General features: G+C 42.8%; 62 protein-coding genes (2 of these 62 only partly in view). 44 read left to right on the top strand and 18 right to left on the bottom strand.

Annotated features, from left to right (window positions below):
• Together GQ671_RS10415 and GQ671_RS10410 are read left to right on the top strand one after the other, a co-directional pair.
• Positions 1 to 1,173, top strand: the 3' portion of a protein-coding gene (locus tag GQ671_RS10415; RefSeq protein ID WP_160656703.1) for a phytoene desaturase family protein. Its footprint begins 327 nt before the window's first position; 1,173 of the gene's 1,500 nt are visible here — the last part of the coding sequence; its start codon lies beyond the left edge, outside the window; it ends in the stop codon at positions 1,171 to 1,173.
• Position 1,174: 1 nt separating this feature from the next.
• A complete protein-coding gene (locus GQ671_RS10410) occupies positions 1,175 to 2,287 on the top strand; it encodes a glycosyltransferase (protein ID WP_160656700.1) in 1,113 nt (370 codons plus the stop codon).
• Between the two features lie 33 nt (positions 2,288 to 2,320).
• Here GQ671_RS10410 and GQ671_RS10405 read toward each other — a convergent pair whose 3' ends face one another.
• The 3 genes from GQ671_RS10405 to GQ671_RS10395 all read right to left on the bottom strand — a co-directional run bounded on the left by GQ671_RS10405 (position 2,321) and on the right by GQ671_RS10395 (position 6,135).
• Positions 2,321 to 4,138: a cation:proton antiporter gene (locus tag GQ671_RS10405; protein ID WP_160656697.1), complete on the bottom strand. Its 1,818-nt coding sequence runs from the start codon at positions 4,136 to 4,138 to the stop codon at positions 2,321 to 2,323.
• Between the two features lie 119 nt (positions 4,139 to 4,257).
• On the bottom strand, positions 4,258 to 4,671 hold the full coding sequence (locus GQ671_RS10400; RefSeq protein WP_160656694.1) for a universal stress protein: 414 nt from the start codon (positions 4,669 to 4,671) through the stop codon (positions 4,258 to 4,260).
• Between the two features lie 12 nt (positions 4,672 to 4,683).
• Entirely contained in the window at positions 4,684 to 6,135 is a 1,452-nt protein-coding gene (locus GQ671_RS10395; protein ID WP_160656691.1) for a SulP family inorganic anion transporter, read from the bottom strand.
• Positions 6,136 to 6,248: 113 nt separating this feature from the next.
• Here GQ671_RS10395 and GQ671_RS10390 point away from each other — a divergent pair, with 113 nt between their 5' ends.
• Positions 6,249 to 6,788 carry a recombinase family protein gene (locus GQ671_RS10390; RefSeq protein WP_160656687.1) on the top strand — a complete coding sequence of 180 codons (540 nt, stop codon included), beginning with the start codon at positions 6,249 to 6,251 and terminating at the stop codon, positions 6,786 to 6,788.
• A gap of 32 nt (positions 6,789 to 6,820) precedes the next feature.
• Here GQ671_RS10390 and GQ671_RS10385 read toward each other — a convergent pair whose 3' ends face one another.
• Entirely contained in the window at positions 6,821 to 7,423 is a 603-nt protein-coding gene (locus GQ671_RS10385; protein WP_160656684.1) for a class I SAM-dependent methyltransferase, read from the bottom strand.
• Positions 7,424 to 7,577: 154 nt separating this feature from the next.
• On the opposite strand from GQ671_RS10385, the gene GQ671_RS10380 reads away from it, so the two are divergent.
• On the top strand, positions 7,578 to 8,573 hold the full coding sequence (locus GQ671_RS10380; RefSeq protein ID WP_160656682.1) for an NADP-dependent oxidoreductase: 996 nt from the start codon (positions 7,578 to 7,580) through the stop codon (positions 8,571 to 8,573).
• Positions 8,574 to 8,647: 74 nt separating this feature from the next.
• On the opposite strand, the gene GQ671_RS10375 is transcribed toward GQ671_RS10380, so the two are convergent.
• The gene (locus tag GQ671_RS10375; RefSeq protein WP_160656679.1) at positions 8,648 to 9,580 is read right to left on the bottom strand and encodes an aldo/keto reductase; all 933 of its coding nucleotides are present in this window, start codon (positions 9,578 to 9,580) and stop codon (positions 8,648 to 8,650) included.
• A 194-nt stretch (positions 9,581 to 9,774) separates the two neighbouring features.
• Between GQ671_RS10375 and GQ671_RS13140 the strand changes: the two genes are divergently transcribed.
• From GQ671_RS13140 to GQ671_RS10360, 3 genes are all read left to right on the top strand, one after another.
• Entirely contained in the window at positions 9,775 to 10,089 is a 315-nt protein-coding gene (locus GQ671_RS13140; RefSeq protein ID WP_160656676.1) for a TIGR04104 family putative zinc finger protein, read from the top strand.
• Positions 10,082 to 10,294: a hypothetical protein gene (locus tag GQ671_RS10365; protein WP_160656673.1), complete on the top strand. Its 213-nt coding sequence runs from the start codon at positions 10,082 to 10,084 to the stop codon at positions 10,292 to 10,294. The genes GQ671_RS13140 and GQ671_RS10365 overlap by 8 nt, the downstream gene beginning before the upstream one ends.
• Before the next feature lie 92 nt (positions 10,295 to 10,386).
• The gene (locus GQ671_RS10360) at positions 10,387 to 11,139 is read left to right on the top strand and encodes a class I SAM-dependent methyltransferase (RefSeq protein ID WP_160656670.1); all 753 of its coding nucleotides are present in this window, start codon (positions 10,387 to 10,389) and stop codon (positions 11,137 to 11,139) included.
• Between the two features lie 63 nt (positions 11,140 to 11,202).
• Here GQ671_RS10360 and GQ671_RS10355 read toward each other — a convergent pair whose 3' ends face one another.
• Positions 11,203 to 11,538, bottom strand: coding sequence for an antibiotic biosynthesis monooxygenase (locus GQ671_RS10355; protein ID WP_160656667.1), 336 nt, complete (start codon positions 11,536 to 11,538; stop codon positions 11,203 to 11,205).
• Between the two features lie 152 nt (positions 11,539 to 11,690).
• On the opposite strand from GQ671_RS10355, the gene GQ671_RS10350 reads away from it, so the two are divergent.
• The 4 genes from GQ671_RS10350 (at position 11,691) to GQ671_RS10335 (ending at position 14,539) form a co-directional block, all read left to right on the top strand.
• The gene (locus tag GQ671_RS10350; RefSeq protein WP_160656664.1) at positions 11,691 to 11,870 is read left to right on the top strand and encodes a hypothetical protein; all 180 of its coding nucleotides are present in this window, start codon (positions 11,691 to 11,693) and stop codon (positions 11,868 to 11,870) included.
• Between the two features lie 19 nt (positions 11,871 to 11,889).
• Positions 11,890 to 12,327, top strand: a complete 438-nt coding sequence (locus GQ671_RS10345) for an antibiotic biosynthesis monooxygenase family protein (protein WP_160656661.1) — start codon at positions 11,890 to 11,892, stop codon at positions 12,325 to 12,327.
• 123 nt (positions 12,328 to 12,450) lie between these two features.
• Positions 12,451 to 13,389, top strand: a complete 939-nt coding sequence (locus tag GQ671_RS10340; RefSeq protein WP_160656658.1) for a TDT family transporter — start codon at positions 12,451 to 12,453, stop codon at positions 13,387 to 13,389.
• 199 nt (positions 13,390 to 13,588) lie between these two features.
• Positions 13,589 to 14,539 carry a TDT family transporter gene (locus tag GQ671_RS10335; protein WP_160656655.1) on the top strand — a complete coding sequence of 317 codons (951 nt, stop codon included), beginning with the start codon at positions 13,589 to 13,591 and terminating at the stop codon, positions 14,537 to 14,539.
• A gap of 17 nt (positions 14,540 to 14,556) precedes the next feature.
• Here the strand turns inward: GQ671_RS10335 and GQ671_RS10330 are convergent, their stop codons facing one another.
• A complete protein-coding gene (locus GQ671_RS10330; RefSeq protein WP_160656653.1) occupies positions 14,557 to 15,180 on the bottom strand; it encodes a hypothetical protein in 624 nt (207 codons plus the stop codon).
• Positions 15,181 to 15,280: 100 nt separating this feature from the next.
• Here GQ671_RS10330 and GQ671_RS10325 point away from each other — a divergent pair, with 100 nt between their 5' ends.
• The 7 genes from GQ671_RS10325 to GQ671_RS10295 all read left to right on the top strand — a co-directional run bounded on the left by GQ671_RS10325 (position 15,281) and on the right by GQ671_RS10295 (position 20,651).
• Positions 15,281 to 15,727: an 8-oxo-dGTP diphosphatase gene (locus GQ671_RS10325; protein WP_160656650.1), complete on the top strand. Its 447-nt coding sequence runs from the start codon at positions 15,281 to 15,283 to the stop codon at positions 15,725 to 15,727.
• A gap of 187 nt (positions 15,728 to 15,914) precedes the next feature.
• Positions 15,915 to 16,340, top strand: a complete 426-nt coding sequence (locus tag GQ671_RS10320) for an Hsp20/alpha crystallin family protein (RefSeq protein ID WP_160656647.1) — start codon at positions 15,915 to 15,917, stop codon at positions 16,338 to 16,340.
• Between the two features lie 114 nt (positions 16,341 to 16,454).
• Positions 16,455 to 17,096: a class I SAM-dependent methyltransferase gene (locus tag GQ671_RS10315; RefSeq protein ID WP_160656644.1), complete on the top strand. Its 642-nt coding sequence runs from the start codon at positions 16,455 to 16,457 to the stop codon at positions 17,094 to 17,096.
• 160 nt (positions 17,097 to 17,256) lie between these two features.
• A complete protein-coding gene (locus GQ671_RS10310) occupies positions 17,257 to 19,188 on the top strand; it encodes a fructose-1,6-bisphosphatase (RefSeq protein WP_160657247.1) in 1,932 nt (643 codons plus the stop codon).
• A gap of 84 nt (positions 19,189 to 19,272) precedes the next feature.
• A complete protein-coding gene (locus GQ671_RS10305) occupies positions 19,273 to 19,623 on the top strand; it encodes a hypothetical protein (protein ID WP_160656642.1) in 351 nt (116 codons plus the stop codon).
• Between the two features lie 150 nt (positions 19,624 to 19,773).
• Positions 19,774 to 20,268 (top strand): CHAP domain-containing protein, encoded by a 495-nt coding sequence (locus GQ671_RS10300; RefSeq protein WP_160656639.1) that lies wholly within the window; start codon positions 19,774 to 19,776, stop codon positions 20,266 to 20,268.
• Between the two features lie 194 nt (positions 20,269 to 20,462).
• On the top strand, positions 20,463 to 20,651 hold the full coding sequence (locus tag GQ671_RS10295) for a hypothetical protein (protein ID WP_160656636.1): 189 nt from the start codon (positions 20,463 to 20,465) through the stop codon (positions 20,649 to 20,651).
• Between the two features lie 50 nt (positions 20,652 to 20,701).
• Here GQ671_RS10295 and GQ671_RS10290 read toward each other — a convergent pair whose 3' ends face one another.
• A complete protein-coding gene (locus tag GQ671_RS10290; RefSeq protein ID WP_160656633.1) occupies positions 20,702 to 21,109 on the bottom strand; it encodes a helix-turn-helix transcriptional regulator in 408 nt (135 codons plus the stop codon).
• Positions 21,110 to 21,220: 111 nt separating this feature from the next.
• A complete protein-coding gene (locus GQ671_RS10285; protein ID WP_322789476.1) occupies positions 21,221 to 22,429 on the bottom strand; it encodes an NADH:flavin oxidoreductase/NADH oxidase family protein in 1,209 nt (402 codons plus the stop codon).
• Positions 22,430 to 22,595: 166 nt separating this feature from the next.
• Here GQ671_RS10285 and GQ671_RS10280 point away from each other — a divergent pair, with 166 nt between their 5' ends.
• The 7 genes from GQ671_RS10280 to GQ671_RS10250 all read left to right on the top strand — a co-directional run bounded on the left by GQ671_RS10280 (position 22,596) and on the right by GQ671_RS10250 (position 31,109).
• Positions 22,596 to 23,369, top strand: coding sequence for a hypothetical protein (locus GQ671_RS10280; protein WP_160656627.1), 774 nt, complete (start codon positions 22,596 to 22,598; stop codon positions 23,367 to 23,369).
• An 84-nt stretch (positions 23,370 to 23,453) separates the two neighbouring features.
• Positions 23,454 to 26,405, top strand: coding sequence for a formate dehydrogenase subunit alpha (gene fdhF / locus GQ671_RS10275; protein ID WP_160656625.1), 2,952 nt, complete (start codon positions 23,454 to 23,456; stop codon positions 26,403 to 26,405).
• Positions 26,405 to 27,082: a DUF1641 domain-containing protein gene (locus GQ671_RS10270; protein ID WP_160656622.1), complete on the top strand. Its 678-nt coding sequence runs from the start codon at positions 26,405 to 26,407 to the stop codon at positions 27,080 to 27,082. The genes fdhF and GQ671_RS10270 overlap by 1 nt, the downstream gene beginning before the upstream one ends.
• Positions 27,083 to 27,114: 32 nt before the next feature.
• Positions 27,115 to 27,666 (top strand): DUF488 domain-containing protein, encoded by a 552-nt coding sequence (locus GQ671_RS10265; protein ID WP_160656619.1) that lies wholly within the window; start codon positions 27,115 to 27,117, stop codon positions 27,664 to 27,666.
• Positions 27,667 to 27,782: 116 nt separating this feature from the next.
• Entirely contained in the window at positions 27,783 to 28,739 is a 957-nt protein-coding gene (locus tag GQ671_RS10260; protein ID WP_160656616.1) for an ABC transporter ATP-binding protein, read from the top strand.
• Positions 28,736 to 30,250, top strand: a complete 1,515-nt coding sequence (locus tag GQ671_RS10255; RefSeq protein ID WP_160656613.1) for an ABC transporter permease/substrate-binding protein — start codon at positions 28,736 to 28,738, stop codon at positions 30,248 to 30,250. The genes GQ671_RS10260 and GQ671_RS10255 overlap by 4 nt, the downstream gene beginning before the upstream one ends.
• Before the next feature lie 295 nt (positions 30,251 to 30,545).
• Positions 30,546 to 31,109, top strand: a complete 564-nt coding sequence (locus tag GQ671_RS10250; protein ID WP_160656611.1) for a helix-turn-helix domain-containing protein — start codon at positions 30,546 to 30,548, stop codon at positions 31,107 to 31,109.
• A gap of 79 nt (positions 31,110 to 31,188) precedes the next feature.
• On the opposite strand, the gene GQ671_RS10245 is transcribed toward GQ671_RS10250, so the two are convergent.
• Together GQ671_RS10245 and GQ671_RS10240 are read right to left on the bottom strand one after the other, a co-directional pair.
• Positions 31,189 to 31,914, bottom strand: a complete 726-nt coding sequence (locus GQ671_RS10245; RefSeq protein ID WP_160656608.1) for a tryptophan-rich sensory protein — start codon at positions 31,912 to 31,914, stop codon at positions 31,189 to 31,191.
• A gap of 92 nt (positions 31,915 to 32,006) precedes the next feature.
• A complete protein-coding gene (locus GQ671_RS10240) occupies positions 32,007 to 32,486 on the bottom strand; it encodes a hypothetical protein (RefSeq protein ID WP_160656605.1) in 480 nt (159 codons plus the stop codon).
• Between the two features lie 227 nt (positions 32,487 to 32,713).
• Between GQ671_RS10240 and GQ671_RS10235 the strand changes: the two genes are divergently transcribed.
• From GQ671_RS10235 to GQ671_RS10145, 19 genes are all read left to right on the top strand, one after another.
• On the top strand, positions 32,714 to 32,977 hold the full coding sequence (locus GQ671_RS10235) for an ArsR/SmtB family transcription factor (protein ID WP_160657244.1): 264 nt from the start codon (positions 32,714 to 32,716) through the stop codon (positions 32,975 to 32,977).
• 56 nt (positions 32,978 to 33,033) lie between these two features.
• Entirely contained in the window at positions 33,034 to 33,957 is a 924-nt protein-coding gene (locus tag GQ671_RS10230) for a cation diffusion facilitator family transporter (RefSeq protein ID WP_160656601.1), read from the top strand.
• Between the two features lie 219 nt (positions 33,958 to 34,176).
• Positions 34,177 to 34,740 (top strand): YdhK family protein, encoded by a 564-nt coding sequence (locus GQ671_RS10225; RefSeq protein ID WP_160656598.1) that lies wholly within the window; start codon positions 34,177 to 34,179, stop codon positions 34,738 to 34,740.
• A gap of 86 nt (positions 34,741 to 34,826) precedes the next feature.
• Positions 34,827 to 35,129 carry a metal-sensing transcriptional repressor gene (locus tag GQ671_RS10220; protein ID WP_160656595.1) on the top strand — a complete coding sequence of 101 codons (303 nt, stop codon included), beginning with the start codon at positions 34,827 to 34,829 and terminating at the stop codon, positions 35,127 to 35,129.
• Positions 35,130 to 35,159: 30 nt separating this feature from the next.
• Positions 35,160 to 37,547, top strand: coding sequence for a heavy metal translocating P-type ATPase (locus GQ671_RS10215; RefSeq protein WP_380645461.1), 2,388 nt, complete (start codon positions 35,160 to 35,162; stop codon positions 37,545 to 37,547).
• Positions 37,548 to 37,571: 24 nt separating this feature from the next.
• Entirely contained in the window at positions 37,572 to 37,781 is a 210-nt protein-coding gene (gene copZ / locus GQ671_RS10210; RefSeq protein WP_160656591.1) for a copper chaperone CopZ, read from the top strand.
• Between the two features lie 362 nt (positions 37,782 to 38,143).
• A complete protein-coding gene (locus GQ671_RS10205) occupies positions 38,144 to 39,757 on the top strand; it encodes a BCCT family transporter (protein WP_160656589.1) in 1,614 nt (537 codons plus the stop codon).
• A 140-nt stretch (positions 39,758 to 39,897) separates the two neighbouring features.
• A complete protein-coding gene (locus GQ671_RS10200; RefSeq protein ID WP_281354849.1) occupies positions 39,898 to 40,374 on the top strand; it encodes an LURP-one-related/scramblase family protein in 477 nt (158 codons plus the stop codon).
• Positions 40,375 to 40,451: 77 nt separating this feature from the next.
• Positions 40,452 to 42,125 carry an alpha-glucosidase gene (locus GQ671_RS10195; protein ID WP_160656585.1) on the top strand — a complete coding sequence of 558 codons (1,674 nt, stop codon included), beginning with the start codon at positions 40,452 to 40,454 and terminating at the stop codon, positions 42,123 to 42,125.
• A 331-nt stretch (positions 42,126 to 42,456) separates the two neighbouring features.
• Complete coding sequence (locus GQ671_RS13120) at positions 42,457 to 44,373, top strand: BglG family transcription antiterminator (protein WP_160656583.1); 1,917 nt, start codon at positions 42,457 to 42,459, stop codon at positions 44,371 to 44,373.
• 2 nt (positions 44,374 to 44,375) lie between these two features.
• The gene (locus tag GQ671_RS10185; protein ID WP_160656581.1) at positions 44,376 to 44,825 is read left to right on the top strand and encodes a PTS sugar transporter subunit IIA; all 450 of its coding nucleotides are present in this window, start codon (positions 44,376 to 44,378) and stop codon (positions 44,823 to 44,825) included.
• Complete coding sequence (locus tag GQ671_RS10180; protein WP_160656579.1) at positions 44,818 to 45,828, top strand: 6-phosphofructokinase; 1,011 nt, start codon at positions 44,818 to 44,820, stop codon at positions 45,826 to 45,828. Before GQ671_RS10185 ends, GQ671_RS10180 begins: the two co-directional genes overlap by 8 nt.
• The gene (locus GQ671_RS10175) at positions 45,821 to 46,111 is read left to right on the top strand and encodes a PTS sugar transporter subunit IIB (RefSeq protein ID WP_160656577.1); all 291 of its coding nucleotides are present in this window, start codon (positions 45,821 to 45,823) and stop codon (positions 46,109 to 46,111) included. The genes GQ671_RS10180 and GQ671_RS10175 overlap by 8 nt, the downstream gene beginning before the upstream one ends.
• A 52-nt stretch (positions 46,112 to 46,163) precedes the next feature.
• Positions 46,164 to 47,447, top strand: coding sequence for a PTS sugar transporter subunit IIC (locus tag GQ671_RS10170; RefSeq protein ID WP_160656575.1), 1,284 nt, complete (start codon positions 46,164 to 46,166; stop codon positions 47,445 to 47,447).
• Positions 47,448 to 47,461: 14 nt separating this feature from the next.
• Positions 47,462 to 47,845, top strand: coding sequence for a tetratricopeptide repeat protein (locus GQ671_RS10165; RefSeq protein ID WP_160656573.1), 384 nt, complete (start codon positions 47,462 to 47,464; stop codon positions 47,843 to 47,845).
• Between the two features lie 16 nt (positions 47,846 to 47,861).
• Entirely contained in the window at positions 47,862 to 48,704 is an 843-nt protein-coding gene (locus GQ671_RS10160) for a class II fructose-bisphosphate aldolase (protein WP_170288688.1), read from the top strand.
• A 242-nt stretch (positions 48,705 to 48,946) separates the two neighbouring features.
• On the top strand, positions 48,947 to 49,402 hold the full coding sequence (locus GQ671_RS10155; protein ID WP_160656571.1) for a LytR/AlgR family response regulator transcription factor: 456 nt from the start codon (positions 48,947 to 48,949) through the stop codon (positions 49,400 to 49,402).
• Between the two features lie 11 nt (positions 49,403 to 49,413).
• Positions 49,414 to 49,800, top strand: a complete 387-nt coding sequence (locus GQ671_RS10150; RefSeq protein ID WP_160656567.1) for a DUF3021 family protein — start codon at positions 49,414 to 49,416, stop codon at positions 49,798 to 49,800.
• 264 nt (positions 49,801 to 50,064) lie between these two features.
• The gene (locus GQ671_RS10145; RefSeq protein WP_160656564.1) at positions 50,065 to 50,790 is read left to right on the top strand and encodes an aggregation-promoting factor C-terminal-like domain-containing protein; all 726 of its coding nucleotides are present in this window, start codon (positions 50,065 to 50,067) and stop codon (positions 50,788 to 50,790) included.
• Between the two features lie 98 nt (positions 50,791 to 50,888).
• Here the strand turns inward: GQ671_RS10145 and GQ671_RS10140 are convergent, their stop codons facing one another.
• The 7 genes from GQ671_RS10140 to GQ671_RS10110 form a co-directional block, all read right to left on the bottom strand.
• Positions 50,889 to 51,773 (bottom strand): RluA family pseudouridine synthase, encoded by an 885-nt coding sequence (locus GQ671_RS10140; protein WP_160656561.1) that lies wholly within the window; start codon positions 51,771 to 51,773, stop codon positions 50,889 to 50,891.
• 61 nt (positions 51,774 to 51,834) lie between these two features.
• Positions 51,835 to 52,455, bottom strand: a complete 621-nt coding sequence (locus tag GQ671_RS10135) for an NAD(P)-dependent oxidoreductase (protein WP_160656558.1) — start codon at positions 52,453 to 52,455, stop codon at positions 51,835 to 51,837.
• A gap of 174 nt (positions 52,456 to 52,629) precedes the next feature.
• Positions 52,630 to 53,853, bottom strand: coding sequence for a YeeE/YedE family protein (locus GQ671_RS10130; RefSeq protein WP_160656555.1), 1,224 nt, complete (start codon positions 53,851 to 53,853; stop codon positions 52,630 to 52,632).
• Positions 53,854 to 54,263: 410 nt separating this feature from the next.
• The gene (rlmH, locus tag GQ671_RS10125; protein WP_160656552.1) at positions 54,264 to 54,743 is read right to left on the bottom strand and encodes a 23S rRNA (pseudouridine(1915)-N(3))-methyltransferase RlmH; all 480 of its coding nucleotides are present in this window, start codon (positions 54,741 to 54,743) and stop codon (positions 54,264 to 54,266) included.
• Between the two features lie 214 nt (positions 54,744 to 54,957).
• Positions 54,958 to 55,746 (bottom strand): MBL fold metallo-hydrolase, encoded by a 789-nt coding sequence (locus tag GQ671_RS10120; protein WP_160657238.1) that lies wholly within the window; start codon positions 55,744 to 55,746, stop codon positions 54,958 to 54,960.
• Positions 55,747 to 55,751: 5 nt separating this feature from the next.
• Positions 55,752 to 56,528: a two-component system regulatory protein YycI gene (gene yycI, locus GQ671_RS10115; RefSeq protein ID WP_160656550.1), complete on the bottom strand. Its 777-nt coding sequence runs from the start codon at positions 56,526 to 56,528 to the stop codon at positions 55,752 to 55,754.
• On the bottom strand, positions 56,528 to 57,244 hold the 3' portion of the coding sequence (locus tag GQ671_RS10110; RefSeq protein ID WP_170288687.1) for a YycH family regulatory protein. 606 nt of this gene lie beyond the right edge of the window; the window shows 717 of its 1,323 coding nt (coding positions 607-1,323); its start codon lies beyond the right edge, outside the window; the stop codon is at positions 56,528 to 56,530. The genes yycI and GQ671_RS10110 overlap by 1 nt, the downstream gene beginning before the upstream one ends.

Genomic DNA, 57,244 nt, shown 5'->3' with positions numbered 1-57,244 from the left:
GTGCTTGAAAACCCCGATCTTACAGAGCGGGATATGAAGGAATACCGTGCGTTTTTGAAATATGCAGGAAGAATCGATCGTCTGACTCTGCCCGGCTACTTCGAAAAAGGTCTGGATAACATTCGCTCCATCATCCGGTTCCACGGTCCCTTGACAGCACTTAGAGGGTTCGACTACTTCTCCACCATGCAACAGGGGATAGACAGGCGTGTCAGTAACCTGCATCTGAGGGACATGCTTGGATACTTCATCAAGTATGTTGGTTCTAGTTCCTATAACGCTCCGGCGGTACTGAATATGATGGCTCATATGCAGCACGAACAGGGTGTCTGGTATGTCAAAGGTGGACTGCATAAACTGGCAGAAGGTATCGCACAGCTGGCCCGGGACATCGGTGTCGAAATACATACCGGCCAGGCAATACAGACAGCCATCACCGGTGGGCAGAAAGAAATCCAGTATATCGTACTTGAGGACAGCAGCAGAGTGAGCGCTGATTATATCATTTCCAATATGGAAGTATTGCCGTTCTATCGCCACATTCTCGATACCTCACCTGAAAATATGGCAACTCTCGAGCAGAAGTTCGAGCCTGCGAGTTCCGGCCTCGTCCTCCATCTTGGTGTTGACCGTATGTATCCGCAGCTCGGACACCATAACTTCTTCTTTTCCAAAGATTCAAAGAAGAACTACAAAGAAGTATTCGATAAAAAAGTCATGCCGAGCGATCCAACCATCTATCTCGTGAATACGAACAAGACGGATGCCACCCAAGCACCCCCGGGCCATGAAAATCTGAAGATACTTCCTCACATACCGCCCCTCCAGCAAAAGGAATATACCAAGGCGGATTATCTCGCATTCAGGGAAACTGTACTTCAGAAGCTTGAGAATATGGGATTGACAGACCTCAGACAGCATATCGTGTCGGAGTATATGCTTACACCCCACGATATACAATCCCTTTATTTTTCAGACCATGGGGCAATATACGGCACGGTATCAGACCGGAGCAGGAACAAAGGTTTCAAGCACCCAAAAAAAGCTCAGGATATCACCAACTTGTATTTTGTCGGAGGCACCGTCAACCCAGGAGGCGGCATGCCGATGGTCACACTGAGTGGCCAGCAGACTGCCGCAATGATCACAGACCAGGAAAGAAGTGGAAAATGATATGTTATGGCATCTGACCTGGCCCGTCATTCTCCTGGCTTGTCTTATGTCGGGCTGGGTCATCTTCGCCCGTCCACAGTTCATTCAAAGAAAAATTTCCGAGGAGCATCGTATAAGCATCATCATTCCAGCACGCAATGAAGCCCATAACCTGCCCAATCTGCTCGGAAGCATCAATAAGCAGAAAGGACAGGTGGTTGAAGTAATCGTTGCCGATGACGGATCGACCGATGGGACATCGGATATTGCCCGCTCTTTCAATGCGACAGTCATAGCTGTTCCGGAAGGCGAATGGCGTGGCAAAAGTCATGCATGCTACCACGGTGCCCACCATGCGCGATACGACATGCTTGCATTCATGGATGCAGATACAGTTCTGTCCGATAAGCAATCACTATCACGCATAATGTACCAGTATCAGCAGCAGGACAGTAGCGGTGTACTTTCGATTCAGCCATACCATCATACTGAGAGACCATATGAAACATTGTCTGCCCCATTCAATATTGTCACTGCCCTCGGCATGAACATATTTTCCCTCTTCAAGGACAGAGTTCGAACGAATTCCGTCTTTGGCCCTTTCCTGATGACCAGCCGTAACGACTACATACTTACAGGCGGACATCAGAGCGCACAGGAGACCATAATAGAAGGGATGGGCATACAACAGGGCTATCAGGCAAAAGGCCTTCCTACAACGCTTTACCTGGGTCACGGCGTCCTGCAGTTCAGAATGTATCCGGAAGGTCTGGCTTCTGTCATCAATGGGTGGAAAAAGCATATTGCAATCGGGGCAGGCAATACACAGCCGTGGATCATGCTGATGATCATGCTCTGGATTGGAGGCAGCATCGCCACGACTGGCTACCTCATTACGACATTGATAGGTGATTTCGGCACGCTCGCCCTGCCCATCTCTTTCTATTTCATATATGCATTACAGTTCAGATGGATGTGCCACCGACTGATCCGCATCCCATGGTTCTACACATTGCTCCATCCTCTATATATACTCTTTTTCTTCCATGTCTACGGACAATCGTTTATTCAGACCCACTTGTTTAAAAAAACGGAATGGAAGGGCCGCACAATTGATCTTAAGAAAAAGAAGTGAAATTTCCCAGGCAATAAAAAACGGAACAGAGGATCAGTCCTCTGTTCCGTTTTGTCTATTCTCTTTGAACTGATGTGCATCTTTTAGAATACCGATAACACCGTTAGGTGTGTAATTCAGATCATCGGTGATTGTCTTGAAGGTGACATTCTTATTTTCATCAATATGATAGAGGATGATGTCATCTTCTGTAATACTCTCTGCTTCTGCTGTATCCAATTCTGTAATTTCATGATCATCGATAAACCGGCTGAACCAGTAGTAGGTGAACCTGTCGTCGAATAGTATATGGTGCCTGATTACTTGCTCAATATTGTTTCTTACTTTTTCGCTGTCGACAGGTGGTGTCAGCATGCCTACGTTCCTCAAACCGAATTCCTGGGAAAGTTCGTTGAATGCCAAATGGTTGAAAGTATAGGACCGTGTCGTCAGTAGACACTGGTCATACTTTGTGAGGTCTGTCCGAACCCGTTCTTCTTTGGAGAGCAGGTTGCCTTCAAATGTTTCCAGTCCATACTCCTGAGCTTTTTTCGTCTCGGAGTTCAGAAGATCTGAAATGAGTACTGGTATACCATGACCGTCCAGCTTTTTTGCCAGAGCCAGGGAGAACATATTCTCCCCAAGTAGGATTACTCCTGGCGGACTGGTGCTTGACAGCTTCATCCATTTACTCAACGGCTTGAAACTGAAGCCGTAGATGACCACCGTCACAAACACGAAACCGAATGTGACCGGAACAATGAAGTCTGCCATTCTCACTTCCTCACTGATGAACAGACCGGCAAAGAATTCCGCCACTGCCAGAGCAACGATCCCCCGGGGAGCGACAAAGGATATGAAAGTACGTTCCTTAAGTGAGATTTCAGTATTGATTGTCGAAAGAAGAATGTATATCGGTCGAATGACCAGAATCATGATGACGCAGAATAGTGCAAGCTGCCAGTTGAGTACTTCGCCCAGAACCTCTCTGGTCAATGATGAAGTAATCAGAATGAAGACAGTCGATAACAGTATCAATGTCATTTCCTCTATGAAATGGTCGGATTCCTTATAGATAAGACTATGATTTTTCAGGCGGGCCATGACCAGCCCAAAGATGGTTACTGCAAGCAGACCCGACTCATGAAGTACAGTATGGCTGATGCTGAAGATCAGCAGGATGAAGATGAATTGTACGGGTGCCATAAGGTTCTGGGGAATGAAATCTTTTTTTATCAGCCACCTGAACAGATAGGAAGCCCCATATCCAAGGAGAAATGCAACAGCGAAGCCGATGATATAATCCATAAGATAACCGATTCCGAAACCTTCATTGATAATCTGGAACATATAGAAAGCAAATAGAGCAAAAAGAGGACCTACTGGATCCAGAATGATACTTTCCCATCTCAGTATCGAATTGACTGAATTCTTTACTTTTGCCTGCTTGAGCAGCGGTTGGATTACGGTGGGGCCCGTCACTATGAATAGTCCTGCCATTACAAAAGATATCGATAATGGGAAGCCGAATATGAAGTACATGGCCAAAGTACCCAACAGCCAGGCGAGCACCGCGCCCACAGTAATAATTCGGGTAACGGCTTTGGAAACACCGGGCAGCTCCCGGTAATCCAGATTACTGCTGCCTTCGAACAAAATAATGGCGACAGCAAGTGATACAATCGTACTGAATAGCTCACTGCCCATCATCTGTTCCGGATTTACCAGTTGGAATACGGGGCCGATGAGCAGACCGACAATCGACATCACGACGATTGGCGGCCACTTGATTATCGCTGCGAGCCATTGGCTCAGTATTCCCAAGCTGATGAACACTACGATGAGCAGCATCAATGGCAGTTCTATATCCATTACACCCTTCCTTCCTTTAAAACACATAGTAGATTTGATATGAATGAAATGCGAATCCATAAAAAGACAGATACGAAGTCATATCCTGATTTCCGTATCTGTCTCTTACCCTTTTTTAACTATTTTACTATCATCACAGGAATATTCGCTCTTTTGGCAACCTTGTGACTGACACTGCCAAGCACCATTTCCTGCAAACCGTTCAACCCTCTTGTGCCAAGCAGAACAACGTCATAGTCTCCGGAATTTGCCACTTTGACTACTGTTTCCTTTGGTTCTCCGTGTTCAAAGAGCGTTTCATACCGGATATTGTTATCATTGAAGAAATCAGTGATTTTCGAAAGTTTCTCCAATCGCTCCCTTTCAAGACTCCTGCTGTTTGATCCATGGAGTACATCTGATTTGGAATCTGCATATCCGATAATATTGAGAATGGTAACTATGGCATCTTCATGATAGAACTTTTTCACTTCCTGCGCAGCTCTGTAACTGTTCTCAGAACCATCGGCAGCAAGCAGAATCGCCTTATACATTAAAACTCCCCCTTATATCAGTTCTTCCTTATTGATCATGCTCAGTTCATTGATGATTTTCCGGCTGTCCTTGTTCAGATTCCTGATGGAGACCCGGTTGCCTTTACGCTTCAGTTTAGTGATCATAGAATCAATGGCATCGACGCCGGAGTCATCCCATATGTGCGCGTTGGTGAAATCAAGTTCGATCGCCTTATTCTCCTCATCCAGATCAATCTGATTCATCATCGTATCGACAGAGGCGAAGAACACCTGACCATTGAAACGATAACTTACAGCACCCTCTGTTTCCGTCCTGTCCACTTCAACATTCGATATCTTCGTTGCGAAGAACAGTGCGCTGAGGATGACACCAGCAATGACACCGATGGCCAGATTATGCGTCATGAGTACAATCGCTACCGTCACGACCATGACGACCGCATCGGTTCTTGGTGCTCTGACCATGTATTTGAATGAGCCCCAGTCGAATGTACCGATTGCCACCATGACCATGATGCCAGCCAGAATCGGCATCGGTACCTGTACGACCAGATCACCAAGTACGATGATCAGGAATATCAGAACAGTACCGGCAGTGAATGTCGACAATCTGGTCGTCGCACCAGAACGGACGTTGATGATCGACTGTCCGATCATTGCACAGCCACCCATGCCGCCAAAGAATCCTGCGATGATATTGGATATGCCCTGCCCACGGGATTCACGATTCTTGCTGCTGTAGGAATCTGTTGCATCATCCACAATCTTAGCTGTCAGCAGACTTTCAACCAGACCGACAATTGCCATGGAAATGGAGAATGGCAGAATGATTCTCAAAGTTTCAAGCGTATAGGGTACATCCGGAATGATGAAGCTTGGCAGAGAGCGCTCGATTGCACCAAGGTCACCCACTGTCCTGACCTCCGCCCCCATGAACAGATAGATTGCCGTCAGCAGGACGATGGCAATAAGTGGGGCAGGGATCGCCTTGAAAAAGCGTGGTACAAGATAGACGATCAGCAATGTAACAGCGACATAGACGTATGTGGAAATCGAGATGCCAAAAATATGCTCGATTTGCGAAGTGAATATCATGACAGCCAGTGCATTGACAAAGCCAAGCATTACCGACTTCGGAATGAACTTCATCAACTTGCCAATTTTAAGTATGCCAAGCACGAGCTGGATTAAACCCATCAGCAATGTTGCGGCAAGCAGGTATTCAACGCCATGCTCACTGACCAGTGGGGTGACGAGCAATGCAATTGCTCCAGTTGCAGCAGATATCATTGCGGGACGGCCACCGAGAATCGAAATCGATACGGCAATAATGAAGGACGCATAAAGTCCGACCATTGGATCCACTCCTGCAATAATCGAGAAGGCGATGGCTTCCGGAATCAAGGCCAGTGCAACGACAATGCCTGCAAGTATATTCGTTTTTGGATCGGTCAACCATTCTTTCTTCAAAATATCTATCATTTTTTACGCTCCTAATTTATAATTCATAGAGCCTATTATAATCGCAACAGTTTCAAATGTATATCCCTTTTTGAAATTATAGATGAACAGTAGAAATATTAGGAGGGCTGAAAATGAAATATGGCTACGTCAGACCAGTTGAACTTAATGATTCCATGGAGGATCAGCAAAAAGTACTGTACAAGCATGTTGATCACATATATCAGGAAACACACGATAAAACCAAAGGAAGAGACCAGTTGGAAGCGTTGATGTCCGCTTTGCAGGATGGGGACACGCTCTACGCTGCAGATCTCTTCATACTGGCCGACTCTACTAAACAGCTGGTAGATCTGATCAATGAAGCCGCCGGTAAAAAGGCCAGCATAGTGATTCTGAATAAGAAGCTGGTCATCGATTCGGAAAACACCTTCACTTTTGGGCACTCACTCAACCTTATCTCGGAATTTCAGAGTGATGTTGTCAAATTCAGGACACGTCTGGGTATGCACGAAGCATCAACTAAAGGAAAACAGCTCGGCCGTCCGAAACGCAGTGACGATAATATCAAGAAGGCCGTCAAGATGTACATGTCCAAGAAATATACGCTGGATGAAATAAAAGAAGAGACGAACATCAGCCGGGCAACACTTTATCGGCATCTTGATCTATAGATCTATAGATGGGAGAGGGCCTGTGTCTTCTTCTATTTCTTCTTCAAAAAGCCTTGGATGACAGCACTCTTGCCCTGGTGCATAGGGCCCTCGCTACGGCGGACAATCACTTCTTTCAGTTCTATGACTTCCACATGATATTTTTCGAGCTCTCTTCTTAGATCTGCTGCATCAAACATCATATGGATATCTTTCGGGCCACCTGTCTGGAACTCGATCTGTCTTTTTGAATATAGTTCCAAAACAATATACCCACCAGGCTTTACACATTCAGCGAGATTTCTGACCATCTCCCTTTTGCCTTCTGGTAGCACATGGCCGAAAACATTGATGGAAATATCATATTCACTTTTCGGAAGTGCATCAGACTCTGTAATATCCTGTAGATTGGTTTTAACAGCCACACCTTCAGATTGCGCCAATTTCCCAGTCTTATCGATGCCCACCTGCGAAAGATCATAAGCTGTGACATCATGACCAAGCTTGGCCATATATACCGCATTGCGGCCCTCACCCTCAGCAAGCAGTGCCACCTTCATATTACCCTTCTTATTGAAAATGGATTTTATCCAAGCATTCGGCTCTGTACCATAAATATATTCTTCCACATCAAATTTTTCATCCCAATGGTTCATGATCTACCTTCTTTCATTATAGAATTCCACACTTGAGTAAACCATACTGCGATGGAAATAATGGGGCAAGCCATATGCCCAATCAATATTTTTGGATTAAACCCATATGACCTCTACAATAAGTATGAACAGATTTTAAATGGAGGTAGATCATATGAAAAATGAACAGATTGTTCTTGCTAAACGACCGGAAGGCGTACCGGGAGATGATGTATTCAGATTTGAAGAAGTCGAGGTGGAACAGCCATCTTCCGGAGAAGTACTGGTTAAGCCATTGTATATATCAGTCGATCCCTACATGCGCGGACGAATGTCCGATGCCAAGTCGTATGTTGCGCCTTATGAACTCGACAAACCGCTCCAAGGTCATATTGTGGGGGAAATCGTAGAATCCAAAGATGACGCTTTTAAAGAAGGGGATCATGTTGTTGGCGTGCTTCCATGGCAGCGTTATATCACCGTTACTACAGATCGTATATCCAAAATACAGAACACTGATGTACCGCTTCATCTCTATTTAAGCACACTTGGTATGACAGGACAGACGGCTTATCATGGACTATTAAAAATAGGTCAGCCGAAAGAAGGAGAAACGGTCGTTGTTTCTGCTGCCTCAGGTGCTGTCGGTTCTGTTGTTGGACAGATAGCAAAACTGAAAGGTGCAAGAGTAGTCGGCATTGCAGGGGGAGAAGAGAAGGTCAACTACCTCACAGAAACACTCGGCTTCGATGCTGGAGTGGATTATAAAGCAGATGACTTTGAAGAATCATTCAAAACCGCGGTGCCGGATGGTGTCGATGTCTATTTTGAAAATGTTGGTGGCGAAGTATCGGATGTTGTGCTCAAGCAACTTAACACATTTGCACGTGTACCGGTATGCGGTACCATTTCCAGCTACAATAACAGAGAAGAAGATATCGGTCCACGTATTCAAGGGATACTCGTAAAAACACAGGCTTTGATGCAGGGGTTCATTGTCGGCAACTACAGCGACGACTTCGAAGCAGCTGGAAAAGAACTGGCCGAATGGGTCCAGAATGACAGGATCCACACGGAAGTCTCTATCGAAGAAGGATTTGAGAATGTACCAAAAGCTTTCAGATACTTGTTTGAAGGTAAAAACTTCGGCAAACAGGTTGTTAAAGTATAAAGACCATATAGATGTAACAAGCTCCGGATACAAGTATCCGGAGCTTGTTCTACCATGTAAATGCAAACCATCTATCAGGAAAAGATTTCATCTATCCTGCTGATTTCCGCTTCAGTCAGTTCAATTTCCGCCGCTCTGAGGTTGGAACGGATCTGTTCACCATTTTTAGCTCCAGGAATCAAAAGATCCATGGAAGGACGCGTCAGATAGAATGCGAGAACGATATGCGCCACTTCCTCGCCTTTTTCTTCTGCAATCTTCTTCAGTTCATCGACTTTTTTCAAGTTTTCCTTGAACTGTTCCTCCTTGTAGAAGGGAAGGTCTGCTCTCAGATCTTCAAATTTGGTATTCTCATCGTATTTACCAGCGAGAAGTCCGGCAGCCAGTGGAAAGTAAGGAACGAAAGTAATCTGGTTATCTGCAGTGTATTCCAGCAGATCTTTCTCAGCCGAACGATCAAAAAGATTGTACTGACCTTGATAGACGTCGACATGTCCATTCTTGTCTGCTTCTTTAAGCTGCTCAATGGAGAAGTTGGATACACCGATTGCACGTATCTTTCCTTGTGACTTCAGTTCAGCCAGCGCCTCTACTGCTTCGTCTTTTGACGTGTCCTCATCAGGGAAGTGTATATAGAACAGATCGATGTAGTCCGTCTGCAACCTCTTGAGTGCATCTTCTACAGCCTGCTTGAGAAATTCCGGCGAATTGTCGAAATACTGGTCACCCGACTCATCAAATGCATGTGCCGCTTTGGTTGCGATTACGATGTCTTCGCGATTGTAGTCCTTGATTGCTTCACCTACCAGCTCTTCAGAACGCTCGGGACCATATATATAGGCTGTATCAATCAAAGTGACACCCGCATCGATGGCATCTCTGACGACTTGACGACCTGCCTCTTCATCAAGATTCTGATACAGATTGTGTCCACCCACCGCGTTTGCACCTAGAGCAATAGGATGAACCCTGATGCCGGACTTTCCAAGTTCAATAGATCTAGCCATAATTAAAACTCCCTTCCTTTGAGTGGTTCATCTTAATCATATCTTTCAGCTCTACTTTATTACAAATCAGTTGCTCAATAAGAACACTCTTAAATGAAAGCCTTTATGATATATTTGCAGATTTTTCTATCATTGTGAGATAATTAGGTAAAGTAATAATAATAGTACTAAAGTGTTGTGAAGGTGGGAGAGGAATGACACGGTGTCAAAACTGTGGAGAAAAGTGGACATTCGAAGAAAAGTTGAAAGAATCGTTTAAATTTACATTCGATCGCCACATGACTTGTCCTCATTGCCAGTCGAAACAATATCAGACTCATAGGCATAGGAAAATAAGTGCTCTGATCAGCTTTCTGATGGTTCTAGCTATGTTTATACCTTCATTTTTAAGTGCACCTTGGCAGGTATACGTCACAACTGTAGTTACAGTAGTACCAGTGGCTTTCTTTCTAATGGTTCATACGTACGAACTCAGCAATACAGATGAAGGGGATTTCTGGCATGAATAGATACACTAGCAATATTATTGTGATTGCTTTGTTACTTCCTGCGCTATTATTCCTATTCAATACTTGGATATATTTCACCTGGTGGGGCAATGTATTCATGGTTATAGCAGCGTTATTTGCGATAGGCACCAATGTTGTCGCTATATGGCACGGCAGGAAACATGATTACGATATCAGCGATAATGACTATATGAAAGGTATATAGCATTCAGATGCATTGAAAGGTGGAAACGTGATGTGGTTGTTGTACCTGATCTCCAACCTGTAATTTAAAGCAGATTACAGGAGGAGATATAAATGACAAGCAATTGGGCAGAAGCATTTTATGAAATGCAGTACCGTTCACTGAAACAGACGGGCGAAATCACCGAATATGAGATGAATTTCGCAAAAGATTTAAGGATGCAGGTTGGCAGACCTCTCGGCAGTGTTCTTGAGCTCGGTGCCTGGGATGGCAGGTTGGCCCGCACGTTGGCAGGTGACGCCGAAACCATTACTACGGTGGAACTGATTCCAGAAATGGTGGCAGTGGCAAAAAGACATTCGACATCCAATATAACGCCGTTATGCGGAGACTTCTATGACATTGAAATCAGCAGTACGTTCAATACAGTCCTCTACATGGATGGTTTTGGAGTCGGTGAGGATGAAGATCAGCTGGCGTTACTTGAACGAATCAGAAACTGGTTCGATGATGACGGCACAGCAATAATCGACATCTATAATCCCACACATTGGATAAAGGCAGACGGGCAGTCCATGCGGCCCGATTCCGTGAATTTTCCCAAGGTGGAACGGCAGTATGGTTATGATTATAAGAAAAACAAGATGGTTGATACATGGTGGCACACAGATAAACCACAAGATTCGGTCTCTCAGTATTTGAAGTGCTACACTCCGGAACAGATACATGCGTTGTGCCAAAAGGCCGAACTCGATATCATTGCCTATTTTCCCAATGGCGCCATGGACTATAACGCATGGCGATACAAAGATATTGCTTCACTTGAAGAATGTATGTCCTATCGAATCAAGATTAAGAAAAATTGAATCGACAGATCATATGTAATGATAGAAGCCATTCCAGATACTTTGGAATGGCTTCTATCATGGTTATTTAGTTTCTGGATGATGCTGTACGAACACTTCATATGTCGATAGTTCAGCGCCGAGAATTGGGTTGTCTTCCGCCTGCGGCTTCTTCTCACTGTCTCCTGAGGCATGGGCTTTCTGAGTGGCCCTGCTTTCTCTCCAGGCCTTGAAGCTTTCGTGGTCTTCCCATGTTGTACACACTTCAATCACGTCTTCTTTCTCAGTACCTTCTTTGATCAGTACTTCCATCAGCACAAATCCATCGAACGTGTGGACCGATTTCGCTTTTGAGAATCGTTCAGCTACTTCCTGCACTCGACCTTTCTGGACACTAATTCTGTTCACTGCTTTAATCATACCGTGTAATGACCTCCTTAAAGTGGTATATGTCATAAGAAGAATATATCACGAATAATGTCATCCAATAAAATATCCAATTTTAAATTGGTATTATTTACTTTATCTGAATATGAGATGTAAAATAAATAGAGTCATAGGAGGAGATTGCCATGAGTGGGAAAAAGAATCCAAACAGATCTTTCATGGGGGCAGGCCTGGCTATAGGTATCGGCGTCGGTACTGCGTTTGGCGTTGCCCTGGATAACCTGGCCATCGGTATTGCACTTGGAGCAGGCATCGGTGTTGCACTCGGGGCAGGAATGTCGAATCACGATGACAATGAAAAATAGCACATATGGAGGCAGAGAAATGATACTTATTGATAAAGACCAAAACTATAGAGTGATCATCAAAGAAAATTTTGCATCTATCCGGACAAATACGGAAACAAAATACTATACAATCATCGAGAACAGAGGGGATATAGAAAACAGTGGCTACTGTGTTCTTAATAATGTATATGTCAATGAAGGGATGGAAGGACCTTTTGAAGCACGTTTCCTGAGCCGCCAGTCAAACCTTGATACAGTAGATGGCTACAAGGCACTTCGTGTAATGAAGTCCGAATCTGACGCGTATTACGTCATCCTTTCCCTTTGGGAAGAAGAAGAAGACTTTCATAATTGGCAGAACTCTACACAGTACCAGTCCACCCATAAGAAAAGAGGCACACAGTCCGGGCTCGATCGTGATGTTGTAGACCGGGCACAGTCCTTTAATTTTCGATTTTCTCTTGGAGGAGAATAGAAAGAGAAAGCATCTGCAGCACTCCTTTTCGTATTGAAAATGATTGAATTATACGTGCGAGCTATATTGGAAATGCGAGTACAGAAATATCCAAATCCAACAATAGGAAAAGAAGTGTAATATATGAACCGTTTTCTGAACCAGGTTCCATTAGCAATATGTGGTCTCATACTTGGGCTAGTATCATTGGGGAATCTCTTTTTCTCATTACAAAATCATACCCTCGGTTGGACTTTTACTTCAATGGGGATAATAATCATGCTGCCGTTTATTATAAAACTTATTAAGATGGGCAAGGAGTTACTGGAAAGCCTGAGCGACCCTGTAACAGCTGCTGTGTTGGCCGCATTCCCGATGGCGATGATGATCCTATGCAGCATAATGAGTCGTTTTACTGACTATGACCCTCTTATAGCGGCTGTTTGGTGGATATCAGTCATCCTGCATTTCGCACTGTTGATACTATTTATTTTCTATTTCGCTGTGCCGGGTAAATTCAAATCCGAATACCTCCACCCTGGCTGGTTCATTCCTTTTGTAGGCATTGCGATCATTTCCATCACTTCACAGAATTTCAGTATTGAAACCGGAAAGATCGTCTTCTGGATTGCATTGTTTTTTGTTCTTGTTCTTCTGCCGATCATCGTCAATAAGATGATCAAGGATCACCCAAGCCGCCAGAGCTTTCCTTTAGCTGCTACATTGACGACGCCGGGATCAATCTGCTTAGCTGCATATATTTCAGTAATGTCACAGCCATCCGAAGGAATGATCTACGTACTACTGATTCTATCTCAACTACTATACTTCATGACCATTACACTGATTCCGAAAATGCTGAAGTCAGAGTTCCATTCAAGCTATGCTTCACTTGCATTCCCTGTAGTCATCTCGGCTACAGCACTCAACAGCACCCTGAATGTGCAGGCACTTGGTGGCATGATAAAAAGTATTATTGAAGTACTTTCAACTATTGAGCTGTATCTGGCCATCATCATTGTCGTCTATGTTCTGATACGCTATTTATGGTTTCTTGGCCAAAGCTATGCCGAAAGAAGATAGACGCATGAGTAGAGTGGATGCTGTTAAAGAAATCAGAATCAGATTCCGACTACTTCTCTCTCTGTGGGATACGGATAAGAACTTTCGTAAGGGGGAGCACTCCTTTTCATATTGAAAAAATAGGGATAGAGATGTACACTTGATGATTGTGTTCCATCTGGTGCCACATCATTTCAATCCAAAAAAGAAGTGAATTAATATGAAACGATTCTTGTATCAGGTGCCTGTGTCGATATGCGGTCTTATACTGGGACTGGTATCACTCGGCAGCTTATTCTTCTCAATAGAGCGTCATATCCTCGGCTGGACTTTCATTATAATGGGAGTCCTTTTAATGTTGCCCTTCCTTATGAAAATAATCATTACAGGCAGAGATGCCTTAAATTCCCTGAATAATCCCGTAGCAGCTGCAATATCACCCACTTTCCCGATGTCACTCATGGTCCTCTCGAGTACTTTGAGCCAGTTTACCGCGAATGACATCCTTATGCTCATTGTATGGTGGGGTGCCATCCTCATGCATTTTGCACTGATCATATTCTTTACACTCTATTTCATCACACCAAATAGAATACGAGCAGAATACATCAATCCGGGCTGGTTTGTAACTTTCGTTGGCATCGGCATCATTCCTACCACTTCCAAAAACTTTGGAGTGGAGTTTGGACAGGCTGTCATCTGGATTGCACTACTGTTCTATATGATCCTTCTGCCGATTATCATCAGACAGATGATAAAACAAAAAGCCAGTCGTTCAGCTTTCCCTCTGACTGCCATTTTGGCAGCACCAGGCTCGCTGTGCCTGACCGGCTACATCACAGTGGCGACCCACCCATCGGCAATACTCATCTATACACTGCTCATTCTTTCCCAGGTACTCTACTTTTTCATTGTCGCCATGATTCCGAAAATGCTGGAATCAAAGTTTCATCCAAGCTATGCCGCACTCACATTTCCAACAGTCATTTCAGCTACAGCAATCATCCACGCATTGGAGCTTATGAACAGCATTGGTAGGATAAGCATCATGCTGACCTATCTTTCCACTTTCGAGCTTTATCTGGCTGTGGCCATCGTTATCTACGTACTCATGCGATATACACGCTTCATTGGACAGTGCTATTTTGAAAGCAGACGATCATACGAGTAGAATTCATCACGTGACTACTATTGACTGCGCTGTTCTGACGAAAACTGGGCTTTGATCAAGTATGAAACAGGATTGTCTTTAAATAGTTCTTCGGCACTCCTTGTGCCGTTATTCAAAACTTCAGGGACGACTCCTGTGATGCCAATCTCCGTATCGGCGTACTGGACGATGCCGATAACGACTTCCTGTTCATCGCTGAAGTCAGGTTCATCGATCTCATTACTGGATGACCAGCTGTCACTCCCTTCTTTATTTAACATGACGTCGTGCTTACTCGACATACTGTGCCCTCTATTATCAGCATGTATAATTCTTACTATCTTCTTTTCAGAATCTTCTCCGGTTCCCTGGATGGAAAAATAAAGACGTTCATCCTCACTCTTTTCTGTTCTCATCATACTATGCATCATCAAGTATTCTTCCTGTTTTTCGCCATGGACATATTCTTCAACCCAGACATTGAAATGAGGCTTGTCCAAATTCTTGTGCTCGAGATCATAAGCAAAAGTTGTTTCAGCTAATGCCGATGCAAGCTGATTTTCTCTCTCTGAAAGTGATAGCATTCCCATTGAATTCTTCTCGTTTCCACATCCTGCAAGAACCATTATCAAAAATATAATAAGCAGACTGGCTTTTCTCATAACTTCCTCCCATCGCAATATTTTATTCACACTCACATTCCTTAATGAATGCTTAAAGTGATAGACTATCCATAAGAACATTCTAACATTGAGGTGCGTTATGAGCAGAGCAGAAATGGCAATTCTTACAAATATGTGCATGATTGAAAATGAAGAAGGACAGATACTGATTCAGGACAGATTGAGTCAGAACTGGCCGGGTGTAACCTTCCCAGGCGGTCATATCGAGAAGGGTGAATCTTTTCATGATTCCGTTATACGGGAGGTATTTGAAGAAACCGGACTCACTATCAGAAATCCTATGCTATGCGGCGTGAAACAGTTCCAGACTGCAAATGAAGAGCGATATATCGTATTCTTCTATAAAGCAAAAGAATTTGATGGCGAACTGGCAAGTTCGGTTGAAGGGGAGGTTTTCTGGATAGAACCTGATGCGCTTAAAAGCTATACTCTAGCCAATGATTTCGAAGATATGTATAAAGTATTCGCTGATGATGGAATATCGGAATTCTACTATAATGAAGACTGGAAAGTTGCTCTGATGTAGCCGATTCAAAGCGTTACATATGAGTTATATCGCCTCGCAATACAGTCTTCCTCCACCCATAAATAAAGAATTCGGCAGTATAACGCCAGGCGTTATCATTCGACCATATCGGCTCCCGGTGCTATACTGAAGGTGCAATGTCAATGAACCCGAGTCTTATATGCAATCATTAAAGGAGAGATGCAAAATGGCTTATGAACCAAGACCTTCCAACAGCCTTTTCGACATGAATCCGAGTGATATTTTCAAAGATTTTGGCCGACAGCTATTTCCGCAGATGCTTGAAAGCACGATGAAATCGGATATTCGCGAATATGACAGCACTTATGTACTTGAAGCTGAACTACCGGGCATCGAAAAGGAAAACATCAACATTGACTATACGAATGGCATCCTTTCCATTTCAGCCGATCAGTCCACTGAGAATGAAGTGAAAAGTGACCTGGGTCGCCTGATCCACCGTGAGCGTAGCTACAGCACAATCAAACGACAGTTTACCTTTGATAACATCAGAGAAGAAGGTATTACAGCTGACTTCAATAATGGTGTGTTGAAGGTTACCCTTCCTAAGACAAGCAGAGGCAACTATTCGAAACGCATTAAAATCAACTAGAAATCTTTTATTATAGAAGGACGAAAGCATGGATCTTCCAGATCCATGCTTTTTCTCTATACTGCTGAAGAATATTCTATTCAGCAACTTGGAAGGGGAGATCATATGCTTCATATGTGCAAAGTATGTCAGTCACAAACAACCACTTTTCATCATCCAGTGTTTGGTGAGTACCACTTCTGCCCTCACTGTGAGTATATCTCGAAAGATGAACATCACATGGTTTCCGCTGAAGCGGAGCTGAAAATATATGATAGCCATAATAATTCCACTGATAATACCGGATACGTCGATTTTCTATATCACTTCCTGAATGATGCTGTATTTCCCTATGTCGGAGAAAATAAGCAAGCCTTGGATTTCGGCAGTGGACCGGTACCCGTTCTCGCGCAACTACTGGAACAGAATCATAATTATGTGGTGGACATATATGACCTTTTCTATGCCCCTGAAAAGGTGTATCAAGGCAAAAATTATGGCTTGATTACGACGACGGAAGTTGTGGAACACCTGGCTGAGCCGATGGAATACTTCAGACAATTTGCCAAACTGATGAAACCCGATGGCGTATTGGCTGTTATGACACTGTTTCATCCAAACGATATGTCCCTTTTCAATAACTGGCACTACATACGTGACCGGTCCCATGTCTCTTTCTATACTGCAAAGACAATGCATTATATTGCTGGAAAAGCCGGGCTCAAGGTAATACATACGGATGGGCTCCGCCACATAACATTCATGCTGGACAACTAAGTCTTTTAGATAAATGCTTTTATAAATGAATATCCGAAGTCCATGTCACATCTGAATAAATTCCAGTATAATGGGAGATAACATTTTAACGGGAGTGAATATTATGGTTAATACTTTTGGTAACGATTTCAAGTACCAGACAATTGACAGAGACAGGGATATGAGGGCAAAGTATCTCAACCTGCTCTCAGAGAAGTTCGATAGCGAAGAAAAAGTTGTAACGGAGATTATCAATCTGGAATCCATTCTGGACCTTCCGAAAGGAACAGAACACTTTGTAAGTGATCTGCATGGAGAGTTCCAGGCATTCCAGCACGTACTGAGAAACGGTTCGGGCAATGTCCGTGTGAAGATCCATGACATTTTCAAGGATAGGCTGACCGAAGAGGAAATCAGTCAGTTTGCAGCACTTGTCTATTATCCTGAGGATAAGATCAATCTGATTAAAAGTCAGGTCGATTCAAAAGAGGCATTGAATGAATGGTATAAGATGAAGATACATCACATGATCGAGCTGATTTCATATGCTTCATCAAAATATACACGGTCGAAACTGAGGAAAGCTTTGCCCAAACAGTTTGTCTATATCATCGAAGAGCTGCTTTATAAGACGGATGAAGATACCAACAAGAAGCCCTACTATGAAAAGATTGTTGAAAAAATAGTTTCCCTTGGTCAGGCAGAGAAGCTGATCATCGGATTGTCGCATACAACGCAACGCCTCGTCGTTGACCACCTTCATGTTGTCGGAGATATATACGATCGTGGTCCAGAGCCGGATAAGATCATGGATACACTGATCGACTACCATTCCGTAGACGTCCAGTGGGGTAATCACGATGTGCTTTGGATTGGTGCCTATGCAGGGTCCAAGGTGTGTCTGGCAAATATTCTTAGAATCTGCGCCCGCTATAACAACCTCAATATTATCGAGGATGCATATGGCATCAATTTGCGACCGTTGCTCAATCTTGCGGAGAAGTACTATGACGATAATACTGCATTCCATCCGAAGCAGCAGTCGGATAAGACCATGTCCGATCAGGAGAGGCACCAGATTACGATAATACATCAGGCGATTGCCATGATCCAGTTCAAGTTGGAAAGTCCCATCATCAAGCGCCGCCCGTATTTTGATATGGACGAGCGGTTGGTCCTTGAAAAAGTGGACTACGACAAGCAGGAGATTACAGTCTACGGACAGACATACCCCCTGCAGAATACATGCTTCAGAACCATCAACCCAGACAATCCTGCACAGCTGCTCGAAGAGGAGCAGGAAGTCATCGATAAACTCCTGCTCTCCGTGCAGCAGTCCGAAAAACTGAAACGGCATATGAACTTCCTGATGAAAAAGGGAAGCCTGTACTTGAACTACAACGGCAATCTTCTGATCCATGGCTGCATCCCGGTAGACGAGAATGGTAATATGGAAGAGATGGAAATCGATGGAGCGATCTATCAAGGACGGGAACTGCTGGATCAGTTCGAATATCATCTACGTAAAGCTTTTACGGATGTTGAAACGACGGATGACCTGTCGACTGATCTCGTATGGTACCTATGGACAGGGAAATACTCCTCACTATTCGGCAAGCGTGCCATGACGACGTTTGAACGGTATTTCATCGAGGACAAGGCTGCCCATAAGGAAGTGAAGAATCCATATTATCATCTGCGTGAAGATAGCGAGATGTGCAAAAAGATGCTTGAAGAGTTTGACCTCGATGCCGAACAGGCACATATTATCAATGGTCATACACCTGTAAAGGAGAGGGACGGAGAGAGCCCGATCAAGGCCAATGGCAAGATGATCGTCATCGATGGCGGATTCTCGAAGGCCTACCAGAAGACTACAGGCATTGCAGGCTACACCCTGCTCTTCAACTCCTACGGTATGCAGCTTGTCGCCCACCAGCACTTCAATTCCAAGGAGAATGTACTGATGAACGGGGCGGATGCAATGTCGGTACGCAGACTAGTCGATGAAGAACTCGAAAGACAGCTGATACGTGACACCAATATTGGTGCAAGACTGCAAGAAGAGATCGAGATGCTTCAAGCGCTCATGTCCTACCGCTATATCAATTGAATAATTACATTAGAGGTAAGCATATAATATGACAACTCCCTCCATTTCTGCGAAACTGGAAAACATGAAAAGGAGAGGATACAGATGATCCACTATCTATTAAATGCTTTCATCGGAAAAAATATCATTGAAAGCGGATTGACAAAAGTTGAGAATGAAGGACAGGTTGGCGAAGATTTCGAAAAAGAATTCAACGTCAACCCTAATCAGATGAAGATTGCCGGCTACTTTGAAGCCATCGGCGCAATGTTCCTCTTTGCATCCTTCCTTGGAAAAGCATTCACCCGAATCGGATCCTTAATGGTTGGTTCTGTTATGGGTGTTGCGGCATATAAGCACTACAAAGCCGGGCATGGTTATGAAGGCAGCAAAAATGCACTTAAATTCCTTGGACTCAGCACATTGAGCTTTGCAAACACATTCAATAAAAAATAGTGTTTTCTTAAATCAGAAATATTATACAAAAACAGCGGATCTTGTGATCCGCTGTTTTTGTATTGAGCATTATTATTTTATGAGACGACAAATGATTGTATAATTTCATGTAATGCATTTGAATCTGCATCAGAAAGGGGAGTGTTTCACGTGAAAAAAACGGCTGTTTTTCTCTTCATTGTTCTTCTTGCAGCAACTGGACTGTTCATCACAGACCACCAGACTGAAAAAGGGCTTCTGGGCACTTTGGAATATATGCTGCTCCCCGATCCTATGGCAAACAATACGTATGATGAAGGTGAGTGCACCTATTATGTATTCGACAAGGTGAAGACTCAGGGAGACATGATTGAAACCAGCTGGCGGCATGCAGAATTCTGGGCGGCAAGAGCCAAGACAGATGGCTACACAGTCAATGATGAACCCGCAGAAGGCGCCATCCTTCAAACTTCAAGAGGCGAGATTGGCCATGTCGCCTATATAGAGACCGTCAATGAGGACGGCTCGATTGATATATCCGAAATGAATTACCGTGAACCCTATGAGGTGACAGAACGCACCATCACTGCTGATAGAATTGACGAATACGCATATATACATCCTAAAGTGAATCCAAGACCGAAAGAGATGGAAAATAGGACATAGATTATAAAATATAACGCTTATGGTTATATGATAAATAACGCCATGAATTATAAATTTATTCACAAATTCATTAAAATCAGACATTCACATCGTTACCTAAGTATTACTCTTCTTCAATATTATACAGTCCGATATAAATTTGGTCCACGTTCGTTTGTATGGTGGTGTATCATGAAAATCGCTGCGATCACCAAATGAAACCATGCCTCGAAAATATATTCGTTTCTATAGATAAGTATCTACAGGAAAGAATCAACGATGGCAGAGTAGTCATTTGGACCGGCTTCGTCGCCACATTCTTCAGCAAACCATACTATTTTGGCATCGATGAGATGCTGAACAGACAGAATTTCCCTGGAGGAAAGCAGACACCTGAGCAATAGTGCTCAGGTGTTTGTTATTATGGCGCTGTTTAAGTGGGTTACCTGATCTCCTATTTGAAAAATGAATACAGAGATTTCATGAAATCAGTGAAAAAAGCGATGGACATCATACCCAGAATCATGAAAGTGACGGACAATGATCCATCAAAGAGAAAGAGACCGAGTACAACGAGGAGAAGACCGATATAAAATCCAGGATCGGTGACCTGTGCGTATTTTTCATCTTCATCAATACTTATCTTATTTTGCAGTTTCTTATCGCTTTTAATCATATCGTCGATTGTAACACCGAATATATCGCTTATCCTGATCAGATTTTTGATATCCGGATACCCTCTGTTGCTCTCCCATTTATAAACTGCCTGACGTGAAACATTCAGTTCTCTGGCCAGCTGATCCTGACTCCATCCTTCAGCTTGCCTGAGTGCTTTCAGTTTATTGCCAAATTCATCATCCATATCCATAGCCCCCTTTGGATAAAGCCTACATCAATCTGGACAATTATGGTATAAACTTATTGTTACAAGGACAAACGATTGGTTTACATACTGCTATTCAAGTTGATATTCCTACCTCCGCTTCGGTTTGAGTGCATATGAACCATGCGTAGTAATAAGATGCAGAAGCGGTCTCCATGCATTGGTATGCCGCTCGGTTCCTTTGCCCTCAGCAATTCTTTTTAGCTGCATGGCGTAATAGACATTCCCGACAACAGGACCAATTTTTTCATCGAGAGCCGTTAGGCCTGTAGTGAGCCGCCGGGTCGTTATTTCAGCGTTACTTCCTGCCATGATCTGATTGGGCAGCTGAGGTTCAAGTGCAAGAGGCCGGGCGATGCCGATCATATCCGTGTGATTTTTCTCGAGTGCAGATTCCATACTCCCAGGGGAGCGGAACCCTCCTGTCACGACAACGGGGATATTCACTTTCTCTTTCAGCTTCTGTGCATATTCCAGGAAGAATACCTCGGAATCTGTGCCTGTCGACATTTTCGGCTGCTCATAATTACCCCCTGATATTTCAATCAGGTCCAGGCCGAGTGATGCCATCTTTCCTACTACTTGCAACGATTCCTCCTCGGTAAAACCTTCTGGTTTGAAATCCGAGGAATTAAGCTTCAATGCAATCGGATATCCCTCTCCCACTGCATCACGTATCTCTGTATAGATTTCCAAAAGGAATCTCATGCGGTTCGCTAGAGTGCCACCGTAGTCATCGTCTCTGCGGTTATCATGAGGAGAGAGGAACTGGTTGACGAGGTAGCCATGTGCACCGTGAATCTGTACACCCGTAAATCCTACTTTCTTGGCAATCCTCGCAGTGTTCGCAAATTTACTGGTAAGTGCACTGATCTCCTCGACCGTCAACGCTCTGGGTGGATTGAATGCCCCTTTGAATTTATCCCCCATCGGCACTGCACTTGGTGCCACCGGTTCCTTGGACATGGACTTCGGAGACTGCTTGCCCGGATGATTGATCTGCATCCAGAGTTGTGTCTCGTTTACTGTCCCTTTACGCGCCCATTCTCGGAGCATTCCAATATCCCGTTCATCATCTACAACGACATTGCCCGGCTCGCCCAAAGCATTACGGTCCACCATTACATTACCTGTAACCACAACTCCGGCACCCCCTTTTGCCCATGCATGATACAGTCTCATATGTTTTTCATTCGGTTGATTCCTATTATTTGCCATCGTCTCACTCATAGCAGATTTAAAAAACCGGTTCTTCAGTTCCACGCCGTTCGGTAGTTCCAGTGGTTCCATTACTTTCATCATTCACTCTTCCCTTCATTGCACTCTTCTCACTGACTGCATTTATATAAAGTCGGCTTAAACCTTTTCCCATTATTGCCTACAAACAACCAAAGTATCATTTACTTTGAAAATACCAGTATAAAATGGAATAATTTATCATATATCTACTTTGGGGAGGTAAAAAATGATTCATCGCAAATACTTGCGTGCGACTCTCGTATCACTCTATTCCATTGCATTTTTTGGATTAATGATGCTGGTATACTACTTCGCAACGGCAAATCTCGTCGACACACTTATTTACTTCTTTACAATTTCCCTCAGCCTGTTCATTTTAGCCGGGACTTCTTTCTACTTCTATAGACAGACAAAAGATCATGATCCTGGATTTCGTGAACTTGATTACAGTGAAATCAGAGAGGTGATCATGAAATTTGATGTCTGGTACTTCAAAAGATTGATGATATTCGACTATGATGGCAAATATATCGGTAGAGCGGCAATGAAAATCGACAGCCCTAAGGCATTCATCTTCTCCTTCCTCTCCCATTTTAATATCATCGTACCCATCGATTACATACTGACTGACCATGAAGGAAAAACGGTTTGCAGATTCCGTCGTGGCGGATTCAGAAGTGCAGATGTGAACATCTATGATGAAAATAATATACATATCGGCAGAATTGAATTTGATGAGTTGAAAATACTCCTCAAGTTTAAAGGAACGGCTTTTGTTGATGGTCAGGCATTCCCTATATCATCAGAGTACCTTTTTGAAGACGCACGTTCCAATGGCATCATGTCGCTTTCTTCCTTCAATAGCCCGATAGGTCACCATTATATTTTCAGAGAGATGAGCAACGAAGTAGCCACCTTCGATTCTCCCATTGATACGAATCTCGGAAAAACAGCACTTTCTCTGACAGCACTTATCTATTTCTTGCGTTATAATAAGTAGTGATTTAAAGTATTTTAAAATGTTTGAATTTTACAATATAAGGGAAAATGCCTTATAAAATTTAATTTGAAATGGGGAATGGGCATGAAGAACTTTTTTGAGTTCGAGCTTAATGGCAGCAAGCAGCAATCTGTCGCCAATGGTTCCATACTCGACTATTTGAAAGATACAGGGGCAGAGCCTCCAAATCTTTGCTATCACCCGGATCTTGGTGCATTGGAAACGTGCGATACGTGCATCGTCAAAGTGAATGGGGAGTATGTACGCTCCTGCTCGACGGAATTGAAAAAAGGGGATGTTGTCGAGACAATCGGTGATGATGTACATGAGGCACAGCTTATTGCGATGGATCGGATTCTTGGCAACCATGAACTCTACTGTACCGTCTGTGACTTCAACAACGGCAACTGTGAGATACATAATACAGTCAAGGATCTTCGAATCAGCCATCAGGAAACACCACACGAAAGTAAAGATGCGGGTGTGATGCGCAATGCATTCTATCGTTATGATCCGGATCAGTGCATCCTATGTGGCCGCTGTGTGGAAGCATGCCAGGATCTGCAGGTGAATGAAACACTGCTGATCGACTGGACTTTGAAGAAGCCGCGTGTCATCTGGGATAACGATACGACAATTGATGACTCCTCATGTGTAAACTGCGGACATTGCTCAACGGTCTGCCCATGCAACGCGATGATGGAGGTCGGCATGGAAGGAGAAGCAGGATTCCTGACGGGCATGGCACCTGAATCATTCAGACCTATGGTCAATATTACAAAAAATGTGGAGACCGGCTACGAGTCTTTGATGACCCTTTCCGATGTGGAAGCACAGATGCGGGAAGAACGCATCGATAAGACGAAGACGGTATGTACGTATTGCGGCGTCGGCTGTTCATTTGATGTATGGACGAAAGGACGCGAAATACTGAAGATTGAACCGCGCAGCGAGGCGCCTGCGAACGGTGTATCCACCTGTATCAAGGGGAAATTCGGCTGGGACTTTGTAAACAGTGAGGAACGGCTCAAGAAGCCCCTCATCCGTGAAGGAGATGCATTCAGGGAAGCGGAGTGGGAAGAGGCACTCGATCTCATCGAAAGCAAGTTCAAAGCGACACTCAAGGACAAGGGTCCAGACGCTCTGGCTTTCATCTCCTCATCCAAATGTACGAATGAAGAATCCTATCTGATGCAGAAGCTTGGTCGCGGCGTCATCGGAACGAACAATATCGACAACTGTTCAAGATACTGTCAATCTCCCGCCACAATGGGATTATGGCGCACTGTCGGTTATGGTGGCGACTCCGGTAGCATCACAGATATCGCTCAAGCAGAACTCGTCATATCCATCGGCTCGAATACGGCAGAGTCCCATCCTGTACTGGCAACGCGTGTAAAGCGTGCGCAGAAGCTGCATGGACAGAAAGTGATTGTGGCCGACCTCCGTGAACATGAACTGGCCAGCCGGGCGGATCTATTCGTCAGACCGGCGCCTGGCAGCGACCTGGTATGGCTATCGGCGGTGACGAAGTACATCATCGATAAAGGATGGCACGATACATCCTTCCTGCGCGACCACGTCAATGACGTTGATGCCTACTTTGCCAGCCTTGATAAATACACACTGGATTATGCATCGACAGTGACCGGTATGACGAAAGAGGAACTGGTCAGTATCGCTACATCCATTCACGAAGCAAAGACCACTTCCATCCTATGGGCGATGGGCATCACCCAGCATGGTGGTGGCAGTGATACAAGCACAGCCATCTCCAACCTGCTGCTCGTAACCGGCAACTACATGAAACCCGGGGCCGGCTCCTATCCGCTTCGAGGCCATAACAATGTGCAGGGAGCGAGTGATTTCGGCAGTATGCCGGACCGCTTCCCGGGCTATCAATTCGTCAGTGATGATGAGGTCCGTGCCAAATTTGAAAAAAGCTGGAACACTCAAATACCGACAAAGGCCGGACTCAACAACCATGAGATGGTGGAAGCCATTCATGAGGGCGACCTCGAAGTCCTGTATCTGAAAGGAGAGGATATGGGCATCGTCGATTCCAACCTCAATCACGTCCATTCCGCCTATGAAAAGCTGAAGTTTTTTGTTGTACAGGATATATTCTTCTCGAAGACATGCGAGTATGCAGATGTTGTACTTCCAGCGAGTCCGAGTCTCGAAAAGGACGGCACGTTCGTCAATACGGAGCGCCGCTTCCAACGTCTTTACAAAGTGATAGACCCACTTGGTGATTCGAAGCCGGATTGGCAGATCATCAAAGAAATCGCCAACCGTATGGGTGCCGACTGGAACTATGACCACCCAAGCGAAATAATGGATGAGGCAGCATCACTTACACCGCTATTTGCAGGCGTCAGCTACGATCGTCTTGAAGGCTATGACAGTCTGCAGTGGCCGGTCGCAGAAGATGGTACAGATACACCGCTTCTATTCGAAAAGGAATTCCCCCTCCCTGGAGGCAAAGCACGTCTATGGCCAGTGGAATGGACGAAGCCGCTTGAATTTGAAAGTCAATACGACCTCCATGTCAACAATGGACGATTACTGGAACACTTCCATGAGGGTAACCTGACTTATAAATCCGAAGGTATTACTGCCAAAACACCTGAAGTGTTCCTTGAAGTCTCACCCGATCTTGCAAAAGAACGCAAAATTGAAGATGGCACAAAAGTCCGACTGACATCCCCTTACGGCAGCGTTAAAGTCAGCTGCATCGTGACGGACCGTGTATTCGGCAACCAGCTCTACCTGCCGATGAATACAAGCGGAGAAGGTGCCATCAACTATTTGACGAGTTCACACTCCGATAAGGATACCGATACACCAGCCTATAAGGAAATATCCGTAAAAATGGAAGTACTTGAGCCGAAAGGGAAGAGTCCGCTGCCGAAGACCAATCATAGATATGGCAACCCACAGCCCCAGATTGGAGTTCGTGTAGAAGAAAAATGGGCAAGGGAAGACTATGTATTCCCTGGTGACCTCGTCAAAGAGAGAAGGGGGAATAGTTAATGGCAAAAGCAACGAAAGTCGTCCATAGAATGAAAGTGGATCCCGAAGCAGAACACGCGAAAGGCGTACGGGAGCTGGAACAGCTGCTGCTGGACAACCACGAGACGCTAAAGGATATTTTCGATATTGCGGAGAAGATGCGGGAGCGTGAAATGCTTGATATGGTCAACAGCAGCCTTGGGCAGAGCGACAAGATCATCACGCGGATTGTTACGGCACTCGATGCATCGGATACACCACAGTCGATAAAAAATGCAATGCTGCTTTTCCAGCTCCTTGGCAACATCGACATGGAGCAGCTTGAACCCATTGCACTCAAACTCAACAGTGGAATCGTGCGTGCAGCGGAATATGAACATGAAGGGAAACCTGCAGGATATCCGGGGCTGATCCGTTCCTTAAAAGATCCTGAAGTTATTGAAGGCATGAACGTTCTATTGCGTGTGTTGAAGGGAATGGGAGAACAGCAGGATACAAAGGAACGCATCGAGCCACAGAAGGAACGTTTTGAGAATCCCGGGAAGGAGATGGAGACAAGTTCCAGAAATACGGAAAGTGCCCCATCCCCCAGCCGCGGGTCCAGTGCAGGGTGGTATCTCCTTGCAGCAGGAGCATGGAGTGTGGCAATCCCTCTACTTCTGAAAGGCAGACAGGCTACAGATAAGACTTCCGTCTGATTTCGGCAATACTGATAAGAGGAATGAATCTGATGAAAATATTTACTGCTGGACATTCGACCAATACGAAAGCACAGTTTCTGAAGGTGCTTGAAGCGGCAGATATTGATTTTGTGGCAGATGTACGCGCTTTTCCATACAGTAGAAAGCACCCTCAGTTCAACGGAGAGGAAATGAAAAAATGGCTGCAGGAAGCGGGGGTCGGCTATGACCACTTCCCTTTGCTCGGAGGCAGACGCAGCACCGCTTCCAACGTAGGCAGCAATCTCAATAATGGATGGGATAATGTTTCATTCCACAATTACGCAGACTACACTTTGACAGAAGATTTCCATACAGGCATTGAGATGCTGGCACATAAGGCCGCGTCATACAATGTGGTCTGTGTATGTTCAGAGCGTCATCCTGCCCGCTGTCATCGCCTGATTATCAGCAACTGGCTGGCCGCCCATGATTGGACCGTCCAGCACATCATCAATAACAGCAAGAATGAACCGGAACTGGTAGATCATATTCTCGGCAGATGGGGTGCCATGCCGATTATAGAGGAAGACGGTACTGTCGTGTACCCTGAAATTGTATAGTTCCGAGTCACTTGACGGGTAGCTGTAACAAAGAAACACCTCCCAGTTGAAATTGTTTCCATTGTGTATGACTTTCTTTATAATCAACCTATAAGACTTCCCATAGGAGTAGACAAATGATTGAATTTAAAAATGTAACCAAACGATACGGTAACAAAGTCGCAGTAGAGGATATAAGCTTCAACATCAAGGAAGGGGAAATCTTTGTTCTGATCGGTCCCTCCGGTTGTGGTAAGACAACAACGTTGAAGATGATCAATCGCTTGATACCATTAAGTGAGGGCTATATCTATTTCAAAGATAAACCGATCAGCGACTACCCGATATATGAGATGCGTTGGGATATCGGATATGTACTCCAGCAGATTGCGCTCTTTCCGCATATGACCATCAAGGAAAACATTGCACAAGTTCCTCAGATGAAGAAATGGAACGATAAGAAAATTGATGAAAGACTTGATGAACTGCTGTCAATGGTCGGCCTGGAACCTGAACAGTACAAAAATCGTACACCGGATGAACTTTCTGGTGGTCAGCAGCAGCGTATTGGCGTGGTAAGGGCACTGGCTGCCGATCCGCCACTCATACTTATGGATGAACCTTTCAGTGCACTCGACCCCATCAGCAGGGAAAAACTTCAGGATGATCTGGTCGAACTGCAAAAAAAAATCAAAAAGACGATTGTCTTCGTCACTCACGATATTCAGGAGGCACTAAAACTCGGTGATCGTGTATGCCTGCTCAAAGATGGGCATGTAGAACAGATCGGTACACCCGAAGAATTCATGTCCAACCCGAAGAATGACTTTGTCAGGGAGTTCATAGGAAACCTCGAGTCATATAGGATGCAGCAGGTAACGATTGCCGATATCATCAAAGCCCATCCACCGCTTGATCCGGAAGAAACTCCGGGTTATCCTGAGGTCGCGTATGACGCAGCGCTGCAGGATGTCTATCAGCATCTATCCGATCATGAAGGTGTTGTCATCAGGGAAGATGGTCAGAGGAAAGTATTGAGACATCGGGATGTCTTCAAGTACTTGTCAACAAGTCAGCGGGGTGACAATCAATGAATACATTCTTTGAAACATTGGATGCACGAAAAGGAGAACTGCTCACTACGCTGATCGAACACATCCAGATATCCTTCATTGCTCTCGTGGTCGCTGTCATCATTGGTGTACCACTTGGCATCCTGCTGACGAAAACTAAGAAAGTATCCGAAATTGTCATCAACATAGCGGCTGTACTTCAGACAATTCCATCCTTGGCATTGCTCGGACTGATGATACCCATTTTCGGTATTGGTAAAGTGCCGGCAATCATTGCACTGATTGTCTATGCATTGCTGCCGATTTTACGCAATACTTATACGGGCATAGATGAGGTGGATGATTCACTTGTAGAAGCGGCCAAAGGTATTGGTATGAAACCGATGCGTCGATTGACCAAAGTCGAATTGCCGATTGCGATGCCGGTAATCATGGCAGGGATACGCACAGCGATGGTATTGATCATCGGTACGGCGACACTTGCTGCCTTGATCGGCGCCGGTGGACTCGGAGACCTTATCCTACTCGGTATCGACCGAAACAATACATCCCTTATCATCATTGGTGCTATTCCAGCAGCACTGCTTGCCATTCTTTTTGATGTACTGCTGCGTATTGTTCAAAAGCTATCCTATAAGAAAATCATCATTACACTCGGCACCATTCTTATAGTCATGCTGGCAATCACCGTTGCCCCGCTACTTGCTCAGAGAGAAGGCTCCATCACTATTGCAGGTAAACTGGGTACAGAACCGGCTATCATTACAAACATGTACAAAATTCTTATTGAAGAAGAAACCGATTATACAGTCAATGTCGAAGACGGCCTTGGCAGAACATCCTTCCTGTTCAACGCACTACGATCAGACGACATTGATGGATACCTTGAATTTACAGGCACCGTCATTGCAGAGCTGACAAAAGAAGAGCTTGAATCGAAGGAAGAGGAAGCCGTCTACGAACAGGCCAAATCCGGTCTCCAGGATCAGTTCGATATGACCTTGCTTGAACCAATGCAGTATAATAACACTTATACACTTGCTGTTGCCCGGGAATTTGCAGAAGAGAACAATCTGGAAACCATAGGAGACCTAAGGAAGATAGAAGCACGGGTCGACCCGGGTCTCACAGCAGAGTTCAATGATCGTGAAGATGGATTCCCTGCTGTTCTCGAAGCCTATGATCTCAATCTTAACGAAGCAATAACCATGGAACCAAGTCTGAGGTATCCAGCAGTCGAGGCAGGAGATATCAATCTGGTGGATGCATACTCTACTGATGCTGAACTGAGACAGTATGACATGGTCATCCTGGAAGATGATCAGAATGTTTTCCCACCATATCAGGGGGCACCACTATTCAAGCAATCATTCCTTGATGAGCACCCGGAAATCGTCGAGCCACTGAACAAACTTGGTGGGATGATCAGTAATGAGGAGATGCAGGAGATGAACTACCGCGTCGCAGAAGAAAGTGAAGACCCTTATGTCGTCGCTGAAGAATATCTGCAAGAAGCAGGTCTGATAGAGTAATATCTTAAATAGAGCCTCTGTATTACACAATCTATGTGATACAGAGGCTCTTTCATTTGGAATATAAAAGAACATTAATGAAGTCAGTTGATACATTTCACCCTTTTCCATGACGAAGAAGACATCAATCTAAAGTGAAAAACTTATTTTATTCCAAAAACCTTGAGGGATTTCAATATTTCCTGGGAAATAAGAGGATGTCAAAGCGTTTTGACACCTACTATATGGTCGATGTCAAAAGAAATTGATAGTATAAAATAAGCACTCCCAATAATCTGGAAATGAGGACATCGATATGGAAGTCAGCACTCAAATCAGAAAGTATAGACAACGCGATGGGTACTCCCAGGAGGATCTTGCACATAGATTATATGTATCCAGGCAGACGATATCCAACTGGGAGAATAGTCATAGCTATCCTGATATCCAGACACTTTTGATGATGAGTGTACTATTCGATGTATCTCTCGATAATCTAGTCAGGGGAGATATGGATATGATGAAAAACGAAGTTTTGAAGCAAAAGAATGCAATGAATTTCTGGTCTTGGACAATGACAGTTGCCTATTTCATAACAGCAGTACTGGTGGGCGTAGTCATTAACTTTATGGATCTTTGGGGACTCGTGATACCAATCTGCACCTTCGCCATTGCTTTCCTGGGGGCGATAAAAGTCGAAAAAATAAAAAAGACGTATGCCTTGGAAACATATGAAAAGATTGTTGCTTTCAGTGAAGGACGCTCGACAGATGAAATGCCATCCAGGAGAGGATGGAAGGAAGTAATGAGTCTTGTCGGAGTACCTTTGGTATTTCTTATCATCATGCTGCTCAGTGTCTATCTATTTTCTTTAATCTAAGAAAATGGCCAACATTGGGATATTGTACTTAAAATAACAATAAAACGGCTCCTGAATGAATTTCAGGAGCCTTCTTGATTTAATTGCGCAGCTTTTTGAATCCCACCACTATTGCCGCAAATAGTAGTGCAATACTGCCGATGAGCAATGTAATATTGATGCTCGCATAGTCATTATTATTTTCAATATAGATACCATAATATGGCCAGATAATTACGAGTGGATAGAGCCAGTCCTTGAAGAAGAATGCGATGGCCAGTCCGATCAGTGTTGCTGCACCTAGAATAATGATTGTCCATGCAAGTTCATCCAGTCCAAGAATGGTTTCTACATTATTGCTTACTGTGACTGTGAAGATATTTACAATGGTTGCAACTGTCACCCAGGCAAAATAGATTGAGAAAGGCAGACGGTCAAACCAGTGATAGCCGGTTTCAGTCATCGTGGAATACATTTCTGCAAGGGTGTAGAGTAATGCTGCAATTACTATCGTTGAAGCAATCAGCCATTGCTGGGTAAAAACGAGGATCCATGCACCATTCAGCAGAAAGTTGATGATGGGCCAGAATTTCAACCGGTACGCCATCGAACTTTCCCATGTTTTTGAGAAGAACACTTTAACGATCCATATAAATAGCAGCACATAGATGACACCCCAGATTGAAAATGCAAATCCTGCCGGTTGAATGATGGCCTGATTATTATCCGCTACAAACCCGACATTTGTTGCGCTCCAATAGTTCAAAAAAATCATGACTGCAAAGGCTGCCATATACCCTATTGCCCATTTTTTCTGTTTCGCCATATGTACTCACTCTCTCTTCGATTAATTGTTTCTTATCTATTTACTTTAAACAGATGGATGAAACAATACATGCAGAATTAATCTGATTAGACTTAGAAAATGGAATGGATGACGACCAGTATGAACATCGAAATTCCAAGTCTGATATGCAGCTTCCTGATTCTGCTTCTTGGATCGATCAGCAGTCGGTACCAGCCCGACAGTACAAGGATGAACAGATTTATTGAAGCCAGAAAGCCCGTTAAAATCTTCATGTTAGTCAGATTGAAGCCGTAGAGATGGGTGATGACTGAGCCGTGAAGAATAATTATGATCAGGGCAGAAGTACCCACCCAGCGGTGATAAGGGCGAATCCGCTTCGACATCTTGGCAAGCCTAATCCTGGTCTGTCTGCTTTCGGCGTTGCGAATCGTGGAAAATACTGCGTTGCGTGTCCAGTTGAATATGAAGAGCAGAAAGCCGGCAAAACCCAGTAGTATATGTATATACGAGGAATGGTTGGATAGCCCGAAAGCGACATTCCAAACGGCCCAGATAAATAGCATGCCATTCAATAAAAACCAGATACTCATGTTTCTGCCTCCAAAATAGTAGTACTTATATCTCAAGAACTATAGTCCTAGAAAGAAATTATATAGAAGTTTACGGCAATGTCCACAGCACATATGATGATTTGTAGTGACTCCTAATATATGATAATATACTCATATATTAATATTAATAAACGAGGTGAAGTACTTTGGAAAAACCTGAAGAGAAACAGGAGAACGCTCAGGATCTGGATAACGAAACGATATTCATGGTATCACAGACTTTTAAAGCGCTCGGTGATCCGACCAGGATAAGGATTCTGAACTTGATATGCGAGGAAGAACATTCTGTCAATCAGATTGCAGAGACACTGGATATAGGGCAGTCCACTGTATCCCACCAGTTACGCTTTCTGAAAAACCTGCGCCTTGTCAAGTATCGTCGTGAAGGTACGACCATCTATTATTCAAATGATGATGAACACGTGATGCTGACATTGAAACAGATGATTGATCATGCACGTCACAACTGATCTGCATCTACGGATAGTGTTGAACGAAATAATCATTCAATATAGGAGGGAGCTCCATGGGACACGGCCATGAACATCATAACCATAACGCCAATCGAACTATATTGGTAATCAGCTTCTTCATCATCACTGCATTTATGTTTCTTGAAGCCATTGGAGGATACCTCACGAATAGTCTTGCATTGCTTGCAGATGCCGGACATATGCTGAGTGATGCAATTTCGCTTGGCGTTGCGGTAATGGCTATGACAGTCGGTGCAAAAGCAGCCGACTACAGCAAGACCTATGGGTATAGACGATTTGAGATTCTGGCAGCCGTCTTCAACGGTGTTACACTCATACTGATTTCGCTATATATATTCTATGAAGCATTAGAGCGATTTTCAAACCCACCAGAAGTCGCATCAACAGGAATGCTCATCATTGCCGTAATCGGTTTATCAGTCAATATACTGGTTGCCTGGATGATGATGAAAGGTGGCGACACTAAAGAAAATTTGAATGTCAGGGCTGCTTTTCTGCACGTTCTTGGTGATCTTTTTGGTTCAATCGGTGCAATTATAGCAGCATTACTCATCATGTTCTTCGGATGGGGCCTGGCAGATCCACTGGCCAGCGTAATTGTTTCTGCCCTGGTTCTGATCAGCGGCTGGAAGGTCTCAAAAAATGCAGTGCATATCCTTATGGAGGGAACACCATCCAATGTGGATGTGAAGGAAATCGCGGACACCATGAAAAGGGAAGCAGGCGTAACCGGTGTCCATGACCTCCATGTATGGAGCATTTCGAGTGGACTCAACGCATTATCATCCCATGTCACTGTAGATGGTAACAAGACAGTCCGAGAATGCCAGGTCCTACTCCAGTCTCTTGAGAAGCGTCTGGAAGATAAGAACATACACCACGTGACACTTCAGATAGAACATGAAATCCACCATCATAAAGGTGCACTGCTATGCAATATGAAGCATAGCCACTGATACAGAATTCTGAACCGGAAGTTGATTATACATTCAACTCCCGGTTTTTTATTGTAGAAAGTACTTCATAATTGAGCATTTATATTTGACAATACCCTATGGGGGTATGATAAATTATATTCAAGATTCATCAGCTCCATTACTGGAGATTTTTTAAAAACTGAATTATACCCCCTATGGGTAAATGGTTTTGCTTTATAATTCTAGGAGGAATCAATTATGAAAAATGCAAAGTATCTATTTGGAACAACAGCAATGACTGTGCTGATACTCGGTGCCTGTGGAGCAGATGAAACACAGATGCAGGAAGGCAGTGTCTCAGAACATGAGACACATGAAGAAAGTATGGACCATTCCAGTTCAGGGGAAGTCCCGGATGATCTGACGCAAGCCGAAGATCCAACTTACCCAGTGGACAGCCAGGCAGTCATACGCACAGATCACATGGCTGGGATGGAGGGAGCAACCGCAACCGTTACAGGGGCATTCGATACTACTGCCTACACTGTCTCCTACACACCTGAAACAGGTGGCGATCCTGTTGAAGACCGTAAGTGGGTTATCCACGAAGAAATTGAGCATCCAGGCGAAGCGCCATTGGCACAAGGGAATGAAGCAGTCATAAATGCCAACCATATGGAAGGCATGAAAGGTGCCACTGCTAAGATTGATGAAGCCGAACAGACAACTGTCTACATGGTGAGCTATACGGATACTGAGACCGGAGATGAAGTCAAGCATCACAAATGGGTTACTGAGGATGAACTAAATCCCGTGGAATAGCGTCAGCAGGATCTACTACCTTGACAATTATACCCCCTATGGGTATAATGAAATTAACCAATACACACGGAAAGTAGTGAAGAGATATGGATGAGCATCTCCATGAGTTTGCGACAGAGCCGCGAACCTCGGATGAAAAGATAAAAATGCAGAACCGTCTGAAGCGCATCGAAGGACAGGTGCGCGGAATACAGAAAATGATTGATGAAGACCGCTATTGTATCGACATTCTGATACAGATCAGTGCCATCCAGTCGGCATTGAAAAATGTTGGATACAGTGTAACTGAAAGACATATGAAGCACTGTGTTACGGATGCCATTGAAAAAGGCGAAGGTGCCGAATCCATCGAGGAATTGATGGCAGTTCTGAAACAATTCTCGAAGTAGGAAAAAACAAAATTAAGTAAGGAGGGAAATATTTTGTCCAATAGCAAGCACGTCACATTGAATGTCACGGGCATGACATGCGCCGCCTGCTCAAGCCGTATAGAAAAAGTGCTGAACAAGATGGACGATGTCGACGCCAAAGTGAACCTGGCGACGGAAAAAGCTTCCATCGATTATGATTCAGATAATATAAAACTGGATGCCATTACAGACAAAATCGGCAACCTGGGATATGGCGTCGAATATGATGAAGCCGAATTCGATATCACCGGCATGACATGTGCGGCATGTTCAAGCCGTATTGAAAAAGTGTTGAATAAGACCGATGGCGTAAGCAATGCTGCGGTGAATCTGACTACAGAAAGTGCCGTCATCGAATACAATTCAAGTGTCGTAACCGAAAAAGACCTGATGGATAAGGTCGGCAACCTCGGTTATGAAGCAAAACCGAAACAGAGCAGCGAGGAAAATGGTACCAGGAAGGAACAGGAACTGACACGGATGAAATGGAAAGTCATCATATCAGCACTCTTATCCGCACCACTTCTTGTCACCATGCTGGATCACCTGTTCGGAATCAACCTTCCAGGCATATTCATGAACCCATGGTTCCAGTTGGCATTTGCCACACCGGTACAATTCATTTTAGGCTGGCAGTTCTATGTCGGTGCTTATAAGAACTTGAAAAATTTCAACGCCAACATGGATGTGCTCGTTGTCATGGGTACGAGTGCCGCATTCATCTACAGTCTGTATGGAACGTATTCGTGGATGACTGGCGCCACCATGCACCCCCATCTTTATTTTGAAACAAGTGCCATCATCATTACACTGATTCTATTCGGAAAATACTTGGAAACACGTGCAAAATCCAATACGACAGGGGCCATCAAAGAGCTGCTGAACCTTCAGGCGAAAGAAGCCCGTGTCATTCGAGATGGTGTTGAGCAGATGGTACCTGCAGAAGCAGTCATGAAGGGTGACCATCTCATCGTCAAACCAGGGGAGAAATTCCCCGTCGATGCGGTCGTCGTCAAAGGACGGACGTCTGTAGATGAATCGATGATTACCGGTGAATCCATTCCAATCGAGAAAGAAGCCGGTATCAATGTGATTGGTTCGACTGTGAACCAGAACGGTACAGTCGAAGTGGAAGCGACCAAAGTCGGCAAGGAGACAGCGCTTCAGTCCATCATCAAAGTAGTGGAGGAAGCCCAAGGCAAGAAAGCACCAATCCAGAGAATGGCTGATATCATCTCAGGTTATTTCGTACCGATTGTCATTGTCATTGCGATTGTCACATTCCTGGTATGGTTCTTCCTGGCAAGTCCAGGCAACTTTGAACCTGCGCTCGTCGCATCGATTTCAGTACTCGTCATCGCATGTCCTTGTGCGCTTGGTCTGGCCACACCGACATCTATCATGGTTGGTACAGGAAAAGGTGCAGAGAACGGCATTCTATTCAAAGGTGGCGAACATCTTGAGAAGACGCACGCTCTGAATACCATCATCATGGATAAGACAGGTACGATTACTAAAGGGAAACCTGAAGTGACCGATTTCACTGGTGATGCAGATACGCTCAGACTGCTTGCTTCAGCTGAGAAAGGTTCGGAGCACCCACTGGCACAGGCCATCGTCGGCTATGCGACGGAAAATGATATTTCCATGGTGGATGTAGAAGACTTCAGTGCAATACCGGGACGTGGTATCGAGGCAGTCATCGAAGGCCGGCAGGTTCTCGTCGGCACACGTAGACTGATGGTTGAAAACAACCTCAATACCGATCATCTGGAAGACAGCATGACCCAGTTTGAACATGAAGGCAAAACAGCCATGATCATCGCAGCTGATAACCAGATAAAAGGTGTGGTCGCCGTTCAGGATACGGTAAAAGACAGTGCCAAGGAAGCAATCAAGGCCCTGCACGACCAGGGACTCGAAGTGGTTATGCTGACAGGTGACAATACACGAACAGCAGCAGCCATTGCCAGACAGGTCAATATCGATACAGTCATTGCTGAAGTACTCCCGGAAGAAAAAGCCTCTCATGTGAAAAGAATGCAGGACGAAGGTAAAATTGTTGCGATGGTCGGAGACGGTGTCAATGATGCTCCTGCACTCGCAACAGCAGATATTGGTATCGCCATTGGTACCGGCACAGAGGTCGCAATAGAAGCGGCCGATATCACCATTCTCGGCGGAGAACTGACACTGATTCCAAGGGCAATCAATCTGAGTCATAAAACCATCCGCAACATCAAACAGAACCTGTTCTGGGCATTCGCCTACAATGCAGCAGGTATTCCAATCGCAGCACTCGGGTTCCTTGCCCCATGGGTGGCAGGCGCTGCCATGGCATTCAGTTCAGTCAGCGTTGTAACTAATTCACTTCGCCTGAAACGCGCAAAAATATAATTCAAATATCAGGAGGATTTCATTATGGAAAATCAGATAATCAAAGTAGAAGGCATGACATGCGGTCACTGCAAAAGTTCAGTGGAAGGTGCCTTGAATAAACTGGACGGTGTCGACAGTGCAACTGTCAGCCTCGAAGACAACCAGGTCGCTGTTCAATACGACGCTAGTAAAGTAAGCAATGATGCGCTTAACGATGCAATCGAAGATCAAGGCTACGATGTCGTGAAATAAATGATTCCACAACGATAGAAAATCCTCATTCTTGGAATGAGGATTTTTTAAATCAAAGAACAATATTATCATCATCAAAGCAAAGAAGGATACCATGTTTTCCTAATTAGAATTTCATATTGAAATTATACAACATTTTATTTATAATTCTGAGCGTTACTCTATAAATCCTTTTGTGATAATGTTCTTTTGTGTAAAGTAACGTATATATAACGCTTAGTGATATTATTTTAATTGTATTAGCATGTTTAAAAATTGCGCTTGGTGTGTAAATCTAGTATGATTAATAGCTTATTCATTTACATACGAGTAAAAGTATTGGAGTATAATAGAATACTTCAAAAATTATAAGGAGCGAATCAATGAAGGATTCTTCAGATCCCAGTAGTAGGAAGTTAACGAAAGTTTTTATCTATTCCGTCATAATCGTCGCATTACTTGTAGTCATCGGTGCCTTCAATCCCAATCAATTTGGCGCAGTTTCCGGGTCCATATCAGACTGGGTAAGTAAATATTTCGGATGGTACTATATGATTGTTACATCCGCCATGCTATTCTTTTGTATTTTTCTTATCTTCAGTCCAATTGGTAAATTAAAGTTGGGGAAACCCCATCATAAACCAGAATTCAGTACACGCTCATGGTTGACCATGCTCTTTAGTGCAGGTATGGGAATCGGCGTCGTTTTCTATAGTACATCTGAGCCTATCTCACATTTCATCACACCGGCAACTGCTGATCCTGAAACAGAAGCAGCAATGCTTGAAGCAATCCGGGCGACCATTTTTCACTGGGGCGCACACGCCTGGGGAATGTTTGGTGCTGTAGCGTTATCACTTGCCTATTTCCAGTTCAGGAAAGGCGAAACTGGATTGCTTTCAAAAACTCTCCGTCCAATTCTTGGTGACAAGGTTGACGGCCCTGTTGGCATTGTGATCGATGTACTTACTGTATTTGCCACAGTCATCGGTGTTGCCGTGTCCCTTGGGGTCGGTACCACACAAATCAACGGTGGCTTGAATTATCTATTCGGAATACCGATCAACCTTACGATGCAAGGTCTGATCATTGCTGTTGTAACTTTCCTTTTCCTGGCCAGTGCATGGAGTGGGCTCACTCAGGGCATCAAATATTTGAGTAACCTGAATATGATATTGGCATCAATATTACTTTTGACTGTACTGATACTTGGACCGACGCTACTGACATTAAATATGCTTCCAACTGCGGCGGGCGAATATATCAATACTTTCGTCGCACGTACGTTGGATGCCGCTCCATTGAACCCTCAAAAAAATGAGTGGTTGCAGTCATGGACGATATATTACTGGGCATGGTGGCTCAGTTGGAGTCCGTTTGTAGGAATATTCATTGCCCGTGTATCCAGAGGGCGCACAGTACGCGAATTTGTACTGGCCCTGCTCAGTGTACCAACGACCATCGGCATTATCTGGTTCACTGTTTTTGGTGTCACTGGCATTGAAGTTGCTGATCGGGTACCAGAGATCATTAACCTTGGACCTGAAACACAGTTATTTGCAATTTTCGATCAAATGCCACTTAGTGTGCCGATGTCGATTCTAGCAATCATACTTGTTTCATCATTCTTTATCACTTCAGCTGACTCAGCAACTTTTGTTCTTGGAATGCTGACATCGAATGGATCATTACACCCACCTGTAAAAACCAAGGTCGTATGGGGGATCAGCTTGTCATCAATCGCCTATGTTCTCCTCCTTTCAGGGGGAGAGACCGGGCTTGAGGCACTTCAATCTGCTGCGATTATAGCTGCACTACCATTCAGCTTTGTCTTGATTATGATGATGTTCTCATTTTATAAAGATGCGAATAAAGAGAGAAAGTACCTGGGGCTCACAATCACTCCGAATAAACATCGTATGAAGGAGTACCTGAATAGGGAAGAGAGAGAATATCAGGAACAAAAAGAAGCAGGCGTCGATGAAAGAGATTTATAGCCATTACTCAAAGCCTCAGACCTAAAAGGTCTGGGGCTTTTTCAATTGAACTATATATGTGTTCCATCGATACAATGAAGTATTTGTAGTTACTTGCCCTATGTTCTACACTCATCTTATAACTAGAACACATAAGGAGAATGTATATGAGACTCTATATCAAACAGAAAGTTTTCTCATTCAAAGACCAGTTTACAGTAAAAGACGAGAAAGAAAATGATGCTTTTTACGTGGAAGGCAAAGCATTCTCTGTAGGTAACAGGCTGCATGTTACAGATACGAGCGGTGAAGAAGTGCTATACATCGAACAGAAGCTCTTTCGCATCTCTCCGGAATACGATCTGTTTCAAAATGATGACAAGGTGGCGACAGTCAAAAAGGACTTCAATCTGTTTGCCAATAACTACACGATTCTGGGGCCTGACTGGCACATAAAAGGTTCCATCACAGAGCATAACTATGTCATTAAAGAGAATGATCAGGATATCGCTCATGTCAGTAAAAAACTGCTCTCCTGGGGCGACTCCTATTCGATCGATATCTACGATGAAAGTCATCTGGGTATCCTGCTCGGGATTGTTATCGTGATTGACTGCGTCAATCAGAAAAATAACTAACTTTTAATAACCTTATCCGATTACTATGATATTTTTGGGGGAAAGTGTCATTTAAATAAAGAATAGAAGGTGTGACAATGAGCCATAGAAAATGGTGGGAAGATGCGATTATCTATCAGATATATCCTAGGAGTTTCAATGATTCCAATGGAGATGGAATAGGTGACATCAATGGCATAATAGAGAAGTTGGACTACATTGAATCCCTTGGTGTGAATACGGTCTGGGTCAATCCGATGATTTTGTCCAATCAGCAGGATAATGGATATGACGTCATCAACTATACAAAGGTGGACCCCATTTTCGGGACTGAGGAAGATGGAGAACGGTTGATCAAGGAAATCAAAGGTAGAGGCATTAAAATAATCTTTGATTTCCCACTCAATCATACATCTGTTGAGCATCCCTGGTTTCAGGAAGCATTAAAAGGAACAGACAACTCCTACCGCGATTATTATATATGGACAGGCGCAGAGGACGACCGTCCATATCCAAACAATTGGACTGCTGCTTTCGGTGGGTCCGCATGGACCAAAGAGCTCAATGGAGATCAGTATTTCTTGCATCTATTCATGCAGTCGATGGCAGAATTGAACTGGGAACATCCGCCGTTAAGAAAAGAAATGGCAGATGTACTGAACTATTGGATTGAAAGAGGCATTGATGGTTTTCGACTCGACGCTTTCATATATCTCGATATAGACATGGATTTTCCAGAACACCCGGAAGCAAAAGGGGCTGGACAGGATCTCAATGAACATGGAGACAGAATCAAAGACTACTTGAACGAGATGAACGATGCAATCAGTCGTCATGAAAAAGAGATATTCTTTGTGGGAGAAGCGACCAGCGCAGATGCCGAACTGACACAATGGTATACAGATCCAGAGAATAATATGGTCGATAAGATCATTACGATGCAGTATTTCCCGGAAAATAAAGATAAAACAATCGAGGATGTTCCCGAATCGAACCAGCACCTGCCACTTGATCTGAAGAAATTCAAAAAAGTACAGAAAGAGTTTCAGGAGAAAGAAGGACCTCGAGGAGGCCCGATACTTTTCTGGTCGAACCACGATATGCCACGTTCCTTGCACAAATACGGCAGTATAGACACCTCCCATCGGGACAATGCAGCTAAAATGATGGCGACGCTTCTATATCTGCAAAAAGGCATTCCCATCATATACAATGGTGAAGAAATTGGAATGAAAAACGCGGCTTTCGATGACCCTGGCAATATCGCCGACTCAGGCATCATGGACTTCTATCAGAAAGCAGAGCAGGCAGGCTGGAATCATAAGAGAATCATGAGCCATATAAACTTGACTGCCCGAGATGTCAGCAGAGGCATCATGCAGTGGGATGACAGCGAAAAAGTTGGATTTACAGATGGTGTGCCTTGGATGCTTTATAACCGTGAAGGCACCTATAATGTGAGAGATCAGGAACAGGATGAAGATAGCATCCTCAACTTCTATAGAGAACTGATCAGCCTTAAGAAAACAGAACTGTTCCAAAAGGGTTCCTACGATATGAAGGAAACAAAGGATACTTTATACGTCTATGGACGTACTCTGAACGCACAGAAAGCACTCGTCTGCTGCAATTTCTCTGAAGAAATGGAAACCATCGAGATTGGAGAAGGGTGGCAGCAGAATCAGATTGTTCTGCAGAATGATGGCAGTCAGCTGAAAGATGATAGGTTGCAGCTCTCGCCGTATGGCGCAGTCGTACTCTTACACAATTAAATAGACCATTCTGAAACAGTTTCTCTTTAAAAGGAGAGACTGTTTTATTTATTTATTTATGATAGTGAATAGGTGAAGTAAAACCTTTCTTAATACATTGAGAGGGGCTTTTTATGGCACTGTATCATAATGGAATTCAACTTAGTTAGTCCGTTTCTTGAAAAATAACTATTTTTATAAGCTCATGAATATTAACATGATAATTGCTATTCAATTTAAATATACATAATAGTCTAAATTATCAAATTCTATTTCCTCTTAAAGGGAAAAAGAGTGTCTTAACATTAATAGGAAAAATTTCTATACTTTTAGTTGAAAGGAGAAGACTTTTGTGAAAGCGCTTAATAATAGAGGGAAAGAAATTACGACTCTTCTTTACGAATCAAATAAAGTGCAGACAAGTGAGGATCTATCTACTTTGTTAAATGTTTCAACTAGAACGGTTCGATCAGATATTAAAAATGCCAATGAAGCATTAAATGAACATGGTGCCAATATTACCTCGATAAAAAGTAAAGGCTATCTCTTTGAAGTTTACGATTTATCTAAATTTGAACTGTTCAAATTAGAAAACTTTATCGACAAAGACAACTTTCTAGGTTCTATCATCAAGGAACTATTACTCCATTCTTATAAGAACCATCCACTATTTCAACAAGATCTAGCCGACAAATTATTTATAAGTCTTTCTTCACTTAAAAAGAATTTACCATGGGCTGTTGAAAAAATGGAGAAATATAATCTCGGTCTGATAGCGAATAACGTAGAAGGGATCCTCCTAGATGGGAATGAAGAAGATATGCGTCATGCAATTAAAAATTCTTTCTTCGATGATGATAATAATTATCCCAAAGAAGATTACCAACAATTACTTTCCCTAGATCTATTGGATAAGATAGACCAGGAAATCTACAACTTATCTTCAAAACACGTTATCAAACTTACGGATGATGCAAGAAGAAATTTAGGGATGGATATTTTAATTGCAATAAGCAGAAGTAAGGTCAACAAATATGTGATCTACAGTGGACAAGAAGTAGAGAAAATAGAAAGAACTGAAGAGTATAGCATGGCACTATCATTACAGAAGAACCTGAGGATTACATTGGGTGATGCGCTTAATGAAGAAATTCATTACATTGCCAAGAAAATTATAGTAAGTGGCAAACTTGATAGTTTTGATATTTGTTATTCAGAAGTAGATGTTGAGTGGATTATAGATAACATTTTGAAATCGATAAAAAAAAGAACTTCCATTGATTTTCAAAAAGATACTGATTTGAAAACAGGTTTATCAATACATCTCAATGTAGCTTTTAATAGAATACAGTTTAAAACTCAAGTTCAAAATGATTCTTTGAATACAATAAAAAGTGATTATCCTGTTGCATTTGAATTAGCAATAATCGCTAGCAAAGAAATAAAGAAACTACTTAAACTGGAGCTAGGAGAAAGTGAAATCGGCTATATTGCCATACACTTTGGAGTCGCTTTAGAAAAGTTCAACTATTTGAACAATAAAAAGATTAAGAAGATCATCGTACTTTGCGGCTCTGGAATCGCTACATCAACTTTGATAAGAGAGAAAATCAAAAGTCATCTCAATGATTATATTACCGATATTCAAACAATAAGTCTGGGGGACTTTGATGCTGCACTGATCAAACAAACAGATCTGATTCTGACAACAATTCCTCTCCAAATTCAATCGTCGAAAATCATGAGAATAAACACAGTTTTAAGCAATATAGAACTAAGTAATATAAGGAAATACTTTGAAGAGAGTAATTCAAAAGATAAAAAGAATATAAGAGAGTTCTTTGATAAGAAACTGTTCCTTAAAAATGTGGAAAAGCCCACTAAAGATGAAGCTTTAAACTATATAACTGATTTGATGATAGAACATGGTTACATCGATTCGGTAACGAAAGAGTCTATTTTCGATAGAGAAAATATTGCTTCAACAGAACTGGGAAGATTAATCGCTATCCCCCACCCGCTAGATAATAAAACTAAAGTACCTATTATTTCTATTTGTATCCTGGAAAAACCAATAACCTGGGATAAGCAGAAGGTTCAGGTAATTTTAGTTTTCAGCATGCCTCATAAAGATATCGAACTCTGGGAAATAGTATTCAAAAAAATCTACACTTTCCTCTATGAAGAACTTGGAATCAACAAACTTATTAACGAATTTGAATATGAAGATTTCATTTATAGCTTGGAACAAGGGAAAAGGAGGGTTTGATTATGGGGTTGATTGAATTTACAACAAAAAACGTAGAGCTGCAGGTAGATGCAAAAGATTGGGAAGAGGCTGTCAGGAAGTCCGTATCGATTCTTGAGAAAAATAATCATGTAAATACTGAATATGTTGAACACATTATACAGAATATTGATGAATATGGACCTTATATCCTCATACATCCAGGATTGGCAATTCCACATAGTAGACCGGAGAATGGTGTAAACAGAATTGGCTTTAGTCTATTAACATTGAGTACTCCAGTTTATTTTTCTGGCAGTGATAATTCAGTAGAAGTATTGATTAGTTTCTCAGCAGTAGATAATAGAAATCATTTGGAAATCATAAAAATGATCGTCGATATTGTTGAGCATGGCTTAATAGAGAAGTTGCCAGATGTCCATTCAATACATGAACTGAATGAACTGATGGAGGAGGTGACATTCAGTGAATAAGACAGCAATAATTTGTAGTGGTGGCGATGGCTCAGGGATAAACTCTGTAATAGATGTAATATCAAAAAACGCTAACATTGATCTTTATGGGTTCGATAATAGTTTTGACGGAATAATCCACTCCAAACCTATTCAACTCACCAGAGATCATTGCAGTCACCACTCCCTGGATGGTAAACAATTGATTCTCACCTCCAGAAGTAAAGCGCCCTATACAAAAGAAGGGCGACAGCTTATACAGAAGAAGTTACAAGAAAATAACTTTGAATACTTGATAGTGTGCGGAGGAAACGGTTCAAAAAAGGCAGCTACGCTGCTTGAAGAAGATGGTGTGAAAACAATTTTTATACCTATGACAGTTGATAATGATGTAGGAGGCAGTGAGTATTCCATTGGATTCGATACCGCTTTAAACAGAGTCACCAGCATTGTGCACGACCTCCATGATACAGCACATAACATGCCTGGAAGAATTTTTATGGTAGAGGTACTTGGTGGAAACTGCGGAAACCTAGCTTTGCACAGTGCCATTGCAACTGCTTCCGATATGTCCTTGATTCCCGAATTTCCAGTAAATCATGAGAAGATCTCCGAGAAGATAAAAGAAAAATTGAAGTTTCAAGATGCTATTATAATCATCTGTTCTGAGGCAGCATATGAAAATGAAAATTATAAAACAGGAGAGCAAGGCGTTTCTTTTGAAATAGCTGATGAAATAGAAAAGAACACAAATATAAGAGTGCGAAAATCTATCGTCGGTTTTTCAATGAGATCAGGAAACCCAACTTTTAAAGACGCTATGGTCGCAACTAGAATGGGGATGGCTGCTGTAGAACATATTGAGGATGATAATACAGGGTTTATGATCGGAATTGTTGATGACGCAGTACATTCAATAAGCCTAAAGAATGATGAAGATTTCAATAATAATCTAAATAAGAAAATTTTGGAACTAGCTATAAAGAAAGATCTAATTATAGAAGGGGAGAAAAAATATGATTAAAATACTTATGGTATGTGGTGCAGGACTAGGAAGTAGTTTTGCTATGGAAATGGCAGTGGAATCAGTAGTCAAAGAGATTGGTCTCGATGCATCCTTGGACCATACGGATATATCTTCTGCTTCGGGCGTACAAGCTGACATTGTTATTGCAGCTAACAACTTTGAAGACCAAGTAAAGAGATATGGTATGAATTCTCATCTAATATTTCTAAATAACTTGATTGATAAAAAAGAGATTAAAGAAAAATTGGTACCGGTATTGGAGGAGAACAACTATATCTAGTCGGAACTAATTTAAGATACAGTCTACAAATTTTGAATAAAGGGGGAGAAACATGGCAGTCGTTGATTTCATTGTTAATAATATACTGACACAAGCATCAATAACAATAGCACTCGTGGCAATGGTCGGTCTACTCCTACAGAAAAAACCTGGAGGTGAGGTGGCTTCAGGAACCTTTAAAACAATGCTAGGTTTTCTCGTACTAGCCGCCGGTTCTTCAATTATAGTTTCGACATTATCATATTTCGGAGAAATATTCTCTGAAGGATTTGGAACACAGGGGATCGTCCCATCAATTGAAGCTATAAATGGACAGGCAATGAATGATTTAGGATTAGGGAATGAGATTGCGTTAACTTTTTTAGCAATATTCTTAGTTAATATCATTCTTGCCAGGTTCACAAGATGGAAGTATATCTTCTTAACTGGCCAAGCCCTTCTATGGATGGCAACTATGACTACTATTTTTGGGTTTTATGGTGGCTTAAGAGGATTTCCTCTAATACTACTTGGAGGTATTATAGGTGGGGTATTTGCAGTTGCCATGCCGGCCATCGCTCAACCTTTTGTAAGAAAAATTACTGGTTCGGATGACATAGCACTAGGGCATTTCTGTACAATCGGTTACGTTTTTACTGCTGGAGTATCCAAACTTGTCGGAAATAAATCACAATCTACCGAAGATATTAAATTCCCTAAAGGATTAGCGTTTTTACAAGACACTTATCTAGCCGTTGGTGCAATCATGATACCACTATTCATGGTTACAGCCGCTTTCGCTGGTCCAGAATTTACGAGCCAGTATAGCGATGATCTCAACTATATTGTACATGCGTTCTTGCAAGGTGTTCAATTTGTGGTTGGTGTTTACGTACTATTATCTGGTGTCCGTTTACTTCTTGCGGAGATCGTACCAGCATTTAGAGGAATTGCATTGAAGCTGGTACCTGACGCAAAGCCGGCATTAGATGCTCCTGTGCTATTTCCTTATGCACCTACCGCAGTTACACTAGGTTTCATTTCGACCACAGTAGGAACAGTTATTGCAATGATATTATTGCCGTTCGTCGGTTTACCTGTCCTCCTTCCAGGAATGTTGACTAACTTCTTTGCAGGCGGAACTGCAGGTATATTCGGAAACGCCGTTGGTGGTATAAGAGGAACAATTATATCGGGTATAGCCCACGGTATTTTCATTACGGTCTTACCCGCACTACTGGTGCCAATCTTCAACGATATGGAATTTATAAACACGACTGCTACGGATGTGGATACAGTTACTGCGGCACTATTATATGAGTGGATTATAAACCCATTAATCAGCTTGTTTAACTGATCGGAGAGATGCAAATGAATATTTTCAAGAAATTTTTAAACAAAGAGAAGACCAGTAGCGAAACTGTAGAAATTGATGAAGAAGCTCTACAGCAACAGATAATTGAGCATGAAGAAAAACTGAAGAATTCTGACGATGAAGACTTAACTGAGACATTGAACGCATTGGGAAAATTGTACTATCAATTAGGTAATATAGATAAATCCATTGAATACTATGAACGAAGTATCTCCCAGGAAAAAGCATTGGGGTCCTCTTTTACCGAATTGATGAAACTATACAATATTAAAAGAAAAGAAGCAGTTGAAGCAAAAAATGACGCCGAAGTCCAAGAATATCTAACCAAAATTGATGCACTCATGCAACTTTCAAAAGATGTAATGAGAGGCAGAATCTAAAAAGGGAGTCGTTATAATGGAAAACCTAAATACACTTTTTAATAAGTATGATAACAAGAAAGCTATTGGATCTTTTAATGTTCACTGTCTGGAAATGCTACCTTCCATGCTTTTAGGAGCTAAAGAAATAGAATCACCAATTATTATTCAAACTTCTTTAGGAACAGCCAAATATATTGGATTTGATCTATTAGTATCTACCATGGATACGTTAGCTAATAGATATCAGATTGATGCGTGTTTGCACTTAGATCACTGTACCGATATGAATGCAGTAAAAGAAGCTGTAGACGCTGGTTACACATCTGTAATGTATGACGGCTCAAGTCTGACTCTTGAAGAAAATATTAGTAATACAAGAGAGATTGTCGAATACGCGCATAAGAGAAACGTTTCTGTAGAAGGTGAAGTTGGCAGTATTGGCGGAGCAGAAGATGGTTTAATAATTGATGAAGAACAAGCAAAATATACTGACATTGACGAAGCAATACGTTTTGTAGAAGAAACACAGGTTGATGCTCTGGCAGTGGCGATTGGAACAACACACGGTCAGTTTAAGTCGAAGGCTAAGATAAATTATGAGCTTTTAAGTTCTCTATCTGAGAACCTGGATAAAGTAGGTTTAGTTTTACATGGAGGAACTGGCGTCTCTGATGAAGATATGAGAAAGTGTGTACGTGAAGGTATGAAAAAAATCAATGTTGGTTCTGAATTGAATAAATCATATATTGAACTCGTCAACGAAACTTTCCCTCCTGCACTAGATGCACCTTTAACGTCACTCAGAAAACTACTAAATCCTGCAAATGATAAGATTAAAGAAATCGTAAAGGAAAAATCTTTGCTTTTCCAACTCTAGAATTGTATTTAAAACATGATTGTTACTGTGACAGACTCGTACAGAACTAAATAAATTAATTCAGATCAGTCTTCCTGGAATAGGGAGACTGATCTTTTAAGTATTGGCCTTTTTATTCTCGAGCTTATAGATTTCAATAATATCGTTACCTCTCAAGCTGAGAAAACAACCACTTAGGAAAACTTCCACACAAAACGATGACTATTCAATATACTAGAAAAAAAGAGAAAAGGAGCTTATAGATGGATGAAAAATACAGAATAGAATTATCTATAGAAGAGACAATGTCAGAAGATCACATTCTCATTCATTGTCGGTCGGATACAGTAGGCTCGAAAGTCATGTCTAGCCTGAGCAACATGACGAAAGATAATAAATCATTGGTTTTAAAACAGGATGACAGCTATGTAATTGTAGACAAATCAGATATTGTATTTGCTGAAGTCTATAACAAAGAACTCACAGTCTACACGATTGACGAGGAAATAAAAACATCACAATCCTTATCCTCATTTTATGAAAGTCTACCTAGAGAATCATTTATTCAAGTATCCAAATCTTCTATATTGAACGTCCATAAAATAAAAAGAGTGGAAGCACATTTTTCCGGAAACCTGCTCTCACATTTATCCAATGGAATGAAAACAAGTATATCCAGAAGATATGTTTCTCAGTTGAAAGAAAAATTAGGAATATAGGAGGTAGCGAAATGAAAAGTTTAATTTCTTATGTATTGGCATCAATGTGTATCGGGAGTTTCATCTATCTGATTATTTTAGTCACTTATGGTCCTGTAGAAAATGTTCAGGTAGAACGCATTTATAGTGTGTGGGTTGCATCAGCTGCGATTGGTGCAGCAACAATCGTGCATCATTTCAATTGGGCATCGCTTGCAAGATACGCTGTACAATTCGGAGTAGGCATCGCTGCTTTTACGATCGTTAACATCTATCATGGCTGGTTGGAAATATCTTTCCTTGAGATTCTCAATTTTGGTTTATCCATATTTCTAATAATGCTACTAATATCTGCAGTTAATTATCTTCTTTCAGCAAGAGACTCCAAATTGATCAACCAAATTTTAAACAAGAAATGATTTGAATCCCCTTACAGCTTCAATTGAGAAGGGGACTATTATGTCCAAACCGTGAACCTTAAGCAATTATTCAGAAATAATACAAACAGATATCAATATTACAATCACTGATACTAATTGTAACCTTGTTATTATTAGCCTGTAACACCCTACAGATAAATTCGTGTTATAGTGTGTCTTGTCTTAAAAAATAAGGCTTGAAAACGACATGACTCAACAAATCAAAAAACACCTATATAAATTTATCTGGAGGATGAAATAATTATGAAGAAAACAATTTTAACTACAACTCTAGCACTGGGTCTCGGTATCACTGGTATCACGTCTGGTCAAACTGCGGACGCTTCTGAAATCAATAAACAGGAACTCGCAGAAATGGCTCTAGCGAACTCCAGCGAACTGAACAATGCGCCAATTCATGAAGGTGTATATGACTACGACTTCACACTTAACGGTGTAAACTACAGCTTTGAATCAAATGGTACGAGCTACACATGGTCCTACAATGGCCACAATGATGTTCAACCACAACAAGAAGTTCAGGTACAAGAGCCTGTAGAGCAAGAAGTTCAAGTGCAGGAATCTGTACAACAACCAGTACAGCAGGAAGTTCAAGAACCTGTACAACAAGAAGTTCAAGTACAGGAACCAGAGCCTGAGTACAATGTACAAGAAGTATCCAACACCCAGGCACAGCCTGAAACTGCTCAAGCAGCTGCACCACAGCAATCAAACAATGGTTCCACTAAAGAGCAATTCCTCGCTGCTGGCGGTACACAAGCAATGTGGACAAATATTGTTATGCCAGAATCAAGTGGTAACCCGAATGCAGTCAATCCACTCGGCTACCAAGGTCTTGGACAAACAAAAGAAGCATGGGGAACAGGTTCTGTTGAAACACAGACTAAGGGCATGATCAACTACGCTCAAGAACGTTACGGTTCTGTAGAAGCTGCAATGGAATTCCGTGCGCAAAATAACTGGTGGTAAAATTTTAGATTAACTAATAACCCGTATGATCTGGAGAAGTTCAGATCATACGGGTTATTTATTAACTGATTATTAAATTGAAAAAGCATCAAGTAGACTTATCTAAAGCCTCGCATAAACTCCGTTGGAATTTTCGATTCAAATCGCAAGGGTTCCCCTGACTTCGGATGTTTGAATGCAATGACATGGGCATGCAGTCCAACCCTTTTGATGGGATTACTGCGTGATCCGTATTTTTTATCCCCGACAATCGGATGGCCCAAGTCTTGCATATGGACACGGATCTGATTTTTACGCCCTGTTTCCAAGTTGATTTCCAGTAATGATAGATTTCCATTGAACTTTAGTGCTTTATAATGGGTAATCGCCTTTTTACCGTTATTCGGATGTTTACTCGAACGCATTATCAACTCTTTATTCTCTGTCAGCCAGGAAGTGATTTTACCACCTTTAGCTACTTTTCCTTCAACAAGGGCGATGTATGTTCGTTCAGAAACAATATCTTTCCAGTTATCCTGTAACTTCTGCTGTACTTGCTTATTCTTCGCAAATATCATGATTCCGGAAGTTTCACGATCCAGTCGATGCACGACAAAAATACGGTTTCTAGGATTGATGCTCTGCACATAATCCGACAGTTGGCGATAGGCAGTCATCTGCTGCTCTTTCTCCGATGCGATTGAAAGTAGACCAGCGTCTTTTTCAATAACGATCACATCTTCGTCTTCATGGAAAATTTTAATGCCTCTAAGTTTTATATTTTTAGATGCAGAACGTATTTCAACACGATCTCCCGGTTCGAGTTTGTCATTGAATTGAGTTGTCCCTTCACCGTTTACAAAAACTTTTCCTCGGCTCAGTGTTTCTTTCACAGCCTTCCGACTACGTGAAGACATCACTTCGAATAAGAACTTCAGCAATTCGGTCGATTCTTTAACGATCCATTCTTGATCCTGTCCATTTGATTTTTCTTTTTTATTCATTATAAACTTCCTTTTTCATCTTATATTCTTCTTTACTACAAGCGTGCCATCAACTAAGTGATTAATAAGCAATGCCTACGCGTGCTTTTACATATCTATTCTCTGCTATCTGATTATATGTAAATTCTGCTGTATCAGGAACGGAAATCATTTCACCTTTTTCGGGAAGAAAGTCACGTTCTATTCGGTATTTACTTGTATGTTTACCGTCCGGCAGATAGGTAGGGCAGACGATTGTCCAATCAAGACTTGAGTTTTCAAGTAACTCAAAGGCTTTGTGATGCTCTTTAGCTGCTCGCGTTGTTCTTCTTTTTGACTCATTCGATTGATAACGCAATTTTCCGGACTCGGTTCTGCTGTTCAGAATGCCTGCAGTGCCAATAGTAATGATTCGTTCTATACCCTCATCTTCCATCGCTTTTATAATAGCCGGCATGCTCTCTGAGAGTGTCGTGGTGCCATCTGTACCAAGTGCACTAATTACCATATCCATACCCGCTATCGCATTCAGAATGTCTGATCTGGTTAATACATTTCCTTCTTTAACTATCAAATTTCTATTTTGCGCCTGGACTTTATCGGCATCACGTACCAATACCGTAACATGATGGTTTCCATCAAGTGCGGATTCAAGTATATGGCTGCCGACTCGCCCAGTTGCTCCTAAAATCAAAATATTCATCCCGAACCTCCCATCTATTCAATTATTTATAATAGTTTTCAAGATATCAATTTATACTGTGATTATTACAATAATAACCATATTTCCGATAATTTTTTATTGAGTATTCTTCCGCAATCATTCGTTTCTCATAAACAATGACTATATTTTTTTTCTTAGGCGTTACTTTCTTTGCTATTTCGATACAAGGTTAAGTTTCTTTCCCACCATATAGGCCGCGTTCACACCCATAATTGCCATCACCGCCCAGATCCAGGCATGCAGACTAAAAGAAGCGATACCACTGAAATAAGCACCAATGTTTGCTCCAAAGGATATAGTGGCTCCGTATCCCATAAGCAAACCTCCTGCAAGTGCCAGGAGAGCAAGATGGAGATGAATTTTGGAAAATCGAATCATTCCTCCAAGCGTTAAGGAAAGAAAAGTACCAAGAATAACGCCTAAGTTGAGTACACTTACTGAATCCATCATGAGAGGTTCTATTAAAGCTCCGAGTCTTTCCTCTACAACCCAGTACTCCCATTGTGCTACATCGATACCAAGGTTCATCAGTAGCTTGGATCCCCACAGCGTAAAGGCGGCCGTGAGTTTCCAAGGTTCTCCCTGAATTATAAAAACAGCGGCGTTGAGGACGGCAAGAACAAGTGCACCCACCCAAAGCGGCCAGGAACCGAAAACAATTTTCTTCCATCCGACAGCGGTGGGGAGTGAAGGCAGTAAGGGCGGTCTTTTTCTTTTTTTATATACATAGGAAAGGATAATAATCAACGCGAAAATTGCAGCTTGTACCCCCCAAGCACCGAAATAACCAAGACCAGTATCGGTGGCCAAAGAAACTTCAGGAGCGGAGGGAAGTTTCTCATTCCAAAAAGCGAAATGGTAAGCGCCAACTACAGCTCCGGTCAGAAACCCAAACAGAGTACACAGCAAGGCTGTGCGGCCACCTTTTGCCGTATAAAAAGAGGCAGGCGCAAGCCCGCTGCCCATCTCCATCCCGAAACCAAAAATGAAAGCACCGATTACTAATCCAATACTTATAGGCGAAAGCGCTCCTTCAGTCGTATTCGAGAATGCGCTGATATCAAACATTAAGATAGGAACAAATAACGTAGTTGCAGTTCCTAACATAAACATATGTGCACGCAGCATCTCTGTATTTCCAGTTTCGACTATTTGTCGATAAACAGAGGCGAAACCAAAACGAGCATGAAATAACGCGAATCCGATGAGGACACCCACCCAAAACAAAAGCACGAATTCCAAACCGGAAGCTTGATAGGCGAGATAAGTGATGAGGAAGACAACCAGAATACCTAAAACGGTCAGTAAATTTTGAGGATCTCTTGATGTTGGCTCTGATGCGTTCGATTTAGAAGAATGATCTTTCTTTTGTGTCATATAGACCCCTTTATTTTAACTGAATTTATCTACGCAATAGTGAGTGCTCATTCTACCACAATGAAAAGCTTATGTAAGTATCCGCTACTGTTGTTAGGTTCTCCATGAGATAGTCTTTCTATCAAAAACTCATGTTAGTTTTGTGATGAACTTGGTAGAGACACGAATGAAGTGGATAGCGAAATGTCATGTGTGGAATACGAGTGGTTCGAGTGTGGCCAAGTGAACCCGAGCCCTGGAGCTTACCGATAATCTAATGCATTGCTAGGTCCAAATTTTCAAGGCGACAGGTCGCATACTTGTAGACGCTGAATCTCATCCGCAGTGGATGGCAGTCAGTGTCACGTAGGCACCTGATCCATCAAGGAGTGGTATCACCCACACTGATAGAGTAGCACTATCCCTCGATATCATTTATGGTAACTCTCATTCTTGATGATCTTATTCGCTCTATAAATCTGTTCCATGAGCATCACCTTCATCATCTGATGGGGATAAGTGAGGGTGCCGAAGCTGATTTCCTGATCGGAACGCTTTTTGACGGCCTGACCGAGCCCATTGCTGCCGCCGATGATGAACACGACGTCGCTCTTTCCAGTGTTCATCCACTGCTGATACTGCTTGGCGAGCTGTTCGCTGGTATAGGTTTTTCCGTGTATCTCAAGTGTTACTACATGCTGGCTGTCCTTGATTCTGGATAAGATCTTCTCGGCTTCCTTATCCTTGATGTTTTCTATGTCCTTCTCGCTGGCATTGTTGGGTTCTTTCTCGTCGGGCACTTCGACCAGTTCGAGTTTTGTATAGCCGCTGAGCCGCTTCTTATATTCATCCACAGCCTGCTGCCAGTACTTCTCTTTCAACTTGCCCACAGTTATTAAAGTGACTTTCATACATTCCTCCTGGTTATCCACAGTTCTTCCACATATCCACGGATAATTACTCATCCACTATGTATATTATAATTTTTTAATCATTCTGCTCACATAAATATGAGAAAAGCAGCCAGTAATCCTCTACTGACTGCTAAGTTATCCACATTTTTATACTTTACCCACATTTATGACTATTTATCCACATACTTTTCACACATTTCTGTGTATAACTTTATATCTGGTATATTTTCGTCGGTACAGCTTTATCTGTATCACTGATCATTATATGGTTGTCTGTATCGATATCATACTGGTTCAGCACTTGCTCAACGCTCATTTTGGCCAGTTCTTTTATATTGTTATCCAGACTCAGGTGGCTTAGATATATGCGTTTCGTACGGTCCGTTATAACGTCACGCATGGCATGGGCAGCATCTTCATTGGACACGTGACCGACATCGGAAAGTATCCTCTGTTTGGTCACCCATGGATATCTGCCCATTCTCAGCATATCGACATCGTGATTGCTTTCGAATATGAAAACATCGCTATCTTTAATGATGCCTTTCATCTGGTCGGAAATATAACCTGTATCTGTAATTACGGAAATTTTCTTGTTGTCTTTCATGAATGTGTAGAACTGGGGATCGATGGCGTCATGGGAGACATTGAAAGACTGGACATTCATCCCGAGCAGTTCTTTCTCCTCCAGAGGATTGAAATGGAATCTCTGATCACTATGGACTGCGATGTCCTTGGCTTCAATTCTCTGCCATGTCTTTTCGTTGGCATAGATTGGAATGCCGTAGCGTTTTGAGATGACTTTGAGTCCTTTGATGTGATCGCTATGCTCATGAGTGATGAGTATGGCATCTACATTGTTCAAGGAGGTATCGAGTGTGTTCAAAGACTCTTCAATTCTTTTGCAGGAAAGTCCCACATCTATGAGCAAGCTGCCTTTTTCAGTTTCTATATACGTGCTGTTCCCAGTGGAACCGCTGGCTAACACGCTCATCTTCATTACTGTCACTCACTTTCGATAATATCTTCTGTTTCACTGATGGCATCGACATAGATGGTCTTTTCGACGTCCTGATCAGTGACCTGGAACTCCCATTTTGGTCTGAGAAGCACCTGGTCTTCGTCATTGAGAATGATGTAGTATCCGAGTCTGGCATTTTCTATGACCGCTTCTCCGGAAATTCTCTCACGGAGATACAGATCCGATATGACCTGTCTCGGTTTTCTTGCTGTGATCGGGGAGGTGTGGCTGTTTTCATGCAGATTGATGATGTAGCCCTGTTCATACTCCGCTGCCTCGACACCTTCACCTCTATATAGCACACGGGCTGCTTCGTGGTTGAAAATAGGGTAGTCATCATAATACTGATTGAACAGCATATAATCGTCATTGCTCATTACATCATCATACTTGTATTCGCCGCCCCTGTAAACCTGATCATTTTTATGGGCTTCCAAAGATTCCTGTTCCATCACTGGGGAAATATCTCCGCTTTCAAAACTCTGATGAATGATGAAGTCCTCATTGGTTATCTCGACAGCCTCATCATCAACCTCTTCGACTTCCGCAAAATCAACCCTCTCTCCAGCAAGGATCGTCAGCTGTTCGGGATCATATCCCGGAAGCTGTGAGAGATCGATATTTGTTGATTCCAGTACACTCGGTGCGTCTTCTATTTCCCTGATCTCCTCCTGCTGCTTATTGTAGTACATCACCAGCAGGGCAACATTGATGAGCAGGAATACAAGGATATAGAGGGATTTGGTCAGTTTCCAATCCATTACTGCAATCCTCCTTCATTGTAGCGCAACCATTCACCATCATACTTCACGTACCACTCAGGAGTGAAATTCACCAGATTGAGTTCGGTCTGTTCCTCTGAAAAACGCAAATTGTAGCCGATCGTGATTTTGGATACTTTCTGGAGATCAAGTGCTTCATTCAGTGCAATTTCATATCTGACATCTTCTATACGCGCCAGCTTCTCCGTCTCTTCGCTCGGTACTTGTGCGTTGATGTAGAGCAGCGGCCGTTCGTATTCGAATAGGGCATTGCTGCCATATTTTGTGCTGATTGTCATCGCAATCTCATCACTGAATACCGCATAGCCGTTCAGCGTATACCGATAGATCGACTGGTTGCCTTCCTCTTCGTAATCGAACAGTATATGCTCAGGAGCCAGACCGATATGGGAATTGAGGAAGTTGAAGCTGCGCTGTATGGTCTGATGGGGGTCGCGTTCTGAAGATAGGGATTCATTCAGGTTGGTGTATACGTAGTTGTAGGTGTCTGTATTGTATGTGGCCAGTCCATTTTCCGCTTCATAAACATATACATTTTCGTTCTGTGACACACTGACTTCATCTTCCATGAAAAGAATATCGTTGATTGTGTCTATGCTGATCTGTGCGGATAGGAAACTCATCACGCTGACTTCTCCAGGTGCATCCGGTCCATAGATGGCAGTCTTGTTGTTTGCGGTCTGCTGATTGGTGAT

Source organism: Salinicoccus hispanicus, assembly GCF_009831115.1.
In the GTDB taxonomy this organism is placed as follows: Bacteria; Bacillota; Bacilli; order Staphylococcales; family Salinicoccaceae; genus Salinicoccus; species Salinicoccus hispanicus.
This window is presented reverse-complemented; position numbering and strand designations above follow the sequence as displayed.

What these genes read in the sequence shown, in the direction of transcription:
- GQ671_RS10255 (WP_160656613.1), top strand. Translation starts at nt 28,736, where the DNA reads ATGAATACATTCTTTGAAACATTGGATGCACGAAAAGGAGAACTGCTC.
- GQ671_RS10365 (WP_160656673.1), top strand. Translation starts at nt 10,082, where the DNA reads ATGAATAGATACACTAGCAATATTATTGTGATTGCTTTGTTACTTCCT.
- GQ671_RS10315 (WP_160656644.1), top strand. Translation starts at nt 16,455, where the DNA reads ATGTGCAAAGTATGTCAGTCACAAACAACCACTTTTCATCATCCAGTG.
- GQ671_RS10400 (WP_160656694.1), bottom strand. Translation starts at nt 4,671, where the DNA reads ATGTATAAGGCGATTCTGCTTGCTGCCGATGGTTCTGAGAACAGTTAC.
- GQ671_RS10340 (WP_160656658.1), top strand. Translation starts at nt 12,451, where the DNA reads ATGAACCGTTTTCTGAACCAGGTTCCATTAGCAATATGTGGTCTCATA.
- GQ671_RS10280 (WP_160656627.1), top strand. Translation starts at nt 22,596, where the DNA reads ATGATTCATCGCAAATACTTGCGTGCGACTCTCGTATCACTCTATTCC.
- GQ671_RS10270 (WP_160656622.1), top strand. Translation starts at nt 26,405, where the DNA reads ATGGCAAAAGCAACGAAAGTCGTCCATAGAATGAAAGTGGATCCCGAA.
- GQ671_RS10345 (WP_160656661.1), top strand. Translation starts at nt 11,890, where the DNA reads ATGATACTTATTGATAAAGACCAAAACTATAGAGTGATCATCAAAGAA.
- GQ671_RS10405 (WP_160656697.1), bottom strand. Translation starts at nt 4,138, where the DNA reads ATGGATATAGAACTGCCATTGATGCTGCTCATCGTAGTGTTCATCAGC.
- yycI (WP_160656550.1), bottom strand. Translation starts at nt 56,528, where the DNA reads ATGGATTGGAAACTGACCAAATCCCTCTATATCCTTGTATTCCTGCTC.
- GQ671_RS10160 (WP_170288688.1), top strand. Translation starts at nt 47,862, where the DNA reads ATGGAAAACCTAAATACACTTTTTAATAAGTATGATAACAAGAAAGCT.
- GQ671_RS10245 (WP_160656608.1), bottom strand. Translation starts at nt 31,914, where the DNA reads ATGGCGAAACAGAAAAAATGGGCAATAGGGTATATGGCAGCCTTTGCA.
- GQ671_RS10235 (WP_160657244.1), top strand. Translation starts at nt 32,714, where the DNA reads ATGGTATCACAGACTTTTAAAGCGCTCGGTGATCCGACCAGGATAAGG.
- GQ671_RS10165 (WP_160656573.1), top strand. Translation starts at nt 47,462, where the DNA reads ATGAATATTTTCAAGAAATTTTTAAACAAAGAGAAGACCAGTAGCGAA.
- GQ671_RS10130 (WP_160656555.1), bottom strand. Translation starts at nt 53,853, where the DNA reads ATGACACAAAAGAAAGATCATTCTTCTAAATCGAACGCATCAGAGCCA.
- GQ671_RS10395 (WP_160656691.1), bottom strand. Translation starts at nt 6,135, where the DNA reads ATGATAGATATTTTGAAGAAAGAATGGTTGACCGATCCAAAAACGAAT.
- GQ671_RS10260 (WP_160656616.1), top strand. Translation starts at nt 27,783, where the DNA reads ATGATTGAATTTAAAAATGTAACCAAACGATACGGTAACAAAGTCGCA.
- GQ671_RS10285 (WP_322789476.1), bottom strand. Translation starts at nt 22,429, where the DNA reads ATGAAAGTAATGGAACCACTGGAACTACCGAACGGCGTGGAACTGAAG.
- GQ671_RS10290 (WP_160656633.1), bottom strand. Translation starts at nt 21,109, where the DNA reads ATGGATGATGAATTTGGCAATAAACTGAAAGCACTCAGGCAAGCTGAA.
- GQ671_RS10150 (WP_160656567.1), top strand. Translation starts at nt 49,414, where the DNA reads ATGAAAAGTTTAATTTCTTATGTATTGGCATCAATGTGTATCGGGAGT.
- GQ671_RS10380 (WP_160656682.1), top strand. Translation starts at nt 7,578, where the DNA reads ATGAAAAATGAACAGATTGTTCTTGCTAAACGACCGGAAGGCGTACCG.
- GQ671_RS10185 (WP_160656581.1), top strand. Translation starts at nt 44,376, where the DNA reads ATGGGGTTGATTGAATTTACAACAAAAAACGTAGAGCTGCAGGTAGAT.
- GQ671_RS10230 (WP_160656601.1), top strand. Translation starts at nt 33,034, where the DNA reads ATGGGACACGGCCATGAACATCATAACCATAACGCCAATCGAACTATA.
- GQ671_RS10225 (WP_160656598.1), top strand. Translation starts at nt 34,177, where the DNA reads ATGAAAAATGCAAAGTATCTATTTGGAACAACAGCAATGACTGTGCTG.
- GQ671_RS10175 (WP_160656577.1), top strand. Translation starts at nt 45,821, where the DNA reads ATGATTAAAATACTTATGGTATGTGGTGCAGGACTAGGAAGTAGTTTT.
- GQ671_RS10335 (WP_160656655.1), top strand. Translation starts at nt 13,589, where the DNA reads ATGAAACGATTCTTGTATCAGGTGCCTGTGTCGATATGCGGTCTTATA.
- GQ671_RS10240 (WP_160656605.1), bottom strand. Translation starts at nt 32,486, where the DNA reads ATGAGTATCTGGTTTTTATTGAATGGCATGCTATTTATCTGGGCCGTT.
- GQ671_RS10410 (WP_160656700.1), top strand. Translation starts at nt 1,175, where the DNA reads ATGTTATGGCATCTGACCTGGCCCGTCATTCTCCTGGCTTGTCTTATG.
- GQ671_RS10140 (WP_160656561.1), bottom strand. Translation starts at nt 51,773, where the DNA reads ATGAATAAAAAAGAAAAATCAAATGGACAGGATCAAGAATGGATCGTT.
- GQ671_RS10360 (WP_160656670.1), top strand. Translation starts at nt 10,387, where the DNA reads ATGACAAGCAATTGGGCAGAAGCATTTTATGAAATGCAGTACCGTTCA.
- GQ671_RS10355 (WP_160656667.1), bottom strand. Translation starts at nt 11,538, where the DNA reads ATGATTAAAGCAGTGAACAGAATTAGTGTCCAGAAAGGTCGAGTGCAG.
- GQ671_RS10265 (WP_160656619.1), top strand. Translation starts at nt 27,115, where the DNA reads ATGAAAATATTTACTGCTGGACATTCGACCAATACGAAAGCACAGTTT.
- GQ671_RS10250 (WP_160656611.1), top strand. Translation starts at nt 30,546, where the DNA reads ATGGAAGTCAGCACTCAAATCAGAAAGTATAGACAACGCGATGGGTAC.
- GQ671_RS10135 (WP_160656558.1), bottom strand. Translation starts at nt 52,455, where the DNA reads ATGAATATTTTGATTTTAGGAGCAACTGGGCGAGTCGGCAGCCATATA.
- fdhF (WP_160656625.1), top strand. Translation starts at nt 23,454, where the DNA reads ATGAAGAACTTTTTTGAGTTCGAGCTTAATGGCAGCAAGCAGCAATCT.
- GQ671_RS10205 (WP_160656589.1), top strand. Translation starts at nt 38,144, where the DNA reads ATGAAGGATTCTTCAGATCCCAGTAGTAGGAAGTTAACGAAAGTTTTT.
- GQ671_RS10220 (WP_160656595.1), top strand. Translation starts at nt 34,827, where the DNA reads ATGGATGAGCATCTCCATGAGTTTGCGACAGAGCCGCGAACCTCGGAT.
- GQ671_RS10390 (WP_160656687.1), top strand. Translation starts at nt 6,249, where the DNA reads ATGAAATATGGCTACGTCAGACCAGTTGAACTTAATGATTCCATGGAG.
- GQ671_RS10155 (WP_160656571.1), top strand. Translation starts at nt 48,947, where the DNA reads ATGGATGAAAAATACAGAATAGAATTATCTATAGAAGAGACAATGTCA.
- GQ671_RS10325 (WP_160656650.1), top strand. Translation starts at nt 15,281, where the DNA reads ATGAGCAGAGCAGAAATGGCAATTCTTACAAATATGTGCATGATTGAA.
- GQ671_RS10385 (WP_160656684.1), bottom strand. Translation starts at nt 7,423, where the DNA reads ATGAACCATTGGGATGAAAAATTTGATGTGGAAGAATATATTTATGGT.
- GQ671_RS10200 (WP_281354849.1), top strand. Translation starts at nt 39,898, where the DNA reads ATGTATATGAGACTCTATATCAAACAGAAAGTTTTCTCATTCAAAGAC.
- GQ671_RS10170 (WP_160656575.1), top strand. Translation starts at nt 46,164, where the DNA reads ATGGCAGTCGTTGATTTCATTGTTAATAATATACTGACACAAGCATCA.
- GQ671_RS13140 (WP_160656676.1), top strand. Translation starts at nt 9,775, where the DNA reads ATGACACGGTGTCAAAACTGTGGAGAAAAGTGGACATTCGAAGAAAAG.
- copZ (WP_160656591.1), top strand. Translation starts at nt 37,572, where the DNA reads ATGGAAAATCAGATAATCAAAGTAGAAGGCATGACATGCGGTCACTGC.
- GQ671_RS10195 (WP_160656585.1), top strand. Translation starts at nt 40,452, where the DNA reads ATGAGCCATAGAAAATGGTGGGAAGATGCGATTATCTATCAGATATAT.
- rlmH (WP_160656552.1), bottom strand. Translation starts at nt 54,743, where the DNA reads ATGAAAGTCACTTTAATAACTGTGGGCAAGTTGAAAGAGAAGTACTGG.
- GQ671_RS10375 (WP_160656679.1), bottom strand. Translation starts at nt 9,580, where the DNA reads ATGGCTAGATCTATTGAACTTGGAAAGTCCGGCATCAGGGTTCATCCT.
- GQ671_RS10330 (WP_160656653.1), bottom strand. Translation starts at nt 15,180, where the DNA reads ATGAGAAAAGCCAGTCTGCTTATTATATTTTTGATAATGGTTCTTGCA.
- GQ671_RS10295 (WP_160656636.1), top strand. Translation starts at nt 20,463, where the DNA reads ATGAAACCATGCCTCGAAAATATATTCGTTTCTATAGATAAGTATCTA.
- GQ671_RS10120 (WP_160657238.1), bottom strand. Translation starts at nt 55,746, where the DNA reads ATGAAGATGAGCGTGTTAGCCAGCGGTTCCACTGGGAACAGCACGTAT.
- GQ671_RS10320 (WP_160656647.1), top strand. Translation starts at nt 15,915, where the DNA reads ATGGCTTATGAACCAAGACCTTCCAACAGCCTTTTCGACATGAATCCG.
- GQ671_RS10310 (WP_160657247.1), top strand. Translation starts at nt 17,257, where the DNA reads ATGAGGGCAAAGTATCTCAACCTGCTCTCAGAGAAGTTCGATAGCGAA.
- GQ671_RS10350 (WP_160656664.1), top strand. Translation starts at nt 11,691, where the DNA reads ATGAGTGGGAAAAAGAATCCAAACAGATCTTTCATGGGGGCAGGCCTG.
- GQ671_RS10145 (WP_160656564.1), top strand. Translation starts at nt 50,065, where the DNA reads ATGAAGAAAACAATTTTAACTACAACTCTAGCACTGGGTCTCGGTATC.
- GQ671_RS10305 (WP_160656642.1), top strand. Translation starts at nt 19,273, where the DNA reads ATGATCCACTATCTATTAAATGCTTTCATCGGAAAAAATATCATTGAA.